The sequence below is a fragment of the Paratractidigestivibacter sp. genome, from assembly GCF_963660155.1.
Classification (GTDB): Bacteria; Actinomycetota; Coriobacteriia; order Coriobacteriales; family Atopobiaceae; genus Paratractidigestivibacter.
Map to the genome: position 1 here is coordinate 1 of NZ_CAVKWG010000040.1, position 56,301 is coordinate 56,301.

The 56,301-nt window shown below is 62.7% G+C and carries 54 protein-coding genes, 1 tRNA gene and 1 pseudogene; 44 read left to right on the top strand and 12 right to left on the bottom strand.

The window, feature by feature from the left end:
• Positions 1-82: 82 nt before the first annotated feature.
• Positions 83-1,051 carry an ATP-binding protein gene (locus tag U5709_RS07395; protein ID WP_321973110.1) on the bottom strand — a complete coding sequence of 323 codons (969 nt, stop codon included), beginning with the start codon at positions 1,049-1,051 and terminating at the stop codon, positions 83-85.
• Between the two features lie 336 nt (positions 1,052-1,387).
• Here U5709_RS07395 and rpmH point away from each other — a divergent pair, with 336 nt between their 5' ends.
• From rpmH to U5709_RS07440, 9 genes are all read left to right on the top strand, one after another.
• A complete protein-coding gene (gene rpmH, locus U5709_RS07400; RefSeq protein WP_321971360.1) occupies positions 1,388-1,522 on the top strand; it encodes a 50S ribosomal protein L34 in 135 nt (44 codons plus the stop codon).
• 9 nt (positions 1,523-1,531) lie between these two features.
• On the top strand, positions 1,532-1,852 hold the full coding sequence (gene rnpA / locus U5709_RS07405) for a ribonuclease P protein component (protein WP_321971361.1): 321 nt from the start codon (positions 1,532-1,534) through the stop codon (positions 1,850-1,852).
• Between the two features lies 1 nt (position 1,853).
• Positions 1,854-2,090: a membrane protein insertion efficiency factor YidD gene (yidD, locus tag U5709_RS07410; RefSeq protein WP_415913454.1), complete on the top strand. Its 237-nt coding sequence runs from the start codon at positions 1,854-1,856 to the stop codon at positions 2,088-2,090.
• A gap of 18 nt (positions 2,091-2,108) precedes the next feature.
• Complete coding sequence (locus U5709_RS07415) at positions 2,109-2,867, top strand: YidC/Oxa1 family membrane protein insertase (protein WP_321971363.1); 759 nt, start codon at positions 2,109-2,111, stop codon at positions 2,865-2,867.
• A gap of 57 nt (positions 2,868-2,924) precedes the next feature.
• Complete coding sequence (locus U5709_RS07420) at positions 2,925-3,509, top strand: protein jag (RefSeq protein ID WP_321973111.1); 585 nt, start codon at positions 2,925-2,927, stop codon at positions 3,507-3,509.
• A gap of 98 nt (positions 3,510-3,607) precedes the next feature.
• A complete protein-coding gene (gene rsmG, locus U5709_RS07425; RefSeq protein WP_321973112.1) occupies positions 3,608-4,345 on the top strand; it encodes a 16S rRNA (guanine(527)-N(7))-methyltransferase RsmG in 738 nt (245 codons plus the stop codon).
• 179 nt (positions 4,346-4,524) lie between these two features.
• The gene (locus U5709_RS07430; protein ID WP_321973113.1) at positions 4,525-5,325 is read left to right on the top strand and encodes an AAA family ATPase; all 801 of its coding nucleotides are present in this window, start codon (positions 4,525-4,527) and stop codon (positions 5,323-5,325) included.
• On the top strand, positions 5,318-6,181 hold the full coding sequence (locus tag U5709_RS07435; protein ID WP_321971452.1) for a ParB/RepB/Spo0J family partition protein: 864 nt from the start codon (positions 5,318-5,320) through the stop codon (positions 6,179-6,181). The genes U5709_RS07430 and U5709_RS07435 overlap by 8 nt, the downstream gene beginning before the upstream one ends.
• Before the next feature lies 1 nt (position 6,182).
• On the top strand, positions 6,183-6,425 hold the full coding sequence (locus U5709_RS07440) for a hypothetical protein (protein ID WP_321971451.1): 243 nt from the start codon (positions 6,183-6,185) through the stop codon (positions 6,423-6,425).
• A 207-nt stretch (positions 6,426-6,632) separates the two neighbouring features.
• Here U5709_RS07440 and rlmN read toward each other — a convergent pair whose 3' ends face one another.
• Entirely contained in the window at positions 6,633-7,685 is a 1,053-nt protein-coding gene (rlmN, locus tag U5709_RS07445) for a 23S rRNA (adenine(2503)-C(2))-methyltransferase RlmN (protein ID WP_321973114.1), read from the bottom strand.
• Between the two features lie 114 nt (positions 7,686-7,799).
• On the opposite strand from rlmN, the gene U5709_RS07450 reads away from it, so the two are divergent.
• The 8 genes from U5709_RS07450 (at position 7,800) to U5709_RS07485 (ending at position 17,889) form a co-directional block, all read left to right on the top strand.
• On the top strand, positions 7,800-8,753 hold the full coding sequence (locus U5709_RS07450; protein WP_321971449.1) for a D-alanine--D-alanine ligase: 954 nt from the start codon (positions 7,800-7,802) through the stop codon (positions 8,751-8,753).
• A gap of 107 nt (positions 8,754-8,860) precedes the next feature.
• Entirely contained in the window at positions 8,861-11,815 is a 2,955-nt protein-coding gene (locus U5709_RS07455; protein ID WP_321973115.1) for a helicase C-terminal domain-containing protein, read from the top strand.
• Between the two features lie 217 nt (positions 11,816-12,032).
• On the top strand, positions 12,033-12,464 hold the full coding sequence (purE, locus tag U5709_RS07460; RefSeq protein WP_321970659.1) for a 5-(carboxyamino)imidazole ribonucleotide mutase: 432 nt from the start codon (positions 12,033-12,035) through the stop codon (positions 12,462-12,464).
• Between the two features lie 3 nt (positions 12,465-12,467).
• Positions 12,468-13,412, top strand: coding sequence for a class B sortase (gene srtB / locus U5709_RS07465; protein ID WP_321973116.1), 945 nt, complete (start codon positions 12,468-12,470; stop codon positions 13,410-13,412).
• A gap of 105 nt (positions 13,413-13,517) precedes the next feature.
• Positions 13,518-15,047, top strand: a complete 1,530-nt coding sequence (purF, locus tag U5709_RS07470) for an amidophosphoribosyltransferase (protein WP_321970658.1) — start codon at positions 13,518-13,520, stop codon at positions 15,045-15,047.
• A gap of 1 nt (position 15,048) precedes the next feature.
• Positions 15,049-16,122, top strand: a complete 1,074-nt coding sequence (gene purM / locus U5709_RS07475; RefSeq protein ID WP_321970656.1) for a phosphoribosylformylglycinamidine cyclo-ligase — start codon at positions 15,049-15,051, stop codon at positions 16,120-16,122.
• Complete coding sequence (gene purN / locus U5709_RS07480; RefSeq protein WP_321973117.1) at positions 16,119-16,832, top strand: phosphoribosylglycinamide formyltransferase; 714 nt, start codon at positions 16,119-16,121, stop codon at positions 16,830-16,832. Before purM ends, purN begins: the two co-directional genes overlap by 4 nt.
• A gap of 298 nt (positions 16,833-17,130) precedes the next feature.
• The gene (locus U5709_RS07485) at positions 17,131-17,889 is read left to right on the top strand and encodes a transposase (RefSeq protein ID WP_321970654.1); all 759 of its coding nucleotides are present in this window, start codon (positions 17,131-17,133) and stop codon (positions 17,887-17,889) included.
• Between the two features lie 83 nt (positions 17,890-17,972).
• Here U5709_RS07485 and U5709_RS07490 read toward each other — a convergent pair whose 3' ends face one another.
• Positions 17,973-18,749 (bottom strand): DeoR/GlpR family DNA-binding transcription regulator, encoded by a 777-nt coding sequence (locus U5709_RS07490; protein WP_321973118.1) that lies wholly within the window; start codon positions 18,747-18,749, stop codon positions 17,973-17,975.
• Positions 18,750-19,059: 310 nt separating this feature from the next.
• On the opposite strand from U5709_RS07490, the gene U5709_RS07495 reads away from it, so the two are divergent.
• The 7 genes from U5709_RS07495 to U5709_RS07525 all read left to right on the top strand — a co-directional run bounded on the left by U5709_RS07495 (position 19,060) and on the right by U5709_RS07525 (position 25,699).
• A complete protein-coding gene (locus tag U5709_RS07495; RefSeq protein ID WP_321973119.1) occupies positions 19,060-19,527 on the top strand; it encodes a PTS sugar transporter subunit IIA in 468 nt (155 codons plus the stop codon).
• A 170-nt stretch (positions 19,528-19,697) separates the two neighbouring features.
• On the top strand, positions 19,698-21,200 hold the full coding sequence (locus tag U5709_RS07500; RefSeq protein ID WP_321972180.1) for a PTS ascorbate transporter subunit IIC: 1,503 nt from the start codon (positions 19,698-19,700) through the stop codon (positions 21,198-21,200).
• A 178-nt stretch (positions 21,201-21,378) separates the two neighbouring features.
• Positions 21,379-21,687 carry a PTS sugar transporter subunit IIB gene (locus tag U5709_RS07505; protein WP_321972181.1) on the top strand — a complete coding sequence of 103 codons (309 nt, stop codon included), beginning with the start codon at positions 21,379-21,381 and terminating at the stop codon, positions 21,685-21,687.
• A gap of 116 nt (positions 21,688-21,803) precedes the next feature.
• Positions 21,804-22,856, top strand: a complete 1,053-nt coding sequence (locus U5709_RS07510; RefSeq protein WP_321972182.1) for a hypothetical protein — start codon at positions 21,804-21,806, stop codon at positions 22,854-22,856.
• Between the two features lie 85 nt (positions 22,857-22,941).
• Positions 22,942-24,066, top strand: coding sequence for an L-ascorbate 6-phosphate lactonase (ulaG, locus tag U5709_RS07515; protein WP_321972183.1), 1,125 nt, complete (start codon positions 22,942-22,944; stop codon positions 24,064-24,066).
• A 116-nt stretch (positions 24,067-24,182) separates the two neighbouring features.
• Positions 24,183-25,040 carry an L-ribulose-5-phosphate 3-epimerase gene (locus tag U5709_RS07520; protein ID WP_321973120.1) on the top strand — a complete coding sequence of 286 codons (858 nt, stop codon included), beginning with the start codon at positions 24,183-24,185 and terminating at the stop codon, positions 25,038-25,040.
• A 5-nt stretch (positions 25,041-25,045) separates the two neighbouring features.
• Complete coding sequence (locus U5709_RS07525; RefSeq protein WP_321973121.1) at positions 25,046-25,699, top strand: HAD-IA family hydrolase; 654 nt, start codon at positions 25,046-25,048, stop codon at positions 25,697-25,699.
• Positions 25,700-26,005: 306 nt separating this feature from the next.
• On the opposite strand, the gene rlmD is transcribed toward U5709_RS07525, so the two are convergent.
• The gene (gene rlmD, locus U5709_RS07530; protein ID WP_321972186.1) at positions 26,006-27,181 is read right to left on the bottom strand and encodes a 23S rRNA (uracil(1939)-C(5))-methyltransferase RlmD; all 1,176 of its coding nucleotides are present in this window, start codon (positions 27,179-27,181) and stop codon (positions 26,006-26,008) included.
• Between the two features lie 432 nt (positions 27,182-27,613).
• Here rlmD and U5709_RS07535 point away from each other — a divergent pair, with 432 nt between their 5' ends.
• The 8 genes from U5709_RS07535 (at position 27,614) to U5709_RS07570 (ending at position 39,494) form a co-directional block, all read left to right on the top strand.
• Positions 27,614-29,080 (top strand): radical SAM protein, encoded by a 1,467-nt coding sequence (locus U5709_RS07535; protein ID WP_321972187.1) that lies wholly within the window; start codon positions 27,614-27,616, stop codon positions 29,078-29,080.
• Between the two features lie 210 nt (positions 29,081-29,290).
• The gene (locus U5709_RS07540) at positions 29,291-31,366 is read left to right on the top strand and encodes an elongation factor G (RefSeq protein WP_321972188.1); all 2,076 of its coding nucleotides are present in this window, start codon (positions 29,291-29,293) and stop codon (positions 31,364-31,366) included.
• Positions 31,367-31,457: 91 nt separating this feature from the next.
• Positions 31,458-32,444: a DUF559 domain-containing protein gene (locus U5709_RS07545; RefSeq protein ID WP_321973122.1), complete on the top strand. Its 987-nt coding sequence runs from the start codon at positions 31,458-31,460 to the stop codon at positions 32,442-32,444.
• 346 nt (positions 32,445-32,790) lie between these two features.
• A complete protein-coding gene (locus U5709_RS07550) occupies positions 32,791-34,137 on the top strand; it encodes a hemolysin family protein (protein ID WP_321972190.1) in 1,347 nt (448 codons plus the stop codon).
• A gap of 79 nt (positions 34,138-34,216) precedes the next feature.
• A complete protein-coding gene (locus U5709_RS07555; protein WP_321972191.1) occupies positions 34,217-34,741 on the top strand; it encodes a cyanophycin synthetase family protein in 525 nt (174 codons plus the stop codon).
• Positions 34,742-34,935: 194 nt separating this feature from the next.
• Positions 34,936-35,397: a YtxH domain-containing protein gene (locus U5709_RS07560; protein ID WP_321972192.1), complete on the top strand. Its 462-nt coding sequence runs from the start codon at positions 34,936-34,938 to the stop codon at positions 35,395-35,397.
• Positions 35,398-35,399: 2 nt separating this feature from the next.
• A complete protein-coding gene (locus U5709_RS07565; protein ID WP_321973123.1) occupies positions 35,400-36,425 on the top strand; it encodes a PRC-barrel domain containing protein in 1,026 nt (341 codons plus the stop codon).
• A 6-nt stretch (positions 36,426-36,431) separates the two neighbouring features.
• Positions 36,432-39,494 carry a glycoside hydrolase family 3 N-terminal domain-containing protein gene (locus U5709_RS07570; protein ID WP_321972194.1) on the top strand — a complete coding sequence of 1,021 codons (3,063 nt, stop codon included), beginning with the start codon at positions 36,432-36,434 and terminating at the stop codon, positions 39,492-39,494.
• Between the two features lie 85 nt (positions 39,495-39,579).
• Here U5709_RS07570 and U5709_RS07575 read toward each other — a convergent pair whose 3' ends face one another.
• Together U5709_RS07575 and U5709_RS07580 are read right to left on the bottom strand one after the other, a co-directional pair.
• Positions 39,580-40,128 carry a LemA family protein gene (locus U5709_RS07575; protein WP_321972195.1) on the bottom strand — a complete coding sequence of 183 codons (549 nt, stop codon included), beginning with the start codon at positions 40,126-40,128 and terminating at the stop codon, positions 39,580-39,582.
• A 50-nt stretch (positions 40,129-40,178) separates the two neighbouring features.
• A tRNA-Ser gene (locus tag U5709_RS07580) sits at positions 40,179-40,269 on the bottom strand.
• Positions 40,270-40,382: 113 nt separating this feature from the next.
• On the opposite strand from U5709_RS07580, the gene tadA reads away from it, so the two are divergent.
• Both tadA and U5709_RS07590 read left to right on the top strand, forming a co-directional pair.
• The gene (tadA, locus tag U5709_RS07585; RefSeq protein WP_321972196.1) at positions 40,383-40,892 is read left to right on the top strand and encodes a tRNA adenosine(34) deaminase TadA; all 510 of its coding nucleotides are present in this window, start codon (positions 40,383-40,385) and stop codon (positions 40,890-40,892) included.
• 65 nt (positions 40,893-40,957) lie between these two features.
• Positions 40,958-41,263 (top strand): hypothetical protein, encoded by a 306-nt coding sequence (locus U5709_RS07590; protein ID WP_321972197.1) that lies wholly within the window; start codon positions 40,958-40,960, stop codon positions 41,261-41,263.
• On the opposite strand, the gene U5709_RS07595 is transcribed toward U5709_RS07590, so the two are convergent.
• From U5709_RS07595 to U5709_RS07605, 4 genes and pseudogenes are all read right to left on the bottom strand, one after another.
• Positions 41,260-41,685, bottom strand: coding sequence for an L-lactate permease (locus tag U5709_RS07595; protein WP_321972198.1), 426 nt, complete (start codon positions 41,683-41,685; stop codon positions 41,260-41,262). The genes U5709_RS07590 and U5709_RS07595 overlap by 4 nt on opposite strands.
• Before the next feature lie 28 nt (positions 41,686-41,713).
• Positions 41,714-42,226: pseudogene (locus U5709_RS10675) on the bottom strand (L-lactate permease); the annotation flags it as partial.
• Between the two features lie 97 nt (positions 42,227-42,323).
• Complete coding sequence (locus tag U5709_RS07600) at positions 42,324-43,610, bottom strand: class I SAM-dependent rRNA methyltransferase (RefSeq protein ID WP_321972199.1); 1,287 nt, start codon at positions 43,608-43,610, stop codon at positions 42,324-42,326.
• Between the two features lie 187 nt (positions 43,611-43,797).
• Positions 43,798-45,060: a DEAD/DEAH box helicase gene (locus U5709_RS07605; protein WP_321972200.1), complete on the bottom strand. Its 1,263-nt coding sequence runs from the start codon at positions 45,058-45,060 to the stop codon at positions 43,798-43,800.
• Positions 45,061-45,226: 166 nt separating this feature from the next.
• Here U5709_RS07605 and U5709_RS07610 point away from each other — a divergent pair, with 166 nt between their 5' ends.
• From U5709_RS07610 to U5709_RS07635, 6 genes are all read left to right on the top strand, one after another.
• Positions 45,227-46,192, top strand: a complete 966-nt coding sequence (locus tag U5709_RS07610) for a homoserine O-acetyltransferase/O-succinyltransferase family protein (protein WP_321973124.1) — start codon at positions 45,227-45,229, stop codon at positions 46,190-46,192.
• Positions 46,193-46,206: 14 nt separating this feature from the next.
• Positions 46,207-46,656, top strand: coding sequence for a helix-turn-helix transcriptional regulator (locus tag U5709_RS07615; protein WP_321973125.1), 450 nt, complete (start codon positions 46,207-46,209; stop codon positions 46,654-46,656).
• Positions 46,657-47,074: 418 nt separating this feature from the next.
• Positions 47,075-48,808, top strand: coding sequence for a serine/threonine-protein kinase (locus U5709_RS07620; RefSeq protein ID WP_321973126.1), 1,734 nt, complete (start codon positions 47,075-47,077; stop codon positions 48,806-48,808).
• Positions 48,809-49,018: 210 nt separating this feature from the next.
• Positions 49,019-49,594: a hypothetical protein gene (locus U5709_RS07625; RefSeq protein ID WP_321972204.1), complete on the top strand. Its 576-nt coding sequence runs from the start codon at positions 49,019-49,021 to the stop codon at positions 49,592-49,594.
• 148 nt (positions 49,595-49,742) lie between these two features.
• Positions 49,743-50,228: a DUF6591 domain-containing protein gene (locus U5709_RS07630; RefSeq protein WP_321973127.1), complete on the top strand. Its 486-nt coding sequence runs from the start codon at positions 49,743-49,745 to the stop codon at positions 50,226-50,228.
• 43 nt (positions 50,229-50,271) lie between these two features.
• A complete protein-coding gene (locus U5709_RS07635; protein WP_321973128.1) occupies positions 50,272-50,589 on the top strand; it encodes a DUF6591 domain-containing protein in 318 nt (105 codons plus the stop codon).
• Positions 50,590-50,676: 87 nt separating this feature from the next.
• Here the strand turns inward: U5709_RS07635 and U5709_RS07640 are convergent, their stop codons facing one another.
• Both U5709_RS07640 and U5709_RS07645 read right to left on the bottom strand, forming a co-directional pair.
• A complete protein-coding gene (locus tag U5709_RS07640; protein ID WP_321972205.1) occupies positions 50,677-51,030 on the bottom strand; it encodes a hypothetical protein in 354 nt (117 codons plus the stop codon).
• A gap of 50 nt (positions 51,031-51,080) precedes the next feature.
• Entirely contained in the window at positions 51,081-51,635 is a 555-nt protein-coding gene (locus tag U5709_RS07645; protein WP_321973129.1) for a hypothetical protein, read from the bottom strand.
• A gap of 357 nt (positions 51,636-51,992) precedes the next feature.
• Between U5709_RS07645 and dnaX the strand changes: the two genes are divergently transcribed.
• From dnaX to U5709_RS07665, 4 genes are all read left to right on the top strand, one after another.
• Entirely contained in the window at positions 51,993-54,254 is a 2,262-nt protein-coding gene (gene dnaX, locus U5709_RS07650) for a DNA polymerase III subunit gamma/tau (RefSeq protein ID WP_321973130.1), read from the top strand.
• Between the two features lie 96 nt (positions 54,255-54,350).
• Entirely contained in the window at positions 54,351-54,686 is a 336-nt protein-coding gene (locus U5709_RS07655; RefSeq protein WP_321972209.1) for a YbaB/EbfC family nucleoid-associated protein, read from the top strand.
• Positions 54,687-54,740: 54 nt separating this feature from the next.
• A complete protein-coding gene (gene recR / locus U5709_RS07660; RefSeq protein ID WP_321972210.1) occupies positions 54,741-55,349 on the top strand; it encodes a recombination mediator RecR in 609 nt (202 codons plus the stop codon).
• 67 nt (positions 55,350-55,416) lie between these two features.
• Complete coding sequence (locus U5709_RS07665; RefSeq protein WP_321972211.1) at positions 55,417-56,223, top strand: hypothetical protein; 807 nt, start codon at positions 55,417-55,419, stop codon at positions 56,221-56,223.
• Positions 56,224-56,301 lie beyond the last annotated feature (78 nt).

Below are 56,301 nucleotides of genomic sequence, written 5' to 3' on the forward strand. Positions count from 1 at the left end.
AAAGGGGACAGTCCCCAAACCGCTGCAGAAAGGGGACAGTCCCCAAACCGCTGCGGTTTTGGGACGGACCTCTTCGCAGGATTTAGATGAGGGAGCGGCCCACGGCGGTGAGCTGGTATTTCTGACCCGTCTTCATGATGTAGCCCGCGGCGGCGAGGCTCGCGAGCTCGCGCGACCACGTGGGGCCCGAGAGGCCGTACTCGCGGATAAGGTCGGTCGGTCCCACGCTCTCGTGCTGCGCGAGGTAAGAGACGACCATCTGCCCGCGCTCCCCCACCTGCGGGCCCGCGGGCTGCGGGGCCTGCGGCTGCGGCGTTTGAGGCTGGTACGCCGGCTGTTGCCACGCCGGCTGCGGCTGGTAAGGCTGCTGGTATGGCTGCTGGCAATACGGCTGCTGGTACGCCGGTTGTTGATAAATCTGCTGGTAGCCGCCCTGCTGCTGGTACGCCGGCTGTTGCGGCCACGTCGCCTGAGGCGCCGTCGTCGCCGCTTGTGCCGCCGGCGCCGACCGCGAAACCCCTCGCGCCTGATCGCTCGGCCGCACCGAGATGGTCACCACGGTCCCGCCGGCGATGTTGTCCTCGATGGTGAGGCTCCCGCCCTTGTCCTCCATGTACTGTTGCGCGTATGGCAGCCCGCTGCCGACGCCGCGGATGTAGCGCCGCATCTCCTCGGTCGCCGACGACGTTCCGAACTCGAGCGCGAGGCCCTTCTCCCGGATGCCCGGCCCCCGGTCGCTGAAGCGGATCGTGTTGCCGCTGTCCAGGATGGTGATGGTGGGCGACTGAAAGTACGCGTGGATGAAGTTCTCCACGATTTCGCGGATGACCATGAACGGGATGCTTCCGCCCTGTTCGCGGGCCAGTTTGCTCACCGTCGCTGTGATCTCTTCGAGGTAGCTGCGGACGTCTTTGGGCTCGACCACGACGACCCGCGGCGCTGCTGCGGCGTCATCGTAGACGGCGATGCGCGCGGGCGCCGTGACCAGTGCCTCGGGATCGGCCTCGCCGCCCTCTCCCTCCTCGACCATGGGGTAAAAATCCCTCGCCATCAGACCGCCACCTCGATTCATCAACAGGTTTTCATCATTTGTAGAAAACATTTCTGTGCGGATTCGATGTGAACGAAAGTTTTCAACAATTGGTGAAAATCAGTCGATAACTCGTTATGAGCATGAATCCAAAGCTGGAAAATCATAGCACGCTACCGCACGTTTCAGGCCATCTGGAAGGTTTCATCCACCCTTGGAAGAAAAGTATCCGCCGCCTCTTGAGTCCCTCGTCGTACTTCTTTTGCGTAGATGTTTGACACTTTGAGCCTCTGACCTTTACAATCTTTGAGCTTATCGGCTCAAAAAGACGTTTACACCCAACCGGGAGGAATAGCTATGAAGCGTACGTATCAGCCCAACAAGCGCAAGCGCGCCAAGACCCACGGTTTCCGCGCACGCATGGCCACCAAGGGCGGCCGTAAGGTCCTCGCCCGTCGCCGCGCCAAGGGCCGCAAGAAGCTCACCGTCTAAATACAAAAGATGGAGACCATCAAATCCAAGCGCGATTTTGAGAAGGTCTTCTCTTGCGGGAAGAGGCTCAACGACCCCCTCCTGCGCATACGAATGGCTAAGCTCGACGAGGGCGACTCCGCAAGGGTCGCCTTCGTCGCGCCTAAGCGGCTTGGCAACGCCGTCTTTCGCAACCGCTGCAAGCGCGTCATGCGCGAAGCGGCCCGCGAGTGCGGATTCCCGCTCGACGGCTACGACGTGATTCTCTTCGCTACCAGGGACACTCACGACAGCTCCCCCGCGGACGTCGCCCGTTCCCTCAGAAGGCTCATTAAGAAAGCCGGCGTCTAGCGTGCGCGGCGCAAGAAAGCCCTCCTTGGCTTCTCGCGCTCTGCTCGCCGGCGTCGGCTTTTATCAAAAAAGAATCTCGCCGCTGTTCGGGGCCAGGTGTATCTACTACCCCACCTGTTCCGAGTACGCGCGTCAGGCCATAAGCAAGCACGGCGCCCTCAAGGGCACTTGGCTCGCTGTGCGCAGGATCTGCCGCTGCCACCCTCTTCACAACGGTGGGTACGACCCCGTTCCCTAGTTTGACCACGGAGGAATCATGTGGGATTGGTTTATTAACTTCCTTTATGCGGTGCTTCAGGGCATCCAGGGCTTCGTCGGCGACTGGGGCCTCTCGGTCATCTGCCTGACGATCGTCGTGCGACTCATCCTCATGCCGCTGCAGACCAAGTCGGTCAAGTCGACCGCCGGTATGCAGGTCATGCAGCCGCGCATCCAGGAGATCCAGGAGAAGTACGCCGATGATCCTCAGCGTCTCCAGGAAGAGACGATGAAGATTTACTCGGAGATGAACGTCAACCCGCTCATGGGCTGCCTGCCCATGCTGCTCCAGATGCCGATCTTCTTCGCGCTCTTTACCGTCATCAAGATGGTGCCCGAGGGCTCCTGCTTCTTTAGCATCCTGCCCTCCATCTCGGACTCCGTCTCCGGCGTCCTTGCCGCCTCCGGCTTCGTGCCCGCGCTGCCTTACATCATCATGGACGTGCTCTTCGGTGTCCTGACCTTCGTTCCGATGATGATGAACTCGCAGACCATGGACCCGAGCCAGCGCCAGCAGCAGATGATCATGGGCGCCGTCATGTCCATCATGATGCTCTGGTTCGGCTGGACCTGCCCCGCCGCCGTCCTTCTCTACTACGTGACCTCGTCTCTGTGGCAGGTCGTGCAGCAGCAGCTCGTGACCAAGAAGGTCATCGCGAAGGCCAAGGCCGACGCCGAGGAGCGCGCCAAGAACGCTCCTCTCGAGGTGAACGTCACTCGCCGCGAGAAGAAGCCTCGTCAGCACAAGAAGAGCTAGTTGTTTGCTGGTAAATTTTACGTATTGGTTTAACTAATTATCTTTATGGAGGTTGGCATGGAAGAGGAGGTTCTCACGGGTTCCGCTGAGCCCGCAGTGGACTCCGCCCTCGGCGCTGACGCCACCGATGAGTATGCTTCTATCCGCGAGCACTTCGAGGGTGGTCTTGCGCTCTCCGATGAGGAGACCGATAAGGTTGCCGACCTTGCCGTCGCGTATCTTCGCGAGCTTCTCTCCTTCTTTGGAGAGACTTCTTGCTCGATTGATGAGTACGACGGTGATAATGGCGACCTGATTTTGGACGTCAACGGCGGCGACCTTGCTGTTCTTATTGGCCGTCACGGTCGTACGCTCGATGCCCTGCAGATGGTTCTCACGTCCCTGATGAGTAGTAAGCTCAAGTTCTACTACCCCATTACCGTGGACATCGAGAGCTATAAGAGCCGTCGTAAGTCCAAGGTTCAGAGGCTTGCCCGCTCCGCTGCCCAACGTGCCAAGAAGCAGGGTCGTGTGGCTCTGTCCCCGATGAATGCCTATGAGCGTCGTCTTGTGCACCTGGCCCTGATGGATGACCTTGAGGTCTCCACTTACTCTGAGGGTGAGGATCCGAACCGCCGAGTTGTTATTACCGCGGTCCGGTAGAGTCTTTTAGAAGGTACTATTTAAGGGAGGAAGCTTGGCTTCCTCCCTTTCTTTTTTGCAAAAAACTATCCGTCACTTATTTATGTCAGGAGTCGTTGATGGAAGATGCTGACCGTCTAGAGCATGTCTCTCAGTTAATTGAGGAGCTCCAGTCAATTGGTATTGAGTGCTCGGAAGACCAAGCTAAGGCTATGGTTCGTCATCTGGAATTGGTGACCGAGAAAAATAAGATGATTAACCTTACCAGAATCGTGGCTCTGAGAGACGCTGTGACGCTTCATCTCGTCGACTCCCTAGTCCCACTGCGGACGAAGGGGTTCGGGCCCTCAGAAGGGCTTAGATTCGTTGATATTGGAACAGGTGCCGGATTCCCTGGAATTCCGCTTGCTATTATGACTGGAATGGAAGGTCTGTTCATCGATTCAGTTGGCAAGAAGGTCAATGCTGTTAATGAGTTTATCAATGATCTTGGATTGAGTAATTGCAAGGCAATGCATATTCGTGCTGAGGAATTGGCTATAGAGCAATCTGAATCTTTTGATCTTGTGGTTGCGCGTGCAGTTGCTCAGTCAAATGTGCTCGTTGAGTATGCGTCTCCGTTACTCAAGAAGAGTGGCTACTTGATTCTTGAGAAAGCGAATATAGAGACTCTTGAGCTTCAGAATTTGAATTACGCATCTCGGATCTGTGGTCTGACGCGTGTTTCACGTGAAACATGTGAGTTGCCACGTGAGATGGGTCATCGTGAGGTATTGATTTACCAAAAAACTGCGAAGCCAAAGATTAAGTTGCCGAGAAACAATGGAATGGCAAAACATCATCCGCTAATTCCATAAATTTATAAGTAAACCTAAAACGCCCTTTGTTTCACGTGAAACAAAGGGCGTTTAAATATCTTTAAATTGCGAGTGTTTTCAAATTGCAAGTAAAACAGTCTAAATTCCAATGTTTCACGTGAAACTATGCTCTATAGTAATGTCAATCCAAGGCAGTTTTACAGCTCAAAGGAGGAATTTTGGGTTTTAGAGACGTAAAACGAGGGTTTTCCGACAGAGAAACTCGTGTACTTGCCTGTATTAATCAAAAAGGTGGAGTCGGTAAGTCGACTACCGTAATCAATCTATCTGCAAGCCTTTCTGAGCTAAAAAAGAAGGTTTTGATCGTTGATTTCGACCCCCAAGGGAACGCTTCTTCTGGTTTTGGCATTGAAAAAGAAGAATTAGAGCACGATATTTATGATTCCGTGCTTCACGAATACCCAATTGAGGACATTATTCAAGACACTGTATGCAAATCAGTATTTGTTGCTCCAGCGACAATTCAACTTGCTGGTGCTGAAATTGAGCTGGTGTCCAAAATGTCACGCGAGCAGTGCCTAAAAAAAGCATTGACGCCGATTAAGGATGAATTCGACTACATAATCATTGATTGCCCGCCTTCTCTTGGGCTTTTGACGATTAACGCATTGTGTGCGGCTGATTCACTGCTGATCCCAATTCAGTGCGAGTACTACGCGCTTGAGGGCGTTACCAAGATTCTTGAGTCCATGAAAATGGTCCAGAAGAGCATTAACCCTGAACTTGAGGTGTTTGGCGTCGTTTTAACGATGTTTGACACACGTACTTCCCTTTCAAAGCAGGTTGAGGATGAGGTACGTGCTTTCTTTGGTACTAAATGCTTTAAAACGACCATCCCCCGTAACGTTAAGATTGCCGAAGCTCCAAGTTATGGCCAGCCTATCAGCGTCTATGCACGAGTTAGTAAGGGCGCTCTTGCTTACGGTAGACTGGCAAAAGAGGTGACGAGGCGTGGCTAAGAAAGCACTCGGTAAAGGCCTCGGCTCTTTGATGGGGACTGCGGAGGCTGAGACTGCTGCGATGGAGCCAGATTCCACGCTTCCTATTTCTCAGATTGTCCCAAACAAGGACCAACCAAGAAAGATCTTCAAAGACGATGAGCTTGCAGAGCTTTCCGACTCGATTAAGCAAAACGGCATTCTTCAGCCGCTTCTTGTTCGTAAGAAAAACGGCAAGTATGAGATTGTTGCTGGTGAGCGCCGTTTTCAGGCAGCTAAACTCGCTGGTCTCAAAGAAGTCCCAGTTATTATCAAGGATATCAGTGACGAGGAAGTCTTTAAACTTGCCCTCATTGAGAACCTCCAGCGTTCGGATCTGAGTCCTTTGGAAGAAGCTCGCGGCTACAAGCAGCTAATCAAAGAGAAGGGATGTACTCAGGAGGAGGTAGCGAAGCTTCTATCAAAGTCACGCTCTGCGATTACCAATACCATGAGGCTTCTTGACCTTCCTGAAGAAGTTCAGTCATTGGTTGAGGATGGCAAGCTTACCGCTGGCCATGCGCGTGCGATCTTGGCCGTGCCTTCTGAGGAAGGGCGCATCAAGCTTGGTCAGAAGGTCGCTGACGAGCGTTTGTCGGTGCGTCAGACAGAAACCCTCGCCCCACTATTTTCTGTCAGTGAGGACCTTTCTGTGAGGCGTAAGCAGCCCACGCCGCAGTCCTTTAAGCGCGCCGCCCGGCAGCTCCGCCTTGCTCTCGACACGCAAGTTAAGGTAAAGAACATCCGGGGTAAGAACAAGCTCGAGATTGAGTTTGCTGACGACGAGGAGCTCGCGCGTTTGGTTTCCCTGCTCTCCGGCAAGGAGAGTGACTTTTAGGATGAAGTTCAAAACCGCCCTTGTTGGCTCCGTTTTGGTAGCGGCTGTGGGTTATGTGTTCTATGAGCACTTCCTTTCGGATGAGGCTAAATCGCAAATAGAAAAGCTAGCGCACTCGGTAACTGAAGGATATTCAAGGATTTCTGAAGTGATCGAGTCCATCAATGGGCAACTGATTGAGGACACTAGTTCGCTTCCGAACGTCCAAGCGACCCAACAGCAGTGGCAAAACCTCGGTTACTAACAAAATCCGGGAGGCTCTTCGATAGAGTCGCCCGGATTCTTAAAGTATTTATGAACCAGTGGAGAGGCCTGCAATTTGGGGACAGTCCCCTTTTTGCACACGAGTCTTTATTTCGAGTGATTCGCCTGGATGGTTCGGCGTTGTGCTCTCGCTTTAATGCGTGTGCAAAAAGAGGACTGTCCCCAAATCGCAGGCCGCAGGAAAAAGCTATGACAGACGCTGCTTGAGCTGGCCGCAGGCCGCGTCGATGTCGGCACCTCGGGAGTTGCGGATTGTGGCCTCGACGCCTACACGAGCCAACGCGTTCAGGAAATCCTCGGCCTTTCGCTGCGTGGAAGGCTTGAGCTTGGAGCCCGGGACCTCGTTCAGTTGGATCAGGTTCACGTGGGCCAGTGTGTCGCGACAGAAGTCGCAGAGGGCATCCATCTCGTCGCGGGTGTCGTTGACGCCGCCGATAAGGGCGTACTCGTAGGTCGGTCGACGGCCGGTGCGGTCGACGTACTCGCCCATAACGGTGTACAGGTTGAGCAGAGAGTACTTCTTTACACCGGGCATCAGGATGTTGCGGGTCTTCTGGACAGCGGAGTGAAGCGACACGGCCAGCGTGAACTGCTCGGGCTCGTGCGAGAACCTGCGGATCATCGGGATGACGCCGCAGGTGGACACGGTGAGGTGACGCGCGCCGATGCCGCCCTGCTCAGGGTCGTTCAGCTTGCGCAGCGCCGCCAACGTGTTGTCGTAGTTCATGAACGGCTCGCCCTGGCCCATGAAGACCACGCTGGTCACGCGGGTGTTGAAGTCGTCGCGCACGTGCATGACCTGGTCGTAGATCTCGGATGCAGTGAGCGAGCGGGTAAAACCGGCGCCGCCAGTGGCGCAGAAGGCGCAGCCCATGGCGCAGCCCGCCTGCGAGCTCACGCACACCGCAAGCTTCTTGCCCGAGGGCATGCCGACGCACTCGACCGTCGCGCCGTCGGGGAGGCGCAGCAGGTACTTGCGACTGCCGTCCTCGGAAACCTGGCGAGCGACCTCCTCGACGCCGCCGAGCGTCAGCTTGCCGGCAAGCTCGGTTCGCAAAGATTTGGGCAGGTTGGTCATGTCGTCGAACGAACTGGCGTTCTTGTTCCAAATCCAGTCCTCGACTTGTTTGACACGAAACGCCGGCTGGCCGAGTTCCTCCATAAGCTTAATGAGCTCGCCCTTTGAAAGCGACTTGAGGTCGCGCATTGCGCCGGTATTGGTGTTGTTCTCGGTATCCATGCCTCTCCCGTCTCCGAGTTGTCCCTGCAGTGGAGTATCCTCTCAACAGGAAATGAACCTCTGTGCCAGACGAAGTATAGATGCAGTGCAGGGGAGGTCTGGCTAAGGAGCAGCATGAACACAGAAGAACTCAAGGGCCTTAAGGTCGTGGTTTTGGCCGGTGGTTGGTCGGAGGAGCGCGAGGTTTCGCTCAACTCGGGCACCGCATGCCGGCAGGCGCTTCTCGATTACGGCTTTGAAAAGGTGAATCTTATCGACATCGCCGAGCCGCAGTTCATCGAGAAGCTCTCTCGCGGCGGCTACGACGTGGCGTTTCCGGCCCTTCATGGCCGCTTCGGCGAGGACGGCTGCATCCAGGGCCTGCTCGAGGTCATGCACCTGCCCTACACCTTCTCCGGCGTCTTGGCCCACGCCGCTGCCATGGAGAAAGAGGTAGCGAAGGTCCTTTATGCCAAGGCCGGTCTGCGCACGCCCAAGGGTTATGACTTCCCGGCGGGCACTCAGCTCACGGAGCAGCAGGTAGACACTATTATCGACGACCTCGGCCTGCCCATCTTCGTTAAGCCGTCCGGTAATGGAAGCAGCTTCGGTATCACGCGCGTGACCGAGCGCGCCCAGCTCCGTGCCGCCGTGGACCTCGCCGGCGAGGGAGGGGAGCGTGTCCTCGTAGAGGAGTGCATCGAGGGCACCGAGATCACCGTGCCCGTTCTCGGCAACGACGAGACCCAGGCGCTGCCCATCGTCGAGATTGTGACCGGCGCGGACTTTTATGACTCGCAGGTCAAGTATGAGCCCTCTGAGCTGCACCACGTCATCCCCGCGCGCCTTCCGGCCACGGTGTACCAGAAGGCACAGGCCGCCGCGCAGGTTGCGCACAAGGTGCTCGGGTGCGCCGGTTGCTCGCGCAGCGACTTCATCGTCACGTCCGACGGCGAGCCGGTCATCCTCGAGACGAACACCATCCCCGGCATGACGGCTGCGAGCCTCTTGCCGGATTCCGCGCGCCACGGCGGCATCGAGTTCCCGGAGCTCTGCGCCCGCTTCGTCGAGCTCGCCATGGAAAAATAACCTGCAAATAGGGGACAGTCCCCTTTCTGCAGCGGTTTGGGGACAGTCCCCAAAGTGCAGCGGTTTGGGGACTGTCCCCTTATTGCAGGTCAACGGGAGGGGTAGAGATGTCCCAAGACATGCAGCACGAGGCCGCGGCCGCGAGCCTCGAGGAACTTATCATGCCGGGAACCCCCGCGTCCGTTAAGGCGGCCTACCGCAGCTTGGCTGAGCGCGCCAAGACCGCGCGGTTCGGCCTGCTCGAGGACGACCTCGTGGTTCTCGACACCGAGACCACGGGCCTCTCGTTCAGGGATTGCGAGCTCATCGAGGTAAGCGCCGCCCGCATCCAGGGCCGAAAGATCGTGGAGCGCTTCGAGACCTACGTGGACCCCGGCCGCCCCATCCCGCCCGAGATCCAGAAGCTCACGGGCATCTCGCAAATTGACGTCGCGGGCGCCCCGAGCCCTCGCGAGGCCGTGGCGATGCTTGCAGACTTCGTGGGTGGCGTCCCCGTGCTCGCGCACAACGCGACCTTCGACCGCACTTTCGTGGAGGCGGTGCCCGGCGGCGCGAACGTGTCGGATACCTGGGTGGACACCCTTGCCCTTTCCCGCATCGCGCTGCCGCGCCTGACGAGCCACCGCCTGGCCGACATGGCCTCGGCCTTCGGTTGCGCCGCGGTGACCCACAACGCGTCCGACGACGTCGACGCCCTCTGCGGCATGTGGCGTATCATCCTCTGCGCGCTCTCCGACCTGCCCTGTGGCCTCATGGGTTTCTTGGCCGACATGCACCCCGAGATCGATTGGGCGTTCAGGCCCGTGCTCTCGCAGCTTGCGCTCGCCGACGAGGGGGTGCGCTTCTCGCTGCCGGCGGTCCGCGCGCGCCTCGTTGAGGCGGAGTGCGGCCACGTCCGCATGGATGCACAGGAGCTCGACGGATCGCCCATGTGTCCCACGCCCGAGGAAGTGACGGCTGAACTGCGGGAAGGCGGCGTCGCGTCGCGGATGTACGAGCGCCTGGAGCGCCGCCCGGAGCAAGAGGAGATGGCCCGCGAGGTCACGCGCGCCCTTAAGGAGTCGACGCACCGTGCCATCGAGGCGGGCACGGGCGTGGGCAAGTCGCTCGCGTATCTCTTGCCGATGGCGCTCTATGCGCAGCGCAACAACGTGACCGTCGGCGTGGCCACAAAGACGAACGCGCTGACCGACCAGCTTGTCTCGCACGAGCTGCCGGCGCTCTCCGCCGCGTTGCCCGAGGGCCTCGAGTTCCATAGCCTCAAGGGTTACGACCATTATCCCTGTCTGCACCGTATGGACCGCGCCGTTCGCGAGGATTTGCCTATCGCCGCAGGTAAGAAGGACGGCCGCTCCGACAACGCCGTGGGGGCCGACATGCTCACCGCGCTCGCCGTGTGCTACTCCTTCGCGTGCCAGTCGCCCGACGGCGACCTGGACGCGCTGGGCATCCGCTGGCGCTACGTGCCACGCTCGATGCTCACCACCACGTCGGGGGAGTGCCTGAAGTCGCGCTGCCCGTATTATCCGCACCTCTGCCTGTTGCACGGCGCCCGCAAGCGCGCTGCCTGCGGCGATGTGGTCGTGACGAACCACTCGCTTCTGCTGCGCAACGTGGACGCCGACGGCAACATCCTGCCGCCGATCCGCCACTGGGTCGTCGACGAGGCCCATGCCTTCGAGTCCGAGGCGCGCCGCCAGTGGGCGGTTGAGGTCTCCGGTGAGGAGGCGCGCGTCGCGTTCGAGCTGCTCGGAGGCATGAAGACGGGTGTGATCCGCAACCTCGTGGCGCAGGCGGCCAAGCTGGACAACTCCACGCTGGTCACGGGGCTTCTTGCCAAGGCGTCGGCGACCATCGCGCGGGCGACCATGGCCACGGCCGACCTCTTCGACGTGACCCATGGCCTTGTCGGCATGGCCCGCGGCGGCGAGGGCGGCTACGACCTCGTCACGCTGTGGATCGACGACGCCGTGCGCGCCACCGACGAGTGGGCGGCCGTTGTGGAGGCGGGCGAGCATGCCGCCGACGTGCTGGCCGCTGCGGCCAAGGAGCTCAAGGAGGCCGCCGACGCCCTGCGCGAGACGGATGCCCGCGCGGCGTCCGACCTGGGCGAGTCCACGCGCTTCTTGACGGAGCTCCTTGCCGGCGTGCGCCTCATCTGCGTGGAGCCCGACCCTGCCTACGTGTACTCCGCTCAGCTCAGCCGCTCGCGCAAGCGTATGAACATGGAGAAACTCTGCGCCGAGAAGCTCGACATAGGCGCCGACCTGGCCGAGCGTTGGCTGCCCGAGATGGAGAGCGTCGTCTTTACCTCGGCGACCATCGCGGTGGGGGAGAGCTTCGAGCACTTCGACGCCGCCATCGGCCTTGACCGCGTGGGCGGCAATATGCACCGTGACCTACGGCTCGATTCCAGCTTCGACTTCGACCGTAACATGAGCATCGTCGTGGCCAAGGACATGCCCGCGCCCAACGAGCGCGGCTACATCGACGCGCTGGTGGATCTGCTCTACGACGTCCACGTGTCGATGGGCGGCTCGGTGCTCACGCTCTTTACCAACCGCCGCGACATGGAGCGCGTGCACGAAGCGCTGGCGCCGCGTCTGGCGGAGGCAGGCCTCGAGCTCGCGCAGCAGGGGAGAGGTGCGTCTGCCCGCCGCCTGCGCGACCAGTTCGTCGCCGACAAGAGCCTGTCGCTCCTCGCGCTCAAGTCGTTCTGGGAGGGTTTTGACGCCGCGGGCGACACGCTGCGCTGCGTCGTGATCCCCAAGCTACCCTTCGCGAGTCCCAATGACCCGCTGGTCAAGGAGCGCGAGGCCCGCGATCAGCGCGCGTGGTGGAAGTACTCGCTGCCCGAGGCCGTCATCAGCGTGAAGCAGGCGGCCGGGCGACTCATTCGCACGTCGACCGACACGGGCGTGCTCGTGCTCGCCGACTCGCGCCTGGTGACCAAGCGCTACGGGCGGCAGTTCATAGCCTCTCTTCCCAGCAAGAGCGTGCAGCAGATGAATCGCGCCGGCATCGGTCGCTTCATCAAGATGTGGCGCGCCTCTCGCAAGTAGCAGCACCCTGCAAGTCTGTCCCCAAACCGCTGCAGAAAGGGGACTGTCCCCAAACCGCTGCAGAAAGGGGACTGTCCCCAAACCGCTGGTGACCGTCTCCAATTGCGGGCGGATGTGCAGCGCGTATGAAAACGTGCAGCTCGCGTATACTAAAGGCTTGTATGGAAGGGAGAGACGCGTGTCCAATACCGCAGATAAGCCGCTTGTCGGCATCATCATGGGTTCCAAGTCCGATATGCCGGTCATGGAGGCCTGCACCGCCCAGCTCGACGAGCTGGGCGTCCCCTATGAGCTGGTCATCGCCAGCGCGCACCGCAACCCGGCGAAGGTCCACGAGTGGGCCGAGTCTGCGGCCGACCGCGGCATCAAGGTGATTATCGCCGCCGCCGGTAAGGCCGCTCACCTGGGCGGCGTTGTTGCCGCCTATACGCCGCTGCCCATCATCGGCGTGCCGATGAAGACCTCCGACCTCGGCGGCATGGACTCTCTTCTTTCCATGGTTCAGATGCCATCCGGCGTGCCCGTGGCCTGTGTTGCCATCAACGGCGCTAAGAACGCGGCTATCTACGCCGCGCAAATCCTCGGCGCAACGATGCCCGAGTACCGCGACGTCATCGTGGATTTCAAGCGTCAGATGGCCGAGGCGTAATCCATGGCCAAGCATTTTAAAGAAACCGATGCCGACCAGAGCGCCGCGACCGCGCATATCGCCGCTTCGTCCCCCGTCCGCTCGACGAGTGACAGCGACGAGTCTTACAACGCGCCCGCCGGCAACCGCCACGCTTCCACCAACACCCAGGCCGTCGGATATCGCTCCGTCATCTCCAAATCCGGCGACGACCGCGGAGGCAAGGAGAACCGCCGACGCGTCCGCATCATCTCGACCATCCTGCTCGTCGTCGGCATCGGCCTTCTGTTGGCCGCGGGCGGCATGTGGCTGTACAACCAGTATCAGTACAAGCAGCAGGACACCATCAACGAGAAGCTCGCCACCTACGCCAAGGTCGACGATGCCGGCAGCTCTGCGCCCGTCGTTGATTGGGATGCCCTCAAGGCTGTGAACCCCGACGTCGTCGGGTGGATCCAAATCCCCGGCACGGTGGTCAACTACCCCGTCTACCAGGGCTCCGATAATGACGAATACCTGCGTACCAATGCCGAGGGCAACTATTCCGTCGGCGGCCAGATATTCCTCGACGCCGAGAACACCAAGCCCGGCATGCTCGACCAGCAGACCATCATCTATGGCCACCACCTCTATAACGGCTCGATGTTCAAGACCGTGGCCGACATGGAGAACCAGGGCATGTTCGACTCGGTGAACACCATCTGGTACGTGACCGAGGACGCCACCTACGAGCTGCAGCCGGTCCTTACGTACAAGACCGACGAGAACGACGAGAACATCCGCATCTTCTCCTTCAACTCCACCGAGGAGTACCAGAGCTACCTGAGCGGCCTGGAGGCCAAGGCCTGCGCCAAGGCTTCCAACGCCTCGGAACTCTTGGCCAACAACACCAAAGTGCTCAGCCTGTGCACTTGCAGCTACACGGACAACGAGTACGGCCGCGTGATCTTGGTCTGCGTGCCCAAGTAGCGCATACAGAGGTTTTATTCGGGCGTCGCTGCTGCGGCGCCCGATTCAATTGGCGGGCCCTTTCCATAGAGAGGAAGAGACTTCGTGTCAGAGAAGCTCGATTACCTGAATGCAGCACGGCTCGTAAGCCCTGACGAGCGAAACGAGGACGACGACAAGCTCCATGAGGAGTGCGGCGTCTTCGGCATCTGGGCACCCAGTCACGATGTCGCGCGCATGACGTACTTCGCGCTGCATTCGCTGCAGCATCGCGGCCAGGATTCTTCCGGCATCGCCGTCGGCGACGGCAAGACGGTCCTCGTGCGCAAGGATCTCGGCCTGGTTACGCAGGTCTTTTCCGACGCCGATTTGGCCGCCATGCCCGGCAAGGTCGCCTGCGGCCACTGCCGCTACGGCACGGCCGGCGCCAAGGGCTGGGAGTCCGCGCAGCCGCACCTCTCGATGATCAACGACGTGATCATCGCACTTGCCCACAACGGCACGCTGGTCAACTTCGACTCGCTGCGCCACGAGCTCATCGAGATGGGCATCCCCTTCCGTTCCAACACCGACTCCGAGGTGGCGGCCAAGCTCATAGGCTTCTTTACGCAGCGTGGTCACAGCCTGCGCACGGGCATCGCGCACACCATGCGCATGCTCGAGGGCGGCTACGCGATGGTCCTCGTGCGTGACAACGCCATGTACGCGTTTCGCGACCCGCACGGCATCCGCCCGCTCGTGCTGGGCAAGCTGCCCGCCGATGCCGGCTGGGTCGTGGCGTCGGAGACCTGCGCGCTCGACACCGTGGGCGCGGAGTATGTCCGCGAGGTTAACCCCGGCGAGATCATCCGCGTCTCTGACGACGGCATTTCTTCCCAGTCGGGTTGTGCGCCGTGCAGCCTGAACAACTGCATCTTCGAGCACGTGTACTTCTCGCGCCCCGATTCCGTTAAGGACGGCAAGTCCATCTACCAGGTGCGCCACGACATGGGATGCGCGCTTGCCCGCGAGACGGGCGTCGAGGCAGACCTCGTCATCGGCGTGCCCGACTCGGGGTGCCCGGCGGCCGAGGGCTTTGCCAAGGAGTCCGGCATTCCGTACGGCACGGGGCTTATCAAGAACCGCTACATCGCCCGCACGTTCATCGCCCCCACGCAGGAGCTGCGCGAGCGCGGCGTGCGCCTCAAGCTCAACGCGCTTTCCGACGTCGTGCGCGGAAAACGCCTGGTCATGGTGGACGACTCCATCGTGCGCGGCACCACCTCGAGCCAGATCGTGCAGCTGCTGCGCGACGCCGGCGCCACTGAGGTACATGTGCGCAGCGCAAGCCCCATGGTCAAGTGGCCGTGTTTCTACGGCATCGATACCGCCGACCAGGACCAGCTCATCGCCGCGAACATGACGCTCGAGCAGATTCGCGAGCACATCGGCGCCGACTCGGTCGGATTCCTCTCCATCGAGGGCCTGATGGAGTGCGTGCCGCGCGTGGGCTACTGCAAGGCCTGCTTCGACGGCAACTACCCGGTCGAGATCCCCAAGTCGTTCTACGAGGAGAAATTCCTCCCCGGTTACGAGCCCAACAACATGAACTCTGCGAGTGACCTCTCCAAGATGCACCCCGAAGAGGTCCTGAACATGGTTGATAAGGAGAATTAGCATGTCCGACTCCCAGAACAAACACGTTACGTATGCCGACGCCGGCGTGGACACTGCCGAGGGCGCCCGCGCCGTCGACGCCATCAAGGCCGCCGTCAAGGAGACGAACCGACCCGAGGTCATCGGCGGGCTCGGCGGCTTTGGCAGCTGCTTTTCCATGGGCGGATTCAAGGAGATGGAGGACCCGGTGCTGGTCTCCGGTACCGACGGCGTGGGCACCAAGCTCGCCATCGCGCAGCTGCTCGACCGCCACGACACCGTGGGCGAGGACCTCGTGGCCATGTGCGTGGACGACGTGGTGCCTATCGGCGCCGAGCCGCTCTTCTTCCTGGATTACGTGGCCATCGGCAAGTTGCGCGCCGAGCACGTGGCCCAGATCGTCAAGGGCATCGCCGAGGGCTGCAAGAAATCCGGGTGCGCCCTTGTCGGCGGCGAGATGGCCGAGCACCCCGGCGTCATGAACCCGGACGACTACGACCTGGCCGGCTTTGTGGTGGGCGTCGTCGACCGTCCCAAGATGATCGGCCCCGAGAAGGTCAAGGTGGGCGACGTCATTCTCGGCCTGCCCAGCTCCGGCATCCACTCCAACGGCTACTCGCTGGTGCGCAAGGTGGCCATCGAGGGCAAGAGCGTCGAGGAGCTGAACGAGCCGCTGGCAGAGCTTGGTGGCGAGTCGCTGGCCGACGCCGTGCTGCGCCCGACGACCATTTACGCCGGCGGACTCGTGGCCGCGCTCAAGGCCGGGGCGCCGATCCACGCGATGGCGCACATCACCGGCGGCGGCATCACCGAGAACCTCAACCGCGCGCTGCCGGCCGACGTTGACGCCGTGGTGTATCGCGGCGGCGAGGACGGCCCCGCGTGGCCGATGCCGCCCGTGATTTCTTACATGGTCAAGGCCGCGGGGCTCACGCCGGACGAGGCCTACCGCACCTTCAACATGGGCGTGGGAATGAGCATCATCTGCGACCCCGCTGACCAGGCCGCGGTTGAGGAGGCGCTGCGCGAGCAGGGCTTCGAGCCGTTCGTCATGGGCGAGTGCGTGGCCGGTTCCGGCGAGGTGATCTACCGATGAGCCACTGGAGCTGCGAGGGCGGCGTCTGCCGCATGGTCGAGGACGACGAGGAGCTGGTTGGCGAGGGCGAGGGCAGCGCGGACGACGCGGCTGCTTCCGAGCCGCTGAAGATCGGCGTGTTGATTTCCGGCTCCGGCACGAACCTGCAGGCGCTTATCGACCGCATCGCGGACGGGTCGCTGAACGCCCAGATCACGCTGGTGGTCTCCAGCCGCCCCGGCGTCAAGGGCATCGAGCGTGCTGAGGCCGCGGGCTTGCAAACGCTGGTCATGGAGAAGTCCGAGTACGCCGACGATGCCGAGGCCGCAGACGAAAAGATCGCTGCGGCGCTGAAGGAGGCCGGCTGCGAGTACGTGATCATGGCGGGCTACATGCGCATGGTTCGCCGCCCGCTGCTCGAGGCGTTCGAGAATCGAATCGTCAACCTGCACCCGGCGCTTCTTCCCAGCTTCAAGGGTGCGCACGCCATCCAGGACGCCTACGACTACGGCGTGAAGGTCACGGGCGTGACGGTGCACTTCGCCGACGACAAGTACGACTGCGGCCCCATCATCGCCCAGCGCGCGCTGACGGTGGAGGAGGGCTGGACGGTCGAGGAGCTCGAGGAGCACATCCACGCCGTTGAGCACGAGCTCTACCCCGAGGTCGTGTCCCTTCTCGCCGCCCGCCGCGTCCACATCACCCCCACCAACACCGTCACCATCGCCTAACAAAAGGGGACAGTCCCCTTTCTGCAGCGGTTTGGGGACAGTCCCCAAACCGCTGCACTTTTGGGACACACTTTCCGACGAACCGTGTACTCAATCTCCCGTTGTGCATCAATTCGCCACATAGGCGCGCGTTATTTACCCCGCTCGTCATCTCAAACAGACCGCTTACCGACAGATTTTGCAACCAGGGATTGCTCAACGGCGATTACCTGCGGTGCAGATATCTGTAAGAATTCCGGAAGACACCGCAAATTGCTTTGGTGATAGGCTTCCTGCACTCCGAAATGAGGGAGGTAAGATGCCAAGACAAGCACGAGTTATTGCAGAATCGGGCTTTTATCACTTGATCTTGAAAGGCAACGGCTCATGGGTCCTCTTTGAGGACAGTGTTGACATGAAGCGGTTTGTTCAACAGCTCAAGAAGTCGTTCGATCGATATGAGACGCAGTTGATTGCATGGTGTTTGATGAGCAATCACGTGCATCTCATTATTTGCGAGCGAGAGGGCCTCCTTGCGCAGGCAATGCAATCGTTGATGACGGCGTATGCACATCACCTCAACGAGCGGCAAGGTAGGTCCGGTCATGTGTTTGAGGACAGGTATTGGAGGGTCCCTATAGAGGATGACGGCCAGCTCCTCGAGGCAGTTCGTTATGTGCACAACAATCCAGAGAAAGCGGGAATCTGCGATGCGAAGGATTACTACTGGAGTAGTTACGGCGAGTATGCCGGGATGCGTAACGCCATAAAGGCAGCGGACACGACCATGATTCTTGAGATGCTGGGCGGTTCTCGACAATTCATGGAGTTTTGTTCGCTGAGATTCGCCGATACGTATTCGCCTTACAAGGGGCATCGAATTCCCGATGATGAGGCTGTTGGATTGGCAACTGCCGCACTAGGTGGACGCAACCCCAGATCAATTGGGGAGGGCGAAGCCTCCGAGCGCGTGAGGGATATACGCGCGTTGGCTGACGTTGGTTTGAATAAAACGCAGATAACTAGATGTACCGGTCTCGGGCGTTGGACCATCATGAAGGCGCTCGGCGAGGGGTAGTGTGTCCCGAAACCGCTGCAGAAAGGGGACTGTCCCCAAACCGCTGCAGAAAGGGGACTGTCCCCAAATGGTGGGGGGCGGGGTTAGACGCGGCGGATCTCGTGGATGCCGGCTTCTAGGAGGACCTGGACGTCCTCGTCGGTGGCGCCCTGGTCGGTAATCAGCAGGTTGACCTGCGAGAGGTCGGCGTACGAGAAGCCCGCGCTGATGCCGAGCTTGCGCGAGTCGGCGAGCAGCACCATGCGGTCGCTGCGCCCGACCATGAGCGAGTTGACGATGGCCTCCTGCTGCGTCGTCGACGTAATGCCCGCGGTTAGGCTGATGCCGGCGCAGCCGACGAAGCAGGTCGACGCCGCCACGCTGCGGATATTTGCCAGCGCGAACTCGCCGGAGAGCACACCGCGCGGTGGTCGCACCTCGCCGCCGGTCACGAGCACCATGCCGCCCTCGGGCGCCTCGAGCTCCTGCCCGTGCAGGCTGTTCGTCACGATGGTCACGCCGTAGGCGGCCACGTGCTTTGCCACCATCAGCGCCGTGGACGACGTGTTGATAAACAGCAGTTCATGGTCGCTCACCATCTCGGCCGCTGCCCGCGCAATAGCGTCCTTGGTCCTCTCGAACGGCGACATAACCGTCATCTGCTCGAGCGACATCGCGTTCTCGGCGAGAAGCGCCTCGCCGTAGCGGCGCGTCGCCAACCCGCGCGCCTCCAGCTCGTCCAGGTCGCGGCGGACGGTCAGGGTCGAGATGCCGAGTCGCTCAGAGAGCTCGGCCACGCTCACGCGACCCTTCTCACGAAGGATGGTCAGGATGGTTTGCCTGCGCTGCTCGACGAAGCCGCGACCCTTTTTATCAGCCATTTCTTTCCCCCAGACAAATTGCGTGGAGTTAATTTAGCACGACTAGCGCGCCAAAAACGAACGAATTGAACGTTCTTCTAATTGTTTACGCTTCAAACATAGCATTAACGAACGATTCGAACAATTGTAAATGCCGTTCACGTCTGTTAATCTACCGCTCGCCGTCATTTAGCGTAAATAGAATGCTCACTCTGAACGTTTGCGCTATAACTAAGGCATCAAAGCGTTCGCATCGTTCCTTTTGTTTCACAAGGCAAACATCAATGCGACGCACACAACGACAAGCGTCAAAGGAAAGGAGAGGTTCCGGATGCTTCTTAAGGAAATCGTCGAGAAGAAGCGCTACGCCTTCTGCGAGGGCGAGATGGATTGGCGCGAGGCCCTTCGCCAGTGCTGCAAGCCGCTGGAGGCCGAGGGTCTCGTCGAGCCCGTCTACGCCGAGGTCATCATCGAGAACGTCGAGAAGAACGGCCCCTACATCGTCCTCGTCCCCGGCGTGGCCATGCCCCACACCACCGAGAACGCCCAGGGCTGCAACGGCACCGGCATCGGCTTCATGCGCAGCTCCGAGTCCGTCCACTTCGATGAGGAGAACCCGACGCCGGACACCGACGCCCAGATCTTCTTCACCCTCTGCTCCACCAACCAGGACGAGCACTTCAAGAACATGCAGCGCCTGATGGCCGTCCTCACCAACGAGGAGGCCGTCGAGAAGCTCAAGAGCGCCACCACGGCCGAGGAGCTGCTCGAGATCGACGCCATGGTCGGCGACGAGTAAGCGCCAGACCAGCACCGCACCACCAGCACCACAGCAATCCGCCGCAGGTAGACGCGCGAACCAGCGGCTAAGCACACTCGGTGCGACCGGCGTCTGGCACACACCGCCGCGAGCACCAAAGGTAAGGGCGGGGACGGAGAGGTTCCCCGCCAAGGAAAGAAAGGACCAACATGGACATCCTGTTGGGCGTCTGGCAATGGATCGTTAACAACATCCTGACCCAGCCTGCGTACTTCATCGGCCTGATCGTTGTTCTCGGTTATGCCCTGATGAAGAAGCCCTGGTACGACATCCTTGCCGGCTTCATCAAGGCCGTCATCGGCTACCAGATTCTGCTCGTCGGCTCCTCGGGCCTGACCTCCGCGTTCCGCCCGGTTCTCGTCGGCCTGCAGACCCGCTTCAACATGAACGCCTGCGTCATCGACCCCTACTTCGGTCAGAACGCCGTCCAGGCCGCCATGGAGGACACCAGCTCCGCCGCGCTTGAGTTCATCTCCGGCAAGTCCTTCTCGCTCGTCATGTTCCTGCTGCTCTTCGCCTTCATCCTGAACATCGCCCTCGTCGCGTTCCAGAAGTTCACGAAGTGCCGCGCCATCTTCACCACCGGTCACGTCCAGGTTCAGCAGTCCGCCCTCGCGTTCTTCCTGATCCTCTTCGCGTTCCCCGCCCTCAAGAACCAGGACTGGGTCGTTCTGATCATCATGACCGTCCTGCTCGGCCTTTACTGGGCCGTCGGCTCCAACCTCTGCATCCGTCCGACCCAGGAGCTCACCGACGGCGCCGGCCTCACCATCGCTCACCAGCAGATGTACGGCGTCTACCTGGCTTCCAAGGCCGCTGAGTGGATCAACAAGCACTCCAAGAAGGAGTCCAAGAACGTTGACGACATCCAGCTCCCCGGCTTCCTGAAGATCTTCAACGAGAACCTCGTCGCCACCGCCATCCTGATGACCGCCTTCTTCGGCACCATCCTTGCCATCCTCGGCCGCGACTTCCTCGTCGAGAACGAGTTCATGAAGGAGAGCCAGGACTTCTTTATGTACATCCTGACGACCTCCTTCGAGTTCGCCGTGTACCTGAGCATCCTGCAGCTCGGCGTCCGCACCTTCGTTACCGAGCTCACCAACTCCTTCACCGGCATTTCCTCCAAGCTCCTCAAGGGCTCCGTGCCCGGCGTCGACTGCGCCGTCACCTTCGGCTTCGGTGCTCCTAACGCCGTGACCATCGGCTTCCTCTTCGGCGCCCTCGGCCAGTTCCTGTCCATCGGCATCCTGCTGCTCATGGGCTCCCCGGTCGTCATCATGGCCGGCTTCGTGCCCCTGTTCTTCGACAACGCCGTCATCGGCGTCTACGCCAACGACAAGGGCGGCCTGCGCGCTTGCTGCATCCTGCCGTTCATCTCCGGCGTCATCCAGGTCTTCGGCTCCGCCTTCATCGCTGGCATGACCGGCCTCGCCGCCTACGGTGGCTACATGGGCATGTGGGACTGGGCTGCCGTCTGGCCGATTATGACCGTCCTCATGAAGTACCTCGGCTACATCGGCCTTGGCATCTGCGTCGTGGCTCTCATCGCCATCCCGCAGATCCAGTACCGCAAGCACAAGGAGACCTACTTCCTCGAGGTCGAGGATTGGCAGAAGTGCAAGGAGATGCGCGCCAACGGCATCAAGTAAGACTCGCCGCCTAGCACACCTCGTCGCCTAGCCAAGGCCCCAGCGCTTGGGCCAAAGCACCAAGATTTACCAGCTCTACAAGGGCGGTCGGTCCGCCGGCCGCCCTTCTTGCAAACAAATAACCAGGCATGGGGCCTGGCAAAATGACCCGGGCAACCGGGAGAAAAAGGAGAGACAAATGAACGCTAAGATCCTCGTCGCTTGCGCCAACGGTGCCGGTACCTCCCTCATGATGAAGATGACCTGCGAGCGCGTCACCAAGAAGCTCGGCATGGGCGTCCAGGAGATCCACCACTGCGCTCTTTCCGAGGGCGTTTCCGTGGCCCGTCAGTACGACATCGTCTTCTCGCCCCTCAACTTCGTGAACATGTACGACTCCGCCAAGGCCGCCGGCGTCAACGTCATCGGCCTGCGCAACGTCCTCTCCGACGCCGAGATGGAGCAGCACCTCGTCGAGACCGGCGCTGTCGAGAAGTTCAAGGCCTAAGGCCCGAACCCTTACGCAAACGCGATTCTTGCCGCGCGCGGGTGCGCCCCCCAATGCCTAGTGCCTGGGCGCGGCAAGTTCCAAAGTTCGAAGCTATTTAGAGGATTGGCAGCAAAATGAACTATTCCAAGAAGGTAGTCGCCGAGATGAACCTGGCCTACGCCATCGGCACCTTCGACGGCCCCGACGCCAAGAGCTTCCTCATCGGCGTCGAGAAGCAGGGCCCGATCCGTCGCTTCGCCCTCGACGGCGAGCCGATGGAGACCGTGGCCGAGGGCCCCGGCGGCGTCATGACCATCACGCAGGTCCCCGGCCGCGACGACCAGTTCATGGCCACCTGCGAGTTCTTCTCGCCCAACTACGGCGGCGACACGGCCCACATCCGCACCTACACCCGCGCGGCTGACGGCTCCTGGAGCTCCACCAAGCTCTGCGACCTGCCTTACGTGCACCGCTTCGGCCTGCTCAAGGGTGCCGACGGTGGCCTGTGGGTCATCGCCTGCACCATCAAGGGCGCCTGCCGCGAGATCAAGAACGACTGGCAGACCCCCGGCGCCGTGTGGGTGGCGCGCCTCGACGAGGCCGCCGAGACCTACGGCGACGACAACCAGCTGCAGCTCAGCTGTCTGGCCGCCGCCCAGGTCCAGAACCACGGCTTCTGGTTCGCCCCCGACCGCAGCTACGCGCTCGTGTCCACGGCCGGCGGCGTGTTCCGCTACGTGCCGCCCGCGACCGCTGACGGCGAGTGGGACGTGGCCTGCCTCATCGTCAACCCCACGAGCGACATCTGCGTGGGCGACTTCGACGGCGACGGCGTCGAGGAGATCTTGACCATGTCCAAGTTCCACGGCGACACGCTGCAGGTTTGGCACGCCACCGAGAACGCGGACGAGTACAAGTGCGTCTGGACCGACCCCGAGAAGCGCAACTTCCTGCACGCCATCTGGTCCGGCGAGCTGGGCGGCGAGCCCTGTGCCGTCGTCGGCAACCGCAAGGACGGCCGCGACCTGCTGCGCGTTTCTTACGTGGACGGCGACTACGCCATCGAGCAGATCGACCACGACTTCGGCCCCGCCAACTGCTGGGTCATCGACGACGAGGGCACGCAGCGCATCATCGCCGCGAACCGCGAGACCAACCAGGTCGCCCTCTACACCGTCGAGTCCTAAGCGCGGACAAAGGGACAGTCCCTTTGTTCACTCCCAAGGAAAACCGTGGACCATCGTCCACATGAGTAATACCAGGAGGTAAGACATGTCTGCTATCGACGAGGTTACCCGCGAGAGCTGGATCATGAACACGTTCCCCGAGTGGGGCACGTGGCTGAACGAGGACATGGAGGCGGCCCAGCCCGCCCCCGGCACCGTTGAGATGTGGTGGCTCGGCTGCACCGGCATCTACATGAAGACCCCGGGCAACACCGCCATCACCATCGACCTGTGGACCGGCAACGGCAAGCGCACCCACGGCGACGGCAAGATGAAGGTCGGCCACCAGATGGCCAACATGGCCGGCTGCCGCGCCATGCAGCCCAACCTGCGCAACATCCCCTACGTTTTTGATCCCTTCGCGATCAAGCACGTCGACGCGGTTCTCGCCACCCACTACCACCAGGACCACATGTCCAAGGAGTTCGCGGCCCACGTCATCCAGTCCGGCATGACCACCACCGACGCCGACGGTAACGAGATCCCCGTGCCGTTCATCGGCCCCAAGAAGTCCGTTGAGTTCTGGCTCAAGTGGGGCGTGCCCGAGGAGCGCTGCATCACCGTCAAGCCCGGCGACGTGATCAAGGTCGGCGACATCGAGATCGTCTGCATGGACTCCTTCGACCGCACCTGCATTACCACCACCGACTCCACCGGTCCCGACCGCGAGGACCTCTGGGGCGTCTGCCCGATGGACATGGACGAGAAGGCCGTCAACTACCTTCTCCGCACCCCGGGCGGCAACATCTACCACTCCGGTGACTCCCACTACTCCATCTACTTCGCCAAGCACGGCAAGGACATCGCCAAGCAGTACGGCGGCGTCGACGTGGCCTTCGGCTCCTACGGCTGCAACCCCATGGGCATGCAGGACAAGATGGAGGCTTCCGATGTCCTGCGCATGGCCGAGGCCCTGCAGTGCAAGGTCGTCATCCCCATCCACTGGGATGTCTGGACCAACTTCGAGGCTGACCTGCGCGAGATCGAGGTTCTCTACAACATGCGCCGCGAGCGCCTCGGCTACGAGTTCAAGCCCTACTACTGGAAGGTCGGCGGCCACTACACCTACCCGACCGACTTCGAGAACGGCAAGAAGTACTTCGTGTACCAGCGCGGCTTCGAGGACTGCTTCGACGAGGAGCCTAACGTCCCGTTCCGCTCCGTCCTCTAAGTAAGACAAGGGGACAGTCCCTTCGTCTTATACAGAGTTTGATGTGACAGGGCCGACCGTTCACCTGGGCGGTCGGCCCTTCTTGTCTTGGACACCATCCCTTGGGAGGAAATGACATGGCTCAGCAGTATCTGCTCGGCATGTACGAGAAGGCCGTTCCGAACGACATCACTTGGGAGGAGCGCCTGAACGTCGCCCGCGAGTCCGGCTTCGACTACGTTGAGATCTCCGTCGACGAGACCGACGCCAAGCTCGCCCGCCTCGACTGGACGGCCGACGAGCGCCGCGAGCTCGTGCGCCTCCAGCAGGAGTGCGGCCTGCCCATTCGCTCGATGTGCCTCTCGGGCCACCGCAAGTATCCGTTCGGCGCCACCGACCCGGACGTGCGCGAGCGCAGCCTCCAGATCATGGAGAAGGCCATCCAGCTCGCCTGTGACCTGGGCGTCCGCACCATCCAGCTCGCCGGCTACGATGTCTACTACGAGGACGGCACCGACGAGACCCGCAAGTGGTTCGCCGAGAACCTGGCCCGCGCCACCGAGATGGCCGCCCGCGAGGGCGTGCTTCTGGGCTTCGAGACCATGGAGACGCCGTTTATGGACACCGTCGAGAAGTCCATGGCGTACGTGAGCCAGATCGATAGCCCTTACCTGGGCGTTTATCCCGACCTGGGCAACCTCACCAACGCGAGCTTCCTCTACGGCAAGTCCGTGACCGACGACCTGGCAACCGGCCGCGGCCACATCGTCGCCGCCCACTGCAAGGAGACCGTCGCGGGCGCCTACCGCGAGATCCCCTTCGGCACCGGCACCACCGACTGGGAGGCGCTCGACGAGTGCATTAAGCAGGGCGTTCGTCGCTTCGTGGCCGAGTTCTGGTACGTCGGCGCCGAGAACTGGCGCGAGGAGACCGCCTTTGCGAGCGAGTACGTGCGCGGCAAGATTGAGGCCGCCTTCGCCCGCTGCGGGAAGTAGCGACCATGGCGCGCACGAAGCCGGCGCGGATCCGATACGCGCTCTTCGACTTCGACGGGGTCATCGCCGACACCGAGCCGCTCTACGTGGAGCTCGATCGGCGGGTGCTTCGCCACTTCGGGTACGAGCCGACCGATACCGAGCTCGAGAGCTTTATCGGCCTTTCTTCCGAGGTAGAGAGCCGAAAGCTCCTGGCGGCAAACGGCATTGAGGTGAGCCACGACGAGTACCGGGCGGTTTGGGATTCGGACGCGCAGATCTATGGCGATCCTGGACTCAAGCCGAACCCGGGCCTGGCCGACCTGTGGCTCGCGCTGCGGTCGGCCGGCGCAAAAATCGCCGTTGTGTCCTCCTCGCCGACGTCGGGCCTCGTGCGCGCGCTTAACCGCTTCGGGCTGCTCAGCTGCGTCGATGCCATCGTCGGCGCAGAGATGGTGAGTAAACGCAAGCCCGACCCCGAGCCGTACCTGCGGGCGCTGGAATACCTGGCGCTGGGGGACGCTGGTGCGGCCCGGGGTGCGGTGGCCTTCGACGACTCGGGGGCCGGCGTGGCGAGCGCAGTGGCTGCGGGTGTTTGGACTGTCTGCTACCGCGGGGCCGCCGCTGCCCAAGCTGCCGCCGACGAGTCGCTGGAGGACTTCGTAACTTTTAGCTGGTAAACCAGCAAAAAAAGATGGGCGCCCCGCGGGGCGCCCGTTTTCGTGTCCGCGCTGCCAGGCTGCAGCCGCGGGTTGCAAGGTTTTGCCGCCTGTGCAACGCAAGCGCCATGGGGATGCAAGGTTTTGCCGCTCGTGCGACGTAGTTTAGGCCTAAAACGCGGCAAATCCATGGTTTTCAGAAAGCTTACCTGCGGTTTTGCTGTCCGTAGACTCGCCGTGGCTAAAAACTACGTCGCACGAGCGGCAAAACTGTGCACGGGTATCGCGTTTACGTCGCACGAGCGGCAAAACCTTGCGGGGGGGCTGTTAACGACGCGCGAGCACCGCCACGGATTCGACGTGTTTGGTGTGCGGGAACATGTCAACCGGCGTGAGCGACTCCACGCGGTAGCCCTTCTTGCGAATAAATTCCAGGTCGCGGGCTTGCGTCTGGATATTGCAGCTCACGTAGACCACGCGCTTGGGCGCAAGCGCAGCCACGCCGGCAAGAAACTCCTCGGTGGAGCCCGCGCGCGGCGGGTCCATGAGCACGACATCGAAGCCGAGCTCGCGGTCCTCGCGCGCCATCCACTCCGTGGCGTCGGCCGCGACGAAGCGGCAGCGGTCCGCAAGTCCGTTCGCCGCGGCGTTTCTTGCCGCCGACTTAACGGCACCCTCTACGCGCTCGACGCCTACGACCTGCAGCTCGTTTATTGCCGAGGCCGCACAGATGCCGATGGTGCCGCAGCCGCAGTAGGCATCGAGCACGCGCATCCCGGGCTCCAGGTTGCCGCCCTCGATGGCGATGCGGTAGAGCACCTCGGTCTGCGCGGGATTCGTCTGGTAAAAGCTCGTGGGGCCGATCTCGAAGGTGCAACCGAGCAGCTTGTCGTGCATGACGCCCTCGCCGTAGAGGGTGTTGCTCCTAAAGCCGAGGATGGCGTTGGTCCGGCGCGTGTTCACGTTCTGCACGATGCTCGTGACCTCGGGCGCCGCCGCGACGACGGCGTCCACGAAGTCCTGCTGCTTGCGGATCTGCGGCACGTTGGTCACCACGGTGAGAAGCACATCGTCGGTGGCGTACCCGCAGCGCACGATGGCGTGGCGCAGCACGCCGATCCCCTTGTCCTCGTTGTAGGCGGGGATGTGCTGGAGCTCGGCCACGCGGCCCACGGCGTTGAGGATCTTACGGGCCCGCGGGTCCTCTACCAGGCATTCTTTGCAACGGACGATTTGATGCGTGCCGCGCGCGTAGAAGCCGCACACGATCCGCCCGTGGCCCGCGTGCGCGTAGGGTGTCGCCGCCTTGTGGCGATACGCGAGTGGCTCGCCCTCCATGCCGACGATGCCGCGCAGCTCGCCGCCGTCGGCTTCAACCATCTGGGTGAGAAGCTCGGCGATCTCTTCCTGCTTGCGTCGCAGCTGGATAGGGTAGGGGACCGAGAGCCACTCGCAGCCTCCGCAATCGCGTGCGATCTGGCATGTGTATGTGCGGTATCCCATCCGTGCGCCCTCCGTAGAACGTGTCCTATTCAGGATACACGAGGGGATACGTGAGGGTCTGTCGCGGCAACCGTGATGGTTAACCTGAGACGGTGCGCTGAGCGCAGCCCGCCGGCCGTGGAACGGCTGCGCGGAAGCGCGAGCGGCGTCTCCCTGAGTCTGCCGTTCGCGGCTCAGGCCCATCCTTTTGCATTTTTACTGAACCCAAGTCAAAAAATTTGCGACTAGCATTTGAAATAGTGGGTACCATTATGTCCGAAATTTGAAATGTGCTCAAGAATGTCGCTAGGAGTTGCACCTTTGCGGCTTGAAAGCCTGCAGCTTACCGAAGCCGACACAGAGGCCTGTCCGTGTTGTTTTGATTTCGATGGGCTGTGAGTAATCTTTTGAGCGTTGGGAGCTCGAAGGAACCATTAGGAGAGGAAACACAGGATGCAATCCAAGATCGCGCACGCGGCGGAGCGCAAGGCGTTCAGCGTCGCTTTGGACCAGATCATCAAGACCGCGAGCGGCCCGGACCGCGAGCAGAAACTCGATAAGCTCGTCGATATGGCCGGCAAGCTGCTGAAGGACACCGCCCCCGGCGCCATCCGCGGTATCCGAAACGGCCTGTACCCCGGCTCCAAGTGGGAGCAGTGGCTCTTCGACGTCATCGACAACACCGACCACAACGTGCTCAAGACCGCTGTGCTCAACGGCGGCTACGAGTCCGCCTTCCGCGGCCTGCGCAACACCACCGCCAACGCCGAGAAGGAGCAGTGCAACATCCCATGGATCATCCTGTTTGATCCCACAAGTGCCTGCAACAAGAAGTGCGTCGGCTGCTGGGCGGCCGACTACGGCAACAGCCTGAACCTCACCTACGAGGACATGGACCGACTGGTCACCGAGGCCTCCGACCTGGGCTGCCACTTCTTCATGTTGACCGGAGGCGAGCCCCTCGTCCGCAAGCGCGACGTCCTGCGCCTGGCCGAGGTCCACAACGACTGCCTGTTCAATATCTTCACCAATGCCTCGCTGGTTGACGACGCCTTCTGTCAGGAGGTCCAGCGCCTCGGCAACATCGTCTTCTCCGTTAGCCTCGAGGGCACCGAAGACTCCAACGACGGCCGCCGCGGCGCCGGCTCCTACCAGGAGGTCATGGCCGCCTTCGACCTCATGCACAAGTACGGCCTGCTCTACGGCACCTCCACGGCCTACACCCGCGCCAACACCGAGATGGTCAGCTCCGACGAGTACTTCGACAAGATCATCGAGAAGGGCTGCCGCTGGGCCTGGTACTTCCACTACATGCCTGTGGGCGAGGGCGCCTCGGTCGACCTGTGCCCCACCGTCGAGCAGCGCGAGTACATGCTGCACCGCATTCGCGAGATCCGCGGCGTGACCGGCGGCAAGCCGATCTTTGCCATGGACTTCCAGAACGACGGCGAGTACGTCGGCGGCTGCATCGCCGGCGGCCGCGTTTATTGCCACGTCAACGCCCGCGGCGACGTGGAGCCCTGCGTCTTTATCCACTACTCCAACGCCAACATCAAGGAGCAGTCGCTGCTCGAGTGCCTCAAGCAGCCGATCTTCCAGGCCTACCGTCGCCACTACCCGTGGAACGACAACATGCTCAAGCCCTGCCCGATGCTCGAGAATCCTGAGGTCCTGCCCGAGATCGTTCACGAGGCCGACGCCAAGTGCACCGAGTACGTGACCCCGGAGTCCGTCGACGACCTGTGCGCCCGCACCTCCGTCTACGCCAAGAGCTGGGAGCAGCGCGCCGAGGAGCTTTGGCTCGAGCAACACCCCACCGGCAAGAAGGTCTACGAGGACGAAGTGTCCAACTACACCGTCGCCGAGAAGGCCAAGCTCATCGCCGCGGCCGACACCGCTGCCGCCGAGGACGCCGAGTAGCGATCGTGGACAAAGGGACTGTCCCTTTGTCCACTCGCAATAAACCGCAGGTCAGGTGCGGGCTCGCTGCAGTGCGCGGCGGGCCCGCATTACGTTTACCGCACTCGTTGCCGCGCTGCCCGAAAGCCCGCGCAGCGACCCCCTCGACGTGGGTATCGTTTGCTGCAATGTGCGTTGCATCACGCGAAACACTCCGACGAAGGAGGCATCATGGCAGCAAAAGCACCTGAGAGCGTGAAGAATGTGGTCCTGGTGGGCCAAGGCGGCGTGGGCAAGACTATGCTCGCCGAGGCCATGCTCCACCTGACGGGCCGCACCACCCGTCTGGGAGGCCACGCGGGCACCAAGCCCACGCTGGATTACGACGGCGAGGAAGGCGAGCGCGGATTCTCCATCTCCACGGCGATCGCGCCCGTCGAGTGGGAGGGCACCCGCATCAATGTCCTTGACGCCCCGTGCTACCCGGACTTCGTCGGCGACGCGTACGCCGCGATGTCCGCGTGCGAGACCGCGGTCTTCGTGGTCGACGCCGCGAGCGGCCCCGGCACCGTGACCACCCGCCTGTGGTACGCGGCCGAGGACCTCTCGCTCGCCCGTTCCGTCTTTATTAACCGCATCGACCGCGCCGACGCCGACTACGACCTGGCCTTCGCCACGCTGCAGGAGCGCTTCGGCAATAAGCTCGCCGCCGTCACCATCCCCATGGGCTCCGGCGACGCCTTCGAGGGCATCATCGACGTCGTCCACATGAAGGCGCGCCACCTCGAGGACGGCAAGCCCGTGGTCACCGACGTGCCCGAGGCCTACGCCGCGGCCGCCGAGGACGCCCGCGCCACCCTTACCGACCTCGTGGCCGAGGCCGACGACGAGATCATGATGAAGTACCTCGAGGGCGAGGAGATCACCCAGGACGAGCTCGAGGGGCTTCTTGCCAAGGCGCTGGTAGAGCGTGTATTTGTGCCCGTGTTCACCGGCAGTTGCGTGCGCGAGGAGGGTGTCATCTCGTTCATGGACGCTGTCGTGGGCTGGTTTCCGACCATGGCCGACTTCGGCCGCATCCCGCTGGTCAACGGCGAGCAGCTCGACATCTCGCCCGACGACGACCGCCCCGTCGCCTTTGCCTTTAAGTCGCTGAATGACCCGCAGAACGGCCGCCTCAGCTTCCTCAAGGTGCTCGCCGGCACCGTTGCCCCCGGCACCGAGCTCACCAACGCCCGCACGCGCAAGTCCGAGCGCCTGGGCCACCTTTACCTCATGTGCGGCAAGGAGACGACCGAGGTCAAGTCCGCTGCCGCTGGCGATATCGTGGTCGCGCCCAAGCTCGAGGTGCAGACCGGCGACACTCTCTCGGTGACCGGCAAGGTCGAGGCCGCCGCGTTCCGCTTCCCCAACTCGCTCTACCGCATCGCTATCGAGCCGGACTCGCGCGGCACCGAGGGCAAGCTCTACGCCTTCCTCGAGAAGTCCGCCGATGCCGACCCGACCCTTAAGGTCGAGCGCGACGAGGATACCGGCCAGACCGTCATCTCCGCTATCGGCGAGGCGCAGGTCAGCGTGCTGCTCGACCGTCTCGAGGACCGCGCGGGCGTGACGGCGCACACCGTGGCGCTCAAGATTCCGTATCGCGAGACCATCCGCCGCGTCGCCTCCGCCCAGGGCCGCCACAAGAAGCAGACCGGCGGCGCCGGCCAGTACGGCGACTGCTGGCTGCGCATCGAGCCGAACCCGGGCGCCGGCTACGAGTTCGTTGACGAGGTCGTCGGCGGCCACATCCCGCGCGGCTTCATCCCCGCCATCGACAAGGGCGTCCAGGAGACCATGAAGGACGGTGTGCTCGCCGGCTTCCCGATGATCGACGTGAAGGTCGCCGTGTACGAGGGCTCCTATCACCCGGTCGATTCCAACGAGATGGCCTTCAAGACGGCTGCCCGCATCGGCTTCCAGAAGGCTGTCGACCAGGCCGAGCCCGTCCTGCTCGAGCCAATGGCGCACCTGCGCATCACCGTGCCTGACAGCTACGCCGGCTCTGTGATGGGCGACGTCTCCGCGAGTCGCGGCCGCGTCGAGGGCATGGAGGCCGGCGACGGCGTTACCGCTGGTCAGACGACCGTTACGGCGACTATTCCGTATGCCGAGGTCACCGACTACGCAACGCGCCTGCGCTCGCTGTCGCGCGGCACCGGCGAGTTCACGCTCGAGATGAGCGGCTATGAGCAGGTCCCGCACGACATCCAGCAGAAGCTCGCAGCCGAGTACGCCGCCCGCCGCGCCGCCGGCGAGAAGTAACTCCGCGGGCACGGCCCGCAACGCAAACTGGAAGCGCCGACGCCCGCGCAGGGTGCCGGCGCTTCTTCTCACCTTGAGGAAGGGGATGAAAATGAATGATACGGAACTCATCGTTGGTTACGCCTCGGCGCTCGACTACTGGCGAAACGCCCGCGCCGCGCAGGTGGTGCCAGACTTGGGACCTCACGGAAAGGCCTATGGGGTTGGGTACCTCACGCTTTCGGAGCGGGTCCTGCGAGTTGTGGAGGAGTGCGGCTCGGGCACGCCGCTCGACGTCGTTGTCGATAGGCGAGAGAAGCGCCATAACTGCAAATACCTGCACGATTGCGTATGGGCGGGGCCGCTCGCCGGGCAGCTCAGCAGGATTGGCTACGACGCGTCGGTGTGCTTGCCGGCGCCGATGTTCGTTCAGCTCGCCTCGAAGCTGGATGAGGTTGAGCTGGCCGCGATCGCCTACGAGCTTTGCGGGAGCTATGGGCTCCCGTCGACCGCAGGTTACGAGGTGGTGCAGAATTTGGCGCCGTTCACTTCGGTTGGGGAGCTCGCCGCTTATGCGACCTCGGCGAGGGCCCTCGGGGTCCGCGGGGCCGCGCGCGCTGCCGAGGCGCTCAAGCTCGTGGCCGAGGGGTCGAACTCCCCGAGGGAGACGGAAATCGCGGTCATGTTGAGCCTCGGCAGGCGAAAGGGAGGGTACGACCTGCGAGGTTTTCTGATGAACGCCGAGGTAAAGGTGCCTAAGTCGCAGCAAGGCGCCCTTGGACAGAAGGTGATTCGCCCCGACTTCCTCTGGTCGGACAAGAAAGTGACCCTGGAGTACGACAGCAACGAGCATCACCTGACCCCGCTCGAGAAGGAGCACGACGAGGCTCGCCGCCGCGTCCTCGAGAGCATGGGCTACCGGGTGTTCGTTATGACCAATGAGGTGCTTCGCAGCTGCACGAAGCTCGCGTTGTTCATGGACGACCTTCAACGGTCGCTTAAGGTTCGGCGTAGCCAGCCAAGCAGCGCGGTTCTTAAGGCCCAGGAGGATCTGCGGTACCGAGTCGTGCATGGTTTGGGCTCTCGTGCGACGTTTTAGATAAGTCGTTGCAAGGTTTTGCCGCTCGTGCGACGCGCTTTCCGTTCCCTACGGCGTTTTAGCCAAGAATCAACTGGGATTTTGTGGCTGCAAAGCCGTCTTGGGGTCGAATATACGTCGCACGAGCGGCAAAACCTTGCAGCAGGTATGCGCAAACGTCGCACGAGCGGCAAAACCTTGCAGTTTTTCAGACGCGTAGCCCTGCGGGAGAGCTGACGCTAGTGCAACTGGTATGAAACAAGCCGCGGGACGTGACCTGCTAGAATAACAGTTTATGCCGCGGGGTCCAACGTCTACCTCGCGCGCCGATTCTGACCAACGACCCGAGGAGGTCGCGCAAAAGCGCATGGACGTAGCCATTAGCATCATTGTCACCTTTGTACTTACGCTGGTAAACGGCTTCTTTTCCGCTTCTGAGATGGCGGTGACCACCGCAAAGCGGGCTATTTTGGAGCCTGAGGCCGAGGAGGGCGACAAGCGCGCCCAGGCGGCCCTCGACCTCTCGTCCGATTCCGATCAGTTCCTCGCCACCATCCAGGTTGCCATCACGCTCGTGGGCTTCGCGTCCTCCGCGTTTGCCGCCACGAGCCTTTCCGACCCGCTGGCCAGCTGGCTCACCGGGCTCGGCATGCCCGCGGGCCTCGCCGGAACCGTCGCCGTCGTCGCCATCACGCTGATCGTCGCCTATTTCTCCACCGTCATCGGCGAGCTCGTGCCCAAGCGCCTGGCCCTCGCCAACGCCGAGTCCGTGGCCAAGACCGTCGCCGGCCCGATCCGCGGCTTCATGCACATCGCGACTCCACTCGTCTGGCTGACCTCCAAGTCCGCCAGTGCCCTGGCTGCGCTCCTCGGCATCAAGTCCGCCGACGACCGCCAGGAGGTCTCGGAAGAAGAGCTCAAATATATGGTCACCGACTCTGACGAACTTTCCGAGGAGGAGAAGTCGATGATCCACGAGGTCATCGACCTAGGCGACACTATCGCCCGCGAGGTCATGATTCCGCGCGTCGACATGACCTGCGTCGAGGACACCAAGAACCTCAACGAGGTGCTGGGCCTCATGCGCCGCACCGGCTTCTCGCGCGTGCCCGTCTACCACGGCTCCGTTGACCGCGTCATCGGCATCGCCCACATCAAGGACATCATTAGCCCCATCATCGACGGCGGCAAGGGTGGCGCGGCTATCGCCGACTACGTCCGCGAGGCCAACTTTATCCCCGACACCAAGGACATCATTCCGCTGCTCTCTGAGATGCAGACCAGCCACGATCAGATGGTCATTGTGGTCGACGAGTACGGCGGCACCGCCGGCGTCCTTACCTTGGAGGATATCGTCGAGGAGATTGTGGGCGAGATTGAGGACGAGTTCGACCCCGACAACAAGTACCTGACCAAGCTCTCCGACAACGAATGGCTGGTAGATGGCCGTTATTCGCTGGACGACGCCATCGAGCTCGGCTGGCCCGTGGAGGACAGCGAGGAGTATGAGACCATCGCCGGCTACGTGCTCGAGCTTGCCGACAAGGTCCCGCACCCCGGCGACCTGTACGAGAAGGACGGCTATCGTTTCCGCGTGCAGTCCATGCGCGGCCGCCGCGTGAGCCTGCTGCGCGTCACGGCGCCCGAGCCCGAGGTCAACACCGCGGAGGACTCGACTGATGGCAATAAAGGAACGGCTGCCGAGAAGGAATAGGCCGCGCACACGTGCGTTGACTACAATAATAGAACTTGCGTGACGCCCGCAGCCGCGGGCAGGAATGAGAGGGGCCGCTATGGCTCAGTTGTTTGAGATTAAAAAGGTCACTGTCGGCCCGAAGAACCTCGACGCGGTCGTCGAGCTTGCGTCCTCCGCGCCCGTCATGACGAACGAGGACCTCGAGGGCACCACGCGCGTGTGGCAGGTCATGCCCGAGCTTCGCGACCACGTGTGTTTGGGCGACGAGTCCGGCAATTTCGGCGAGGTCATGGGTGCCACCGAGCTTGCGCACCTGCTCGAGCACGTGACCGTCGAGCTTCTTGCCAGGACCGACGTGGCGGGCGACATCTCATGCGGGCAGACCACCGAGGTGGGCGAGCGCACGTATCAACTAACGTTTAAGTGTGTCGACGACGTGCTCGTTGTTGGCTCGCTCTCGTCTGCCGTGTGGATCATGCAGTGGGCGTTCTCGGGCGGCGGAGACCCTCAGCCCGACGTGGACGCCATCGCGTTCGGCCTTGCGAGCCTGCTGCAGAGTCTGCCTGAGGTGGAGGAGCGAGACGAGGACGAGATTATCGGCGGTCCGTCCGGAGTCTGTTGAGGCTGCGGTTGCCGTTGTCGTGGAGCCCGAGTCTGTGTTCGAGCCTGCCACCGACGACTAGGGCGTGGCGTCCGTGCCCTTCCCGCGTCTCCTCCGGTAAATTCAAATTCGGTATCTATTGCCTTGACCAGCGCGTCATTGGGTAAGAGGTACCTAGTGTACTAACCAAATAGCGAACCATTTTGGAGGACCCCATGAGCAAGAAGACCACCGGCTTTATCCTTGGCAGCATCGTTGGCGCCGCTGCTGGCGTTGTCGCCGGCATCCTGGTCGCTCCGCGCTCCGGCGCCGAGTCCCGCGCCATGGCCGCCGATGCCATGAACGACGCCTGGGATTCCGCCGTCGACACCTACGAGCGCGCCGGCCAGGCCGTTGAGGAGCAGGTCGCCGGTGTTCGCCCGAGCGTTGACGCCAAGACTGACGAGCTCCGCGCCAAGGTCGATGCCGCCCGCGAGCGCATGGACCAGCTCCGCGACTCCCTCTCCGACGTCGTTGCCCAGACCTCCGCGCAGGTCAGTGATGCCGTGAGCGAGGTTACCGACAAGGTCGTCTCCATGGCCGACGCCGCCGCCGAGCAGGGCTCCGCTCCCGCCGAGGCCGTTCACGTCGAGGTCGTAGAGCCCGAGGCAGAGCCCGAGTCTGAGACCGAGGCCTAGTTTTGCTCAAAGTCAACGACCTCTACGGCCGCAAGGTCTACGTTCCCAAGAAGAGCCGCAAGAAGGATGTCTCGGGCGAAGTAAAGCTCTCGCGCCTGGGCAAGGTAAGCATGGCGGTCTTCTCGCCGGACGGCCGGGAGGTCGTTGGCTTTATCGTGCGCCGTCCCGACATCGCGGGCATGGTCAAGCGCGCTGATGCGTTTCTTGCCACCGACTCGTTCAAGCTGCACGAGGACGGCACGCTGCTGGTGACCCGCGAGGATGGCCTGGACGACGCCGCCCGGGAGCGCATGGCCCACGATTGGGACACCTGCGTGATGTGGGCCGGCATGGACGCCAAGACCGCCGGCGGCAAGAATCTCGGCTACGTCTCGGATGCCGAGTTTGACCTTAAGACCGGGGCCGTGAGCAAGTTTTATGTGGGCGACGGCGGCGTCGCGCGCGCCATCGTCGGCAGCTTCGAGATTCCCGCGACCATGGTGCGCGGCTATTCCAAGGGCTACATGGTGGTCGATAACGCGGCCGCTGACCTGGAGCTCGATGGCGGCGTGGCCGCTAAGGCGGGCGAGAGTTATGCCGCAGCGAAGGTCAAGGGCGCCGAGGCCGCGCAGAAGGCGGGCAAGGCAGCGGGCGAGGCCATCGACAAGGGGTCCTATGCCTTCGGGCGTATGCTCGGCAAGGCCAAGCGAGCCATCGAGGACGCGACGAGCGACGAAGAGGACGCTGCGCCCTCAACGACCCCGGCCATCGCCGCGGCCGACGTCCGGGTGAGCGAGCCGGTCGAGAAGCTCCGCGCGGCTAAGGACGAGGCTGCGAACGAGGAGCCCAAGGTCTTCGCGCCCAAGCCTACCGAGCCCGCCAAGGTGGCGGCCCCTGCCAAGAAGGCGTCCGCCAAGGCGACCCCTGCCAAGAAGCCCGCCGCCAAATCCGCCAGCGCCTCGGCCGTCAAGGCGGCCGGCAAGCAGATCGGCCGCATGGGTAAAATGTTCTCTTCCTTTAAGGACGAGTTCGAAAAGGCGAGCAAGTAGCCTCCCATGAAAGCTACGACGAAGCACCGCATCCTTAAAGCCGCTGGTTACACGGGCGCTGCCTTGGCGCTTGCAATCGTGGCCGCGGCGAACGTCGGCTTGGCGCTCTTCGGCGATACCATCGATTCTTACCTAGGCCTCGACGAGGTCGAAATTTCCGACGAGGAAAAGAGCGCCGTTATGGACGACGGTCGCTCGCTTTCCGAGCGCATCGAGGCGGAGGGGCTCGTCCTCGTGCGCAACGAGAACCAGACGTTGCCGCTCCCAAAGACGACGAACAAGGTCAACGTCTTTGGCTGGGCGTCGACGCAGTGGGTCGCGGGCGGCTCGGGCTCGGGCCAGGTGAGCGGCCAGACCAAGGACCTCTTGGGCGCGCTCCAAGACGCCGGCATCGAGTACAACAGCGACCTTACCGGCATGTACCAGGGCTTTTATGGCGAGCGTGCGTACAAAGGATCTGGCACGCTGAACAGCCACTCCGCTGAGTATTGCCGCCTTTACGAGCCGAGCATCTACGATAAGGACTGCTACAGCCAGGAGCTTCTCGACAAGGCGCGGAAGTACTCCGACACGGCCATCGTCGTCATCGGGCGCGTGGCCGGCGAGAGCATCGACTGCCCCACCACGCAGTACAAGGTAAACGCTCGCGGCGGCGAGGTCACAGTCGACGTTACCCGTACCTATCTGGAGCTTTCTGCCGAGGAAGAGGCGCTTTTGCGCTATGTCGGTTCTCACTACGAGCGTGTGTGCGTGGTGGTCAACTCGACGAACACGATGGAGCTCGGCGAGGTAGAGACTATCCCCGGCATCGATTCCGTCATGCTCGCGGGCGCTACCGGCGAGGCCGGCGCGACCGCCGTGGTCAAGGCGATTTGGGGCGACGTCAACCCTTCCGGCCGCACGACCGACACCTACGCCTACGACTTTTCAACGGCCGCGAGCTGGGCAAACTCCGGCGCTATGGGTGAAGGGGCCTACACGAACAGCAGGGGCCTCTACCCGGCCGACGGCACGAAGAACCCCAACGTCGGCGCCGACGAGAACTACGACTCGGCGCGTTTCGTCGATTACGTCGAGGGCATCTACGTCGGGTATCGCTGGTACGAGACGGCCGACATCGAGGGCTTCTGGGACACCGCGAGCAACGCGCACGGCACGGGGTACGACGCCGTGGTGCAGTACCCGTTCGGGTACGGTCTCTCGTACACGACGTTTAGCTGGGAGGTCGTCGACAAGACCAAGGCCCGCACCGTCTCGCGCGACTCCGAGATCTCCCTGACCGTGCGCGTGACAAACACCGGCAGCGCGGCCGGCCGCGACGTCGTCGAGCTCTATTGCACGCCGCCGTACACGTCGGGCGGCATCGAGAAGTCCTCGACGGTGCTCGTCGCGTACGCAAAGACGGGCCAGCTCGAGCCTGGCGAGAGCCAGGACGTCACGGTGAGTTTTACGCTGGACGACGTGGCGAGCTACGACTACAACGACGCGAACGGCAACGGGTTTAGCGGTTATGAGTTGGAGCGCGGCAGGTATACCGTCGAGCTCAAGCGCAACGCGCACGAGGTCGCGGACTGCGAGGGTGCTTCGACAACGTATATGCTACCTCGCACGGTTGAGTGCGAGCAGGACCTTGTTTCCGGCAACACGGTCGAGAACCGATTCACGGGCGACGCGGCGCGCGACGGCGTGTCCATCGACGGGTCGGACTCTGGCGCCGACATCACGTGGCTTACGCGCGCGGATTTTGCCGGTACCTTCCCCAAGAAATGCGACCCCGATCGCGAGATGTCCGACAGCATCTCGAGCATCAACCTATTCAATGAAGCGCAGGTAGAGGCCGATGCCGCGGAGTATGCGGAGCTGGTCGGCACCGGGGTGTACGTTGAGGGCAAGGGCCTGGGGCTCGGCGGTGGCGTTGAGCTTTCCCGAGACGGCTCGCTGACCTCGCTCGGCCGCGAGCTCGGCCTCGATTTCTATGATGAGCGCTGGGAAACGGTGCTCGACGCCATCTCGCTTGCCGACATGGAAGACATCGTACTGCACGGCTACATTCAGACCAAGGCAATCGATTCCGTTGGCAAGCCGGCGACCAAGGAGGTCGACGGACCTTCGCAGGTCGGCTCGTTTAACCAGCTCAAGATGGGTGTCGGGTACCCCGACGGCACCGTGCTCGCGCAGACCTGGAACGCGGGCCTTGCCTACGAGTATGGCCGGCAGCTCGGGCGCGAGGCGTCGGCCATCGGCGTCGACGGCATCTATGCGCCCAGCACGAACATTCACCGCTCGCCGCTCGGCGGGCGCAACTACGAGTACCTTTCCGAGGACGCGACGCTTTCGGGAACCATGGTGTCGCAGGTGGTCGGCGGCGCGAAGTCCGCGGGCGTTTATTGCTTCATCAAGCACCTGGCGATGAACAACCAGGACACCTACCGCGACTCGCTCTACGAGTGGGTGACGGAGCAGGCCCTGCGCGAGATCTACCTCAAGCCGTTCCAGATTACGGTGCGCAACGGCGCCACCGGTTTCATGTCGTCGTACAACCGCATCGGCGCCACGTGGTCAGGCGGCAATAAAGCCCTGCTCACAGACGTGTTGCGCGGCGAGTGGAGCTACTGCGGCACGGTTATCACCGACTACTGCGACCACCAGCAGTACATGAACGCGGACCAGATACTGCGCGCCGGCGGCGACCTGTATATGGACGGCGTCTTTGGCAACGGCAGCTTCAAGTACGGCTTTACCAGCGATGAGCTGACGGCCGCGAGCGGCTCGTCGAGCGAGACCCGCGCCATCAGCTACTACACGAACCTGCGCCGAGCCACGAAGGACATCCTGTATACCTGGCTGAACGCCCGTGCGACGAACCTCTTGGCCAACGAGGCTGCTCTTGCCGAGGGCGGCGAGGGCGTCGAGTTCTATGTCAAGAAGAATGGCGTCAACTGGATCCGTCTCGGGGTGGCAGCGGCCGACATCGTGACTTTGAGCGTTGTCGGGGTCGGGCTGGCTCGCAAGTGGCGTGCCCGCCGCACTGGCCGCGCGGCCGAAGATGACGAGGGGCCGCTGATTTAAGGCGGCTTTGAGGACATGGGGAAGTGCTCCGTTGCGGACAAAGGGACCGTCCCCCTTGTCCGCAACGGGACAATGCTGCGGGGGCTTAGAACTGGACGTTCGGGGTCTGGCGGGCGTCGGCGTCGGCCGAGAAGCCCTGGCGCGGCGCGCGACCGCCGGCAACAAGGCTGCCCGGGAAGGTCTGGATCGCGTTGTTGTACATCATCACGCAGTCGTTGTAGCTCATGCGCGCGTAGCTGATGCGGTTCTCGGTATCGGTGAGCTCGGCCTGAAGCTGCTGGAAGTTTGCGCTTGCCTTGAGGTCGGGGTAATTTTCGGCAACGGCGAGCAGGCTGTTGACGGCGCCGGTGAGGCGGGCGGACGCCTGCATCTTCTCCTCGGGGGAGGCGGCCTTGGCCACGGCGGCGCGCGCGTCGGTCACGCTCTGGAGGGTTGCCGATTCGTGGGCGGCGTAGCCCTTAACGGTCTCGACTAGGTTGGGAATAAGGTCGTTTCGGCGCTGGAGCTGGGCGTCGATGGTGGCCCACGCGGTGTCGCACTTGTTGGAGGCGCGGACGATACCGTTGCTCACCGAGATCATGGCGACCACGGTAACGACGACGATAACAGCGATGATGACGAGCGCGACAACCATGATGCCTCCGATGAATCGGGCGGGTCGCGCGCGGCGCCCGCAAGAAGAAATGGCGGAGGAGGAGGGATTCGAACCCTCGGTACGGGGGTACCGCACGACGGTTTTCAAGACCGCTGCATTCAACCACTCTGCCACTCCTCCGAGGGTGCGAGCCCCTCTATCTTAACGGACGCGACGGGTAAAATGGGCCACGTGCTCGCATCTGCGCAGAAAGGAATCAACGACTTGAATCGACCCGCGGCTGGAGGTCGTCGATGAGCAGCAAGACTGACGAGAAGTTCATGCGGCTTGCCCTTGAGGAAGCGGCCGCGGCCGCCGAGGAGGGTGAGGTGCCCATCGGCGCCGTTGTGGTGTGTAACGGCGAGGTCGTGGCCCGCGCTCATAACCGGCGCGAGACCGACCTGGACCCATCGGCGCACGCTGAGTTCTCGGCGATGGTCGCCGCATCGCGGGCGCTCGGGCGCTGGCGGCTCACCGGTTGCACGGTGTATGTGACGCTCGAGCCGTGTCTCATGTGCGCGGGTCTGATGGTGAACGCGCGCATCGACCGATGTGTGTTCGGCGCGGCCGACCCCAAGGGCGGCGCGCTCGGGACCCTCTTTGACGTGAGCCACGACGAGCGGCTCAACCACGAGTTCGAGGTCGAGGCGGGGGTTCTTGCCGACGAGGCCGCCGATCAGCTCCGCGACTTCTTTCGCGAGCGTCGCCGGGCCGCGAAGGCGGCAAAACAGGCCGCTGCGGCGGCTGAGAATGCGGAAGTCTGACTTTTCCGGGACTAAATTGAATTCCGCTGAGTAGCCGAGGTTTGCCAACTCGGCAAACGCATGAAATGGAACCCCTTTCTGCAAAGGGGTTCCATTTTAGTCCCGGAAAAGTCGGCCGAGCATGTGAGGCGCTGCGTTTAACCCAGCATCACGGACCCGACGAAGACCAAAACGGCCATCACGGCGGCAAAACCGAACGAGTATTTGGCGATTTTGCCCAGGGTCTCGCCATCTTTGCCACGGGGCTGCACGCTGCGCAGCCGATGGCGATGTTCTGCGGGCTGATCATCTTGTCGGCGGAGGTGTCGAGCGAGTTGGCGGCCACGAGTCACATCGAATCCTTACCGAGCGTTTGGGCGGCGTCGAGCTAGACGTTGCCGAAGAGCACCTCGCTGGAGGTTCCGGACTCGACCACGAAGGTGCCGAGGGCGTCGACCAGCGGCGCGACCAGCGGATAGAAGCCGCCGCCGACGGCGACGAAGAACGCAGCGATGCTGCTGATCATGTCGGAGTAACCCATGATCTTCGCGACGGCCAGCACGCCGAGCACGGTGAGGACCGTCTTGGTCGTCTGGACGCAGGCGTCCTTGAGTACGCCGAGCATCTCGCGGACGCTGCAACCTTGGATCACGACGCCGATGATGCCGCAGATCATGATGAGGACGCCGGGCGTGTCGATCCACGAGAAGGCCAGGGTGGCCGACGGGTCGCCCTGGTAGATGTTCAACGTGGTCGAAATGGACGAGAGCGGCACGTAGATGGGTGGAAAGAGCTTGCAGATAAACAGCAGCAAAAGGAAGATCAGGATGAACGGCGACCAGTGAGACGACCGAGCCGATGACGACGGCGAGGTTCAGGCAGATGAACATGGAGCCGACGAGCTCCGCAGCTGCTAGCGAGATGTCGGCGACCAAGGTGATGGGCAGCACGCCCTTGAGGCCCTTGGGGCCGCAGCCTACCAGCATGACCATAAGAATCGGGCAGGCGACGATGAAGGGAATCGCCTGGATGGTCTGGGTGGTGGCTTTCTGGATCGGGTCGAGGCCGGTGATGGAGACCAGGGTGGTCGTCGAGATGCCGATGGAGCCGAACATGGTGGGCATGGAGTTGGCGATGGGACACGCGAGGATGGGTTCCATGGGCGCCACGCCGACGGCGACGAGCATGCTCGCGGGGATGGCCACGGCGGTGCCGAGGCCGGCCACGCTCTTGAGGAACGCGTCGAAGCACCAGCCGATGAGCAGCACGAGCACGCGCTCACCGGTATTATCACGCCGCTCACGGGAGGCGAGGCTCGCTAACACATCTAAAACGCCGCGCCGCAAACCTGTCATTTCGTGCGGCACTGGGAACCTGCCACCCGGTACAGGTCTGTCCCCAAACCGCTGCAGAAAGGGGACTGTCCCCAAATTGCAGGCGGGCACGGCGCGCTTAGATCACCTGGAAGATAAAGAAGTCGAGATAATGGCTCTCGGGTACGCCCCAAAGGATGGGATGGTCGGGCGCCTGTTGGCGCTCCTCTACCTGCTTGAGCTGCACGTTTGCCTGGTGAGCGGCGTCGGCGATTGCCCCGGCGAGAAGGTCGCGCGTCATAAAGTGGCTGCAGCTGCAGGTGGCCAGGTAGCCGCCGCGGGGCAGCAGGCGCATGGCGGCGTAGTTGATCTCACGGTAGCCCTTGGTCGCGTGGTTCACGGTGTTGCGGCTCTTTGTGAATGCGGGCGGGTCGAGGACGATGAGGTCGAACGGGCCGCCCTCCTCGCGCAGACGCGAACGGTCGCGCGAGAGCTCCGGCAGGTACTCAAGAACATTTGCGCAGGTAAAGCCCATGCCTCCGTCGAGGCCATTGAAGCGGGCGTTCTCGGCGGCGAGGTCGATTGCGGTTTGGCTTACGTCGACGCAGCGCACGAACTCGGCGCCGCCCGCCGCGGCGTTGAGGCCGAAGGGGCCCACGTGGCAGAAGCAGTCGAGCACGCGGCGGCCCGCGGCGATCTGCCGCACGGCGCGGCGGTTGTACTTCTGGTCCAGGAAAAAGCCGGTTTTCTGGCTGTTCTCGATATCGAGGTCGAACTTGAGGCCGTTCTCGGCGACCACGATGCGCGACGTGGCGGGAACCTCGGCGCCCTCGCCGTCCCACCAGCCCTTGTACTGGGCAAGGCCTTCCTTGGCACGCGATGGCGAGTCATTGCGCTCATAAATAGCGGTAACGTTCTGACCATCTGCCTGCAACGTATTGAGCAGAAGGGGATAGATGATCGGTCGCAACAGCTCCATGCCGACGGTGCCCACCTGGGTAACGAGCACGTTCTCGTAGCGGTCGACGATGAGGCCCGGCATCTGGTCGGCCTCGGAGAAGACGACGCGGCAAGTGTTGGTGTCCGGCTCGCAACCGGGCAGGGCGCGGCTGCCCATGGCCACGCGGCGGTGGTTCCAGGCGTAAGCCACGCGGCGCGCCCAAAACGCCTCGTCGATGCGGTCGTTGGCGTTACGGGTCACGATTCGCACGCGGATCTTCGACTCCTGGGAGATGAGGCCCGCACCCTGCCAGGTGCCGTTTTCCTCAAAGACGTCGACGACGGCGCCGTTGGCCACGGGGGTGCCGCCGGCCGCGGGCTCGCAGCTGAGGACCTCGCCCTCGAAGACCCACGGGTGACCGCCCTTGAGCGCGCGGGCCGCCTTGCGCGTAACGACGACCTTCGGGTACGGACGTGCCTGTTTCATCGCGATGCCTTTCTTGGGGTTGCGTAACCGCGCCGACGAACCTGTCATTTCGTGCAGCTGCTGGTGACAGGTTCTACGTGCTGCACAACGAACCTGTTACCACGTGCAGGTCTGTCCCAAAAGCGCTGCCAAAAGGGGACTGTCCCCTTTTGGCAGGCGCGAACCTGTCACCCGGTGCAGGTTGGGGTTAGTAGTGGCGACCGTAGCGGCCGCCGCCGATGCTGCGGCCGCGGGAGCGTGAGCCGGCGAACATCGTGCGCGTGGGCTTCTTTGTGCTGCGGCCCTCCTGCGGGATGATGCGGCCGGCATCGTACGTAAAGCCCTTGAGGTCCCAGATGGGGACGAGCTTCTTGGTAAAGTACTCGATCTCGCGCAGGGGGCTGATCTCGTCGGGCGCCACGAAGGTGTAGGCGTGGCCGGTGGCGCCAGCGCGGCCTGTGCGGCCGATGCGGTGCACGTAGTCCTCGGGGTCCATGGGCACATCGAAATTGACGACGGCGTCGATGCCGGAGACGTCGATGCCGCGGCTCATCACGTCGGTGGCCACGAGCACCTGGATCTTGCCGGCGCGGAACTTCTCGAGGGCCTTCTCGCGGGCCTGCTGCGGGCGGTCGGCGTGCATAACATCCACCTTGACCTGCGCATTCTTGAGCATCTTGCATACGTCGTCCACGCGGTGCTTGGTGCGGCAGAAGACGAGCACGCGCTCAGGCTTCCCGCCCGCGGCGCCGCCGGTCTGAAGAAGCGCGCGCAGAAGCTCGGGCTTCTGGGCCTGCGCTACGGGGCACAGGTGCTCTTCGACGGTGTCGGCCGTCTCGCCCACACGGGCGATCTCGACCGTAACGGGGTCGGTGAGCAGGGCGTCGATGGTGGACTTGATCGACGGCGGGATGGTCGCCGAGAAGAGCAGCGTCTGGTGCTTGGCGGGCAGCGCGTGCATGATGCGGCGAACGCTCGGCCAAAAGCCCATGTCCAACATGCGGTCGGCCTCGTCGAGGACCAGCGTCTGCACGCCCGCGAGACTCACGTGGTTGTGCTCCATGAGGTCCAGCAGGCGGCCGGGCGTGGCGACGAGAAGGTCGCAGCCGGCCTCGAGCTGCTTGATCTGCTTGTCGAACTTGGTGCCGCCCATGACGATGATGGCGCGCTGGTCCGTGTGCTCGCACACGACGCTCACGACCTTGTCGATCTGCGCGGCTAGCTCGCGGGTCGGCGTGACGACCAGTGCGTGCGGGCCCTTTCCCTCGGCGTCGGCAATGACCTGCAGCGTGGGCAGGCCGAACGCGGCCGTCTTGCCCGTGCCGGTCTGCGCGGAGGCGATGACGTCGTGCCCGGCGAGAACCTCGGGGATGGCGCCGGCCTGGACCGGCGTGGGGGTGGAAAAGCCAAGGGCCTCGACCCCGGCCAGGATCTGCTCGTTTAGCCCGAGCTCGGCAAATGAAGTAGTCATGACATCAAGTATTGCGCAAATCCGCAGGTCGTGCACGCGAGAAGAACGCGGACGTTGCGCTACCATCAAAGGGCACACGTCATTGCCGGCGGCAGACCGTCCGGCTCATAGGAAGGCGGGCGGTTCCATCAGCCTCCCCGTCGACCGCGAAAGGGTTTCTCGCAATATGCCCATCAACATTCCCGACGGCCTTCCCGCCAAAGCGACGCTTCACCAGGAGCGCATTTTTGCGCTTGAGGAGGAGGTTGCCAACAACCAGCAGATCCGCCCGCTGCACGTCCTCATCCTCAACCTCATGCCGACCAAGGTGGAGACCGAGACGCAAATCTTGCGCCTTATCTCCAAGTCGCCGCTCCAGGTGAGCTGCGACTTCATGCGCGTCGACAGCCATGAGGCCACGCATGTCTCGGCCGACCACCTTGTCAAGTTCTACGACACGCTCGAGGCGCTGAAGGACAACTACTACGACGGATTCATCGTCACCGGTGCGCCCGTGGAGCACCTCGAGTTCGAGAACGTGGACTACTGGGACGAGTTCTGCCGCATCGTCGACTGGTCGCAGACGCACTGCCTCTCGACGATGTATTTGTGCTGGGGCGCGCTCGCGGGGCTCTACCACCTTTACGGCATCCCCAAGAAGATGCTCGGCGCGAAGCTCTTCGGCGTGTTCAAACAGCGGCTCTGCGACGAGTACAACTTTCTCACCAACGGCTTTGATGAGGTGCACTATATGCCGCACTCGCGTCACGCCGCCATCGACACCGGCGAGTTGGCCAACCACCCTGAGCTGCAGGTTCTTTCCGAGGGCTTTACGTCGGGCCCCGCGCTTATCGCCACGCGCGACTTCCACGAGGTCTACGTGACCGGCCACTTCGAGTACGGCCGCGACACCCTTTCGGGCGAGTTCTGGCGCGATTTCCACAAGGGCCTGCCCATCCGCGTGCCCGAGAACTACTTCCCTGACGACGACCCCGAGCAGCAGCCGCTCTTTACCTGGCGCGCGCACGCCAACCTGCTGTATCGCAACTGGCTGAACTGGATCTACCAGATGACGCCGTACGACTTGGCCGAGATTCCACAGGTCATCGAGCAGCTGCGCGGCGGTGGCGACATCATGATGGACAAGTTCTAGGCAGGTGGCGAATCATGGCGGAGAAGACTGAGCTCATTACGGAGGAGCTGCTGGAACAGCTGCTCACGTCGGCCACGCCCGAGGCGTATTTGTTGTCTGAGTGCGCGACGGTGGACCGAACTTTGCCCGATTACCTGTACGAACTTCTCGACGCGCATGGTCTGAAACGCGCCGATGTGGTGCGGGCGAGCGGCATCAACGCCACGGTTGTCTACGACGTCTTCCAGGGCAAGAGCCGCCCCGGGCGCGACCACGCCATCATGTTGGCGTTCGGCCTGGGCTGCGACCTGCGCGAATGCCAGCGTCTGCTGAGGCTCGCCGGCGTGTCTGAGCTGTGGTGCAAGGTCCGTCGCGACGCGGTGCTCATCTGGTGCATCGAGAACGGGCGCACGCGCGAGCAGGCCGACGACGAGCTGTACCGTTTGGGCGAGAAGACCCTTCTGGGCACGGGACCGCTGCGCTAGACGGTCCCCGCCTTGGCTGCTGCGCAGGGTTTGGCCGCTCGTGCGACGTAAACCGGAATCCCGTGCATGGTTTTGCCGCTTGTGCGACGTTCTTTTATATGAATTCCTCCGTTTTGGGTTCTGTGCGGACTAGCCAACTGGGGTTTTATGGACGCCCGTTTGCTTTAAGGGCAAATTTACGTCGCACGAGCGGCAAAACCTTGCAGCCGGTTCGCGAAAACGTCGCACGAGCGGCAAAACCTTGCAGCCGGTTCGCGAAAACGTCGCACGAGCGGCAAAACCTTGCAGCCGCAGCACCGCTCGCCGATTCAGCTGGCAACTGAAGAACCGCCCACCTGTGGTGCATAAACTGGTTAATTGGTGCTGCGAGCTCCCGCGCTGGGGGGTATCCCGGACGCGCCAAGAAGACGGGAGCGCTTTGAACGACGAGCAGATCATGCATGCCATGAGCCTCGACGACGTGTATCACGTCGATCGAATGCTTGCGCATGGCGCGGGCGGCCTGACCGAGCTCGTGTCCATCGACGGCGCCGGCCCTTTCGTTCGCAAGAAGCTTCCGCTCGAAATCGCAAACCAAAGCGTCTGGTCGACCATCGGCGCCATCGATTGCAAGCGACTGCCCAAGGTGGAGGCGTCGTATTTGCTGCCTGACCAGTACGTTGTTGTGTATGATTACGTTCCCGGGCAGACGCTCGAGGATTTGATCTCGGGCTGCGGGCGCCTGAATGCTGCCGAGGCGGCGTCTCTTGTCGGCGACATCTGTGAGGCCGCGGCGGCGCTGCATTCCTGCGGCATCATCCACCGCGACCTAAGCCCTCGAAACGTCATCGTGGCGGCGGACGGCGCGCACCTCATCGACCTCGGCATCGCCCGCGTTCGCGTCGAGGGCGCGAACCGTGATACGACGTCGCTGGGCACGCGCGGGTTCGCGTCTCCCGAGCAGTATGGCTTTGCGCAGACCGACGCGCGCTCCGACGTGTACGCCATCGGCAAGCTGTTCGGATACATGCTCACCGGCATGCAGCCGGACGGAGAGGCGTACGAGGCCGAGCTATCTGACCCGGCGGCGGTTGACCCGCGCCTCGCGGCGGTCGTTCGCCGCGCGTGCGCGTTCGAACCGAGCGCGCGGTACCAGTCGGCGGTCGCGCTTGCCGAGGCCATTCACGTGTTCGAGGACGAGATCCTGGGCAAGCGCGATGGCGGGGCCGTACCGGCCGCCGCGCCCGCGCAGGGCGCCTCCGATGCATCGCCCGACGGCAAGAAGCACATCTTCCCGCTGATGGCAAAAGTGCTGTTCGCGATAGGTGCCGCGGCTCTTATCGCCGCTATTGTGCTTGCGGTGCGGCTGGCGCTTGGCGGCGGGTCCGGCGACGCGGTGTCGAGCGATGCGGGCGGCGGTTCGATTGCGACGGGCGCGGCGGACGCGACGACCTCCGGCTCCACCGGCGACGCGAGCGGCCTTGCCGACGCGACCGCGCAGAAAATCGTCCAAGACTCCGCGGCGTACGGCATCTCCCAGGGCTTCAAGACCGTGGCCGAGTCCGGCGGCGCGGGCATGAGCGACGAGGACTTCACGCTCGAGCTCGCAGAATCCGGCTGGTCGGCAGGCGACGGCGGCTACGTCCATTTCGCCTTCGGTGTTCGGAACACGAGCGAAAACACGGCCATTACGCTGGCAAATGTTGAGATCACGGGATACGATGCGGACGGTAATCTGCTGTTTAGCCAGGATGCTGGCTTTATGATCGCCTTGCCCAACCAGGTCTCGTACTTCGCGGGCCAAGCGGGTGGCGGCCCCGCGCCTGCGCGCGTCGAATTCAAGCTGCAGAGGATCTCGACCACTTCGGCGAGGCATATGGACGGCGACCTCCAGATGAAGGTGGACAGCCTTTCGGTCAACAAGGGCTCCTACTTCACGACCTTCGTCGGCACGTATTCCGTGACGGGCGACGAGGCCGGCCTCGCGAGCATCCCGTCGTACCTGTCGACGACCGGCATCACCCTTGTGCTGCGCGACGAGGCCGGAAACATCGTCTACGGCACCAACACCTACGACTACGACCTGTCCCTCGGCGAGGACAAGACATTCCAGATCAACGCGAGCGACCTGCCTGCCTACGCGACCGTCGAGGCCTACGCCCATCCGCGGTAGGGACGGCGGGGCGGACTGGGGCGGCGCGACGGCATCCCCATTTGGGCGCAAAACGGTCATTTCAGCGCTTTAAAAGTAGCCGAAACGTCCGTTTTGCGCCCCGCTGTGCGACGCCAGCCGTCGGCGCGATTCAGTTGGTAGCTGAGGAATTACTCTCGCGGTGGCTCTTTACTTTCAGGTGTTTTATAGGCTTGAAGTAAGGAGCAACTCATGGAAGACCAGCCTGCCGTCGTCGCCAAGAAAGGGTCGGCGCTCATTCCGTCAATCGTCACCATTGCAGCCGCGGTGCTGCTGTGCGCGAGTTATTTCCTGCCGTTCACCTCGGTAAAGGATGAATCGGCCGCAACGAGCATTTTTGCGCAAGCCTATGAGATCAACGAAGGCTCTGATCTTACCGTAAGCGACTTGGCGAACCCTTCGATTGTCACCTGGGCGCGTTTTTACAAGGCGTATTGCGACAGGCTCGAGCGCCCGGTCACGAGCTCGCTGAACGATTATTCGATCATGCTCTGGGTCATCGTTGTCTCTGGGGTTGCCGCCGTCCTAGCGCTGCTCTTCGCCCTTTTGCGCAAGGCGACACCGACGTCGCTTCTCGCCCTTGCAAACCTCGGGTTGATCTCTTTTGTGGGCTGGTATTTCGAGAAGTACGGCCCTGTGTCGAGCGGCGCTGCCAGCAATTGGGCGTTCGGTCGCCTGGTCATGCTCGGGTCCGCCGCGGTTCTCACCGCCGCCGGCGTGTGGCTCTTCGTGGCCAAGCGTGCCGAAAAGAAGGCCGCGGCAGCTTAGACGACGGGCGGGATTTGTCGGTCAGGCATTAGGTTCTCGCCGTTCGCGGAACCGCACGCGTAATTCAGTTGCCAACTGAGGAATTGCTTTCCGCGCCTTTTCAGAATGGTCTCACCGGCAAATAACGCCCAGTTGATTGGAGTAAACCATGAAGAAGACGGCGGCGATTATCCTTTCTGCGGCACTTGCGCTCACCTTGGGGGCGTGCGGGTCTTCTTCGTCGAAGAAGTCCAGCTCCGATAGCTCGTCGACGACTGCGCAGGAGCAGACCACGACGACCGAGAAGAAGGAAAAGACCAAGACCGAAACCAAGGCCGAGGAGCCCGCGGCCGAGACGGAGGAGGCTCCTGCAGCCTCCGGCAGCAAGTCCTCATCTGAAGTGGACCCTGATCTTAAGGAGACATTGGACGGCTACGAGAAGTTCATGAGCGAGTACGTCGAGTTCATGAAGAAGTACCAGAGCTCGGACAACGTCGCCTCGATGCTCGCCGACTACGGAAAGATGATGACGAGCTATTCGGAATGGGTCTCCAAATTCGACGCGATCGACAGCGATAGCCTTTCTTCGGCCGATCGCGCCTATTACCTCGAGGTGCAGGGCCGCGTGCTCCAGAAGCTCTCTGAGGTTCTTTAACGCCCTGAATATAAATTTGTGGGAGAGCGACAGCCTGTTTAAGGTGAGCATCGAGTCTCCTCGGGAGCTTACTGAGCTCACCTGGCCGACCGTCGGCCCTGCTTCGGTTGTTCCTGCCCCCGAGTCAACTATGGGGAAGACCGATGTCAACACGAGCGACCGGTACTGTGTTTGGATCGGCAATACTCCAATCAAGAGCTACTCGGCCTATGTCGACAAGTTGATGTCCGCAGGATTCAACGTTGACTACAGCCGTAGCGAGAAGTGGTTCAAGGCCAAAAATGCCGAAGGTTACGATATTCTCGCCGAGTATTTGGGCTATGACACTATGTACATCTGGGTTGATGTGCCCGAGGAATAACGCGTCCCATTCTGAAGAAACAGGCGGCGGGTTTTGCACCCGCCGCCTTTTATGTGCTAGTTATTGCCTGTCCTCAAGAAGGCTGGGCTAGACCTTCTCTTTTAGGTAATCGCGGAATGTGGGGATATCGAAGGCCACAATGCCTCGGCCTCGCTCGCCTATCACGCCCTGGTCGGGCAGCCTGCGTTTATATTGGCTGGCGTAACCGCTTGATACGTTCATTCGTTTGGCGATGTCGGAGACGCGGCTTTCGTTGGGGCCTTCGAGCATCGCGGCAGGAAACCGCAGGTCGACTTCGGACAGCTCCCTATACGTTGTTTCCAATATGCGGTCGCGCATCTCAAGGCGTGCGAGCTTCGAGCCGACACTGACGTTTGCGGCAGTAATAACGTTAGCTTCTCCAGCCATATCCCAAATACGATAGCCGACGAGCTGCATCATGAAAGGGGGTCCGCCGATTGAAGCCACCGCTTTCTCCAACGCGTCGCCCTCTATGGTCTTCCCCGCGCCTCGATGGTCTTGATCAGTGCGTCTGCGATCTCGAAGTCGGGAATTCTTCCCAATTGATGTTGCTGGGAGCGACGAAGAAACGAGGCCGAGTCATCGCGCAGTAGCGCCGAAACCTTGTGCGGAAGTTCCGCCATAAGAAGGGCCGTTTTGCGTCCTTCTCGAACAAAGTGCTGGTAAACGGAGGTGAGCTGAAGCATCTCTTCGTTGCTGACGTTCACCTCGTCAATCGTTATGAGGAGGCCCATATCAAACCTATCGAGTTGCTTGAACAGTGCGTTCATGCGGGCGCGCCAATTGTCCTTCTCGGCTTCCTTGAACTCCCAATCCAAATCGATGCCGCCTATGGAAACCCCCTTTAGACGGGCGCCCTCACGCTTGGGGATAAACTCCGAAGCAGCTTTGTTTGCGCGTTCCAGGATATCCTCGAGCATCCCGGGGGCGGCGGAAACATTTGCCGAAATCCAGTCGTGTGCGAGGGCGGCTTGAGAAAGGTAAGCCAGTAGCGCTGTTTTACCTGCCCCACGCTCCTGCGACATCGGCCTCACGCTAGCTCGGCACGCTGAGAGCCCCGTAAGACTTTCATAGCCGAGATCCGTAATGCTGGCCTGCTCGATGCCGCTGCGCTCCAGGTTTGCGGACCTTGCTCTAAACAAACTTCGTCGAGTGTGCACCTTAATTCGGACCGCCGAGTAAGAGCGGCCGAATTTGACCGGGATATCTGGGAAAACGCGATTGAAAATCGGGTGTATACCTGCCCCTGCGCAATTAAGGTGCGCACTCGACGAAGTTTGTACACGAGTAGCTCGCGGCGGACCTCAAATTCCGGGCATCGCCCCCGCCTGCGCGTCCGCGGCTATACTGGAACGTCAGCAAACAACACGCCCGGAGGCCGCATGGAATCGCTGTACACAAAGTATCGCCCGCAGACGTTTGAGCAGGTCGTAGGCCAAAAACACGTGGTCGAGACGCTCATGCGCGCCGTCGCCGAGCACAAGACGAGCCACGCGTACCTCTTCTGCGGCCCCCGCGGCACGGGCAAGACGACCATGGCGCGCCTTCTTGCCAAGGCCCTCATGTGCGAGCGCGGCGAGGGCGAGATGCCCGACGGCACCTGCGAGCAGTGTCGCCTCATCGCCGCGGGCGAGCACCCCGACGTGGCCGAGCTCGACGCCGCGTCGCGCACCGGCGTCGACAACGTCCGCGACGAGATCATTAGCCGCGTGAACTACGCCCCGACGATGGGTCGTTACAAGGTTTATATCATCGACGAGGTCCATATGCTCACGACGGCGGCGTTCAATGCGCTGCTCAAGACCCTTGAGGAGCCGCCCGACCACGTCGTCTTCATCATGTGCACGACCGACCCGCAAAAGGTTCTGCCCACCATCCTCTCGCGCGTCCAGCGCTTCGATTTCCATGCAATCGCGCCCGACGAGATGCAGGCCCACCTGGCCTACGTCTGCGGACGCGAGAGCTTTACCTTCGACGGCGATGCCCTTGAGCTGGTTGTCCGCCACGCGCGCGGCGGCATGCGCGACGCCCTGACGTCGCTCGAGCAGCTCTCGGTCTTTGGCAACGGCCACATCGGCCTCAAAGCCGCGCAGGATTTCCTCGGCGAGGTCGCCGGCTCCGTTTTGGGCACGACCGCCATGGCACTGGCCCAGCGAGATGTGCCGACTCTCTTTGCCGAGGTAGAGAAGCTCGTCGGTTCCGGCCGCGATCTGCTGCAGTTTACGCGCGAGTTGGCGAGCCATGTGCGCGACGTGTACGTCGTGGCCGCGGCTCCCGGCGCCGTGGGCGCCGTCTCCGCGAGCGGCGAGGCCCTCGAGGCCCTGCGCGCGGAGGCCGCCGCGTTTGGCTCGCCCGACCGCGCGGCTCGCGTGCTCACCGTCCTCGGCGATGCTTCCAACGAGATGCGCACCGCCACCAACCAGCGGCTCGTTCTCGAGATCGCCTTTACCCGCCTCGCCCGCCCCGAGACCGATCTGACCATTGAGTCCCTAGCCGATCGCTTGGCGACCCTCGAGCAGAAGCTCTCATCGGGTCAGTTCGCGCCCTCGGCGCCGGCAACCGCCCAGCTCGCGCCCGCCGCAACCCAGCAGATCCAGCAAGTCGCTGCCCAACCTGCTTCGCCCGCGCAGGCCCCCGCACCTGCGCCTGCCCCGCAGCCGAAGCCCGTCGCAGCTCCGCAGGCTCCGGTGCGGCAGGTCCCCGCGGCCGCGTCGGCCGCCCAACCCGCCCCGCCCGCAGTTGATGCGAGTCGCGCAGCGAGCGGCGCCGCACCCGCGGCGCCTTCGGCCCCCGTTGCCCCTGCGGCCCTGCAGCGAGCCTGGAAGCAGATCGTCGACGGCCTGCGCCAGTCGGCGCCCGCGAAGGGTTCTCTCCTGCTGAGCGCGTTCCCCATCTCCGACGACGGCCAAACGCTGAGCATCGGCCTTCCCGCCGGCTCGAAGTTTGCCCTCAAGATGCTCGACCGCGCCGACGTCCGCGCCGTGGTGGAGCCCGCCATCGGCGCCGTTATCGGCCCGCGTAAGTATACCGTTACCGAGCAAGGCGGCGGCGCGGCGCCTGCGGCTCAAGCGCCCGCGCCGGCCCCGAAGCCTCAACCCGCCGCAGCTCAGGCCACTCGTCCATCGGCTCCGGCCCCGCGCCAGAAAGCTCCGCGCTACAGCGCGCCCGCCCCATCGCCCGCCACGACTCCCGAGCCCGAATACGCCCTCGTCGACGCCTACGCCTCATATGGCGCCGCGCCCCAGCCCGCCGATGACTACCCGATGCCCTGGGACGCCCTCGCGGCCGCCCCGGCACCGCAGCGGCCCGCGGCACCGCAGCGGCCCGCGGCACCCGCTCAGCCCGCACCCCCTGCTCCGACGGCCGCTCAACGGCCCGTCGCTGCCCAGGTTGCGGCTCTTGCCAACAACGGCGCCGACGCCGCGGCCGCTCAACCCGTCCCCGAGGACCTCGCCCCCGAGTTCAGCGACATCCTGGACGGCCTCACCGCCGTTTTCGGCGCGCCGACCGCCGTTTCTGTAGAGAAGGCCGATGCGGACGATGCGACCGGCGACGTCCCGTATGATGACGAGGGCGCCGACCCGGCCGACGGCTCCGACGAGTTCACCGACGAGCCGACCGACGACGCCGACGACGAAGAGTAACCCCGCGGGCCGCGAGGCCCGCTGCCAGCGCGGGCCCGCGCCCGCCGCAACTACCAGGCGCTTCTTGCCAAGGAAGCCGAATCGAGAGGAACCACCATGGCAAAGGGATTCAACATGGGCGGCATGAACCGCAACCAGATGATGGCTCAGGCCCGCAAGATGCAGGAGCAGCTGCTCGCCGCGCAGCAGAAGGCGTCTGAGACCGAGGTGACCGCCAGCGCCGGCGGCGGCTCCGTCAAGGTGACTGCCACGGGTGACATGCGCATCACGTCGCTCACCATCGACCCCGAGGCCGTGGACCCCGAGGACGTCGAGATGCTGCAGGACATGGTCCTGGCCGCCGTCAACGACGCGCTCTCGTCCGCCGAGCAGATGGCCAGCCAGCAGATGAGCGCCCTGACCGGCGGCCTCAACATCCCGGGCCTCTTCTAATCGAGCGCCCCGGCTACTCGCTGACACGCCAATAAACCGCAGGTCAATCACCTTATGGACTACACCGCAAACGATGGACACGCCCTTCAGCGGCTTCTTGATGAGCTGGGCAGGCTCCCGGGCATCGGCCCGAAGTCGGCCCAGCGCATTGCGTACCACCTGTTGGAGGCCGACGCCGAGGAGGCCCGCCGCCTCGCGCACGCGATTCTCGAGGTAAAGCAGCAGGTTCACTTCTGTCCCGTCTGCTTTAGCTATGCCACGCGCGAGCGTTGCGACATCTGCGCCAACTCGTCGCGCGACCGCTCGAGCATCTGCGTCGTCTCCGAGCCCCGCGATGTGCAGGCCATCGAGCGCACCGGCACCTACCGAGGCCTTTATCACGTGCTCGGCGGCGTCATCAGCCCTATGGACAAGGTCGGCCCCGACCAGCTCCATGTCCGCGAGCTTCTTGCCCGTCTGGCGTCCGATGAGGTGGGGGAGGTCATCTTGGCCACAAACCCCGACGTTGAGGGCGAGACGACCGCCACATACCTGGCCCGTCAAATCCGCCCGCTCGGCGTGTGCGTCACGCGCCTCGCGAGCGGCCTGCCCGTCGGTGGAGACCTTGAGTATGCCGATGAGGTCACGCTCGGCCGCGCCATCGAGGCGCGCCGCGAACTATAATCTGAGCATATACGCAGCTTAAACACACCACGCGCCGGCTTGCCGTGCGCATACAGAGAGGACCGATATGGCATCCCTCCGCGATACCGAGTTCGATCAAGCGCCCGCACCGGTCGGCGTCCAGGTCGACGACGAAGGTAATCAGGCCCCGGTGCCCGTCGATCCTAATTCCATCACCACGTTGCGCGCCGGTCAAGGCGCCGAGGTCACCACGCGCGAGAACGCCTCTCACGCGGCGGGCATCGCGCGCAAAAACGCCGAGAGCCGCTTTCGCAAGCGCCACTCCTCCGATAAGCTGTCGAGTGCCGCTGCCCGCGCGAGCAAGCGACTGACCAGCGATGATGCGTCGGCGGCCGACGGGCCTGAGCGCACGAGCAAGAACATCTTCATGATCGTGGGCGCGGCGATTCTTGCCCTCGTCGTGCTGTTCTTGCTGGTCAGGTGCGTAACCGGCGCGCTGACGTCGCAGAATGCCGCGCCCGAGCAAAATCAGCAGTCCGAGCAGCCCACCGAGGCCCAGCAGCAAGAGGCTTCCGCGGACGGCTCAGTTGTGCTCCACGGCGTCAAGTACGCGCTTGCCCAAGGCGAGGGCGGCGCATGGTGGGTCACGGCCGACGGCGAGGCCGCGTTCAGCTTGAGTGGCACCCCGACCGCAATAATCCTGTGCAACGGCGTGCTCGTCGTGCCCGAGAACCTCGCCAGCGGCTGGGACCTTATGGCCTACATGCCCGCCGCCGGCTCGCTGCCCACGCAGGTGACCGACTCCGACGGCAACGCGGTCGGCGGCTCGGGCGCCGTGACCTCGGCCGCCCTCGACGGCTCGACCCTCGTTGTGAATGACTCGACCGGAGCTACCACCAACGTCTCCCTCTAACCCGCCTACCATTTGGGGACAGTCCCCTTTCCGCAGCGGTTTGGGGACAGACTTTGAGGCGCGGCAACTATTTCGGAA

Bases quoted from the DNA above. Each gene is read 5' to 3' on its own strand.
- U5709_RS07395 (WP_321973110.1), bottom strand. From the start codon at position 1,051: ATGGCGAGGGATTTTTACCCCATGGTCGAGGAGGGAGAGGGCGGCGAG.
- rpmH (WP_321971360.1), top strand. From the start codon at position 1,388: ATGAAGCGTACGTATCAGCCCAACAAGCGCAAGCGCGCCAAGACCCAC.
- rnpA (WP_321971361.1), top strand. From the start codon at position 1,532: ATGGAGACCATCAAATCCAAGCGCGATTTTGAGAAGGTCTTCTCTTGC.
- U5709_RS07415 (WP_321971363.1), top strand. From the start codon at position 2,109: ATGTGGGATTGGTTTATTAACTTCCTTTATGCGGTGCTTCAGGGCATC.
- U5709_RS07420 (WP_321973111.1), top strand. From the start codon at position 2,925: ATGGAAGAGGAGGTTCTCACGGGTTCCGCTGAGCCCGCAGTGGACTCC.
- rsmG (WP_321973112.1), top strand. From the start codon at position 3,608: ATGGAAGATGCTGACCGTCTAGAGCATGTCTCTCAGTTAATTGAGGAG.
- U5709_RS07440 (WP_321971451.1), top strand. From the start codon at position 6,183: ATGAAGTTCAAAACCGCCCTTGTTGGCTCCGTTTTGGTAGCGGCTGTG.
- rlmN (WP_321973114.1), bottom strand. From the start codon at position 7,685: ATGGATACCGAGAACAACACCAATACCGGCGCAATGCGCGACCTCAAG.
- U5709_RS07450 (WP_321971449.1), top strand. From the start codon at position 7,800: ATGAACACAGAAGAACTCAAGGGCCTTAAGGTCGTGGTTTTGGCCGGT.
- U5709_RS07455 (WP_321973115.1), top strand. From the start codon at position 8,861: ATGTCCCAAGACATGCAGCACGAGGCCGCGGCCGCGAGCCTCGAGGAA.
- purE (WP_321970659.1), top strand. From the start codon at position 12,033: ATGGGTTCCAAGTCCGATATGCCGGTCATGGAGGCCTGCACCGCCCAG.
- srtB (WP_321973116.1), top strand. From the start codon at position 12,468: ATGGCCAAGCATTTTAAAGAAACCGATGCCGACCAGAGCGCCGCGACC.
- purM (WP_321970656.1), top strand. From the start codon at position 15,049: ATGTCCGACTCCCAGAACAAACACGTTACGTATGCCGACGCCGGCGTG.
- purN (WP_321973117.1), top strand. From the start codon at position 16,119: ATGAGCCACTGGAGCTGCGAGGGCGGCGTCTGCCGCATGGTCGAGGAC.
- U5709_RS07485 (WP_321970654.1), top strand. From the start codon at position 17,131: ATGCCAAGACAAGCACGAGTTATTGCAGAATCGGGCTTTTATCACTTG.
- U5709_RS07490 (WP_321973118.1), bottom strand. From the start codon at position 18,749: ATGGCTGATAAAAAGGGTCGCGGCTTCGTCGAGCAGCGCAGGCAAACC.
- U5709_RS07495 (WP_321973119.1), top strand. From the start codon at position 19,060: ATGCTTCTTAAGGAAATCGTCGAGAAGAAGCGCTACGCCTTCTGCGAG.
- U5709_RS07500 (WP_321972180.1), top strand. From the start codon at position 19,698: ATGGACATCCTGTTGGGCGTCTGGCAATGGATCGTTAACAACATCCTG.
- U5709_RS07505 (WP_321972181.1), top strand. From the start codon at position 21,379: ATGAACGCTAAGATCCTCGTCGCTTGCGCCAACGGTGCCGGTACCTCC.
- U5709_RS07510 (WP_321972182.1), top strand. From the start codon at position 21,804: ATGAACTATTCCAAGAAGGTAGTCGCCGAGATGAACCTGGCCTACGCC.
- ulaG (WP_321972183.1), top strand. From the start codon at position 22,942: ATGTCTGCTATCGACGAGGTTACCCGCGAGAGCTGGATCATGAACACG.
- U5709_RS07520 (WP_321973120.1), top strand. From the start codon at position 24,183: ATGGCTCAGCAGTATCTGCTCGGCATGTACGAGAAGGCCGTTCCGAAC.
- U5709_RS07525 (WP_321973121.1), top strand. From the start codon at position 25,046: ATGGCGCGCACGAAGCCGGCGCGGATCCGATACGCGCTCTTCGACTTC.
- rlmD (WP_321972186.1), bottom strand. From the start codon at position 27,181: ATGGGATACCGCACATACACATGCCAGATCGCACGCGATTGCGGAGGC.
- U5709_RS07535 (WP_321972187.1), top strand. From the start codon at position 27,614: ATGCAATCCAAGATCGCGCACGCGGCGGAGCGCAAGGCGTTCAGCGTC.
- U5709_RS07540 (WP_321972188.1), top strand. From the start codon at position 29,291: ATGGCAGCAAAAGCACCTGAGAGCGTGAAGAATGTGGTCCTGGTGGGC.
- U5709_RS07545 (WP_321973122.1), top strand. From the start codon at position 31,458: ATGAATGATACGGAACTCATCGTTGGTTACGCCTCGGCGCTCGACTAC.
- U5709_RS07550 (WP_321972190.1), top strand. From the start codon at position 32,791: ATGGACGTAGCCATTAGCATCATTGTCACCTTTGTACTTACGCTGGTA.
- U5709_RS07555 (WP_321972191.1), top strand. From the start codon at position 34,217: ATGGCTCAGTTGTTTGAGATTAAAAAGGTCACTGTCGGCCCGAAGAAC.
- U5709_RS07560 (WP_321972192.1), top strand. From the start codon at position 34,936: ATGAGCAAGAAGACCACCGGCTTTATCCTTGGCAGCATCGTTGGCGCC.
- U5709_RS07570 (WP_321972194.1), top strand. From the start codon at position 36,432: ATGAAAGCTACGACGAAGCACCGCATCCTTAAAGCCGCTGGTTACACG.
- U5709_RS07575 (WP_321972195.1), bottom strand. From the start codon at position 40,128: ATGGTTGTCGCGCTCGTCATCATCGCTGTTATCGTCGTCGTTACCGTG.
- tadA (WP_321972196.1), top strand. From the start codon at position 40,383: ATGAGCAGCAAGACTGACGAGAAGTTCATGCGGCTTGCCCTTGAGGAA.
- U5709_RS07590 (WP_321972197.1), top strand. From the start codon at position 40,958: ATGGAACCCCTTTCTGCAAAGGGGTTCCATTTTAGTCCCGGAAAAGTC.
- U5709_RS07600 (WP_321972199.1), bottom strand. From the start codon at position 43,610: ATGAAACAGGCACGTCCGTACCCGAAGGTCGTCGTTACGCGCAAGGCG.
- U5709_RS07605 (WP_321972200.1), bottom strand. From the start codon at position 45,060: ATGACTACTTCATTTGCCGAGCTCGGGCTAAACGAGCAGATCCTGGCC.
- U5709_RS07610 (WP_321973124.1), top strand. From the start codon at position 45,227: ATGCCCATCAACATTCCCGACGGCCTTCCCGCCAAAGCGACGCTTCAC.
- U5709_RS07615 (WP_321973125.1), top strand. From the start codon at position 46,207: ATGGCGGAGAAGACTGAGCTCATTACGGAGGAGCTGCTGGAACAGCTG.
- U5709_RS07625 (WP_321972204.1), top strand. From the start codon at position 49,019: ATGGAAGACCAGCCTGCCGTCGTCGCCAAGAAAGGGTCGGCGCTCATT.
- U5709_RS07630 (WP_321973127.1), top strand. From the start codon at position 49,743: ATGAAGAAGACGGCGGCGATTATCCTTTCTGCGGCACTTGCGCTCACC.
- U5709_RS07640 (WP_321972205.1), bottom strand. From the start codon at position 51,030: ATGATGCAGCTCGTCGGCTATCGTATTTGGGATATGGCTGGAGAAGCT.
- U5709_RS07645 (WP_321973129.1), bottom strand. From the start codon at position 51,635: ATGTCGCAGGAGCGTGGGGCAGGTAAAACAGCGCTACTGGCTTACCTT.
- dnaX (WP_321973130.1), top strand. From the start codon at position 51,993: ATGGAATCGCTGTACACAAAGTATCGCCCGCAGACGTTTGAGCAGGTC.
- U5709_RS07655 (WP_321972209.1), top strand. From the start codon at position 54,351: ATGGCAAAGGGATTCAACATGGGCGGCATGAACCGCAACCAGATGATG.
- recR (WP_321972210.1), top strand. From the start codon at position 54,741: ATGGACTACACCGCAAACGATGGACACGCCCTTCAGCGGCTTCTTGAT.
- U5709_RS07665 (WP_321972211.1), top strand. From the start codon at position 55,417: ATGGCATCCCTCCGCGATACCGAGTTCGATCAAGCGCCCGCACCGGTC.